Consider the following 55634-nt stretch of genomic DNA (forward strand, 5'->3'; position numbering starts at 1 on the left):
AGACAGGACACCGGGGAGGTCGGCCACACCTTCGTGGAGGCTGCCTCCGACTTCATGAAGCAGTACGAGTCAGTCTTCGTCGACGAGTTCGATGGGGGTCCCCCCGCTCGAGCGAAGTCGAGAGTGGGGGAGGATCGTGAAGGCACCCGCGAAGGTCGCCGCTAGCCCTTGAGCAACCTCACGATCGACCTCGCCTGGCTGCTGATGCTCGCCGAACAGAAGACCCCGGGAGACCCCCGGGTCACCGACTGGGGAGCCCTGGTCGCCGCGGTCGCACGGCACGAGGCCGAGATATTCGACGTCCCCGTCTACGACAACCCGCACGCCCGCGCGGCAGCACTCCTCCAACTCCTCATCCACGTCCCCGCGCTGGAGCGCTCCAACGCCCTGTTCGCCTCCGCCGTCGCGTACGCCTACCTCGTCGCCAGCGGCATGAAGGTCGTCACCTCACCGGAGCAGGTCCGCGACCTGGCCCGCCTGGTGAAGAACGGAGACGCCTCGGTCGACGACATCGCGCGCGAACTGCGCCAGTGGAGCCTGTGATTCAGCCGGTCCGCTCCGCCGGCCGCCATGCCGTGCCCAGTACGCAGTACGAGGTGGGCAGGACCGGCCCCTTCTCCGGCATCATCACCCGCCGGTGGGGGCCGAGTTCGAACCCGGCGTCCCGCAGCGCGGCGACCGCGTCCCGGGAGACATGACAGCCGCCGTTCAGCGGCGGCCACACCGTCCGGTCGAGGGCCCGCTGGGTGAAGGTCATCGCGCGCCCGCCGCCCCGGCCGTGCTCGAAGAACCGCACCACACCACCCGGCCGCAGTACCCGGCGTACCTCACCGAGCGCGCGCGGCACGTCCCGCACGCTGCACAGCACCAGCGACAGCACCACCGCGTCGAAGGCCTCGCTCTTGACCGGCAGCGCCTCCGCGGCGCCCGGCACCACGTCCACCGGCACCTCGGAGCGCAGAGCGGCCTCCACCGCCAACTGCCGCAGCAGACGCTCCGGTTCGATGGCGACGACCTCCGAGACCGTGCCCGGATAGTGGGCGAAGTTCAGGCCGTTTCCCGCGCCGATCTCCAGCACCCGCCCGGACAGCCCGGCGAGCAGCCGGTCGCGCACCCCGGCCATACCCAGCCGGGCCTCGGCGTTCACACTGATACGGGCGTAGAACCGGGCGAACAGCGGATGGTGCACGGGATCCCGCGACACCTTGCCGGAGCGGGCGGACCGTAGCGGCATGGGGACCTCCTGGGCAGGGCGGGTCTACCCCGATTGTCCCCCGTACGGGCCGCGCGCACCCCCGCTGTAACCCGGGCGATGTCAGGCGATGAAGTCGCGCACCTGTTCGTACACGCCGTGGTCGTTGTTCATCTCGGTGTGCGAGATACAGCCGACCCCGACGTTCGTCGCGCCGCTGAGGATCGCGGTGGTGTCCGGGGTGAGCGAGTCGTCGCAGTTCGACCAGTAGCTGGCGTACGACACGCTGCCCGGGGTCTCGTCGCCCGAATTGAGGGACGTGAGGAAGGAGCTGCCGGTGTACATCTCCGCGCACGAGGTGTACAGCCACGAGCACCACGACGCGGTGGTCGTGCCGTGGTTCACGCCGGCGGTCGAGACGAAGTCGTCCACGTACGCCGTCCCGCCGAGGTTCTTCAGGTAGTAGCGGGAGTTGAGCGCGCCCATGGAGTGGACGACCAGGTCGACCTTCGAGGCGCCGGTCTGCGCCAGCACGTTCTTGATCTGGGTGGACAGCTGCTGGGCGGTGGTGACGTTCGACTTGGACCAGTCGTACGACCAGGCGTACAACTGCGCGGACGTGTAGCCGTCGGCCTTGAAGTCCGCGATCCAGTCGTTCCAACTGCTGGCCGAGCTGCTCAGACCGTGCACGAAGACGACGGGGTTGCGGTCCGCGGCCTGGGCGGAGGTGGGGGAGAGGGAGAGAGACAGAAGGAGCGATGCGCCCACGGCCGAGACGGCCGTGGCGATACGACGCTTGTGGCGCTGCATGGTGCCTCCTGAAACGTGTGGGGTCGCCAGGAGTGTCAGCCGGGGTCTACGCGCGCCGCATCGGCGAAATCGCCGGTCTTTACGGTTCAATTAACTCGCCAGTAACGTCAAGGGCGTGGTGACTCCGGTGAACCCCCCGCCCCTCGACCTCACTTCGCCACCACGGCACACGGCGGACGTGTGGCGGCGACTGGCTCCCGCACTCCCCGAAGGCGTCCGCGTACGGGTGCTGCGTGCCGTGTACGGCGATCCGCGCGCAGCCGCCGAACTCGTACCGCGCCTGACCGACCGCCAGGCGGCGGGCCTCGACCCGCTCCCGACGGAACCGGCGGAGCTGGCGCCGACGCTGCTGCGCGCGCACCGGGCGGAGATCCGCGCACTCCCGGACGACACCCGCCTGTTGCTCCTTCTCGCCGCGGCCGACCAGTACCCCGTCGCCACCCACGCCTTCCATCGCGCCGTCACCGCCGCCCGCCTCGACACCCGGCCCCTGGAGGCGGCGGAGACGGCCGGCATCGCGCACGCGGGGGCGGGCGGGGTCGTCTACCGCGACGCGTGGACGAGGATCGCCGCGTACGAGACGGGGTCACCGACGGACCGGCGCGACGTCCACCGGCTGCTGGCCCGGGTCCTGCGCACGGAGGGCGAGACGCCGCACCGCTCCTGGCACCGGGGCGCCGGGGCACTCGGCCCCAGCGGGCGCCTCGCGGCGGAACTCGGCGCCGCCGCGGGCAGAGCGGGCGAGGCGGGCCGGCTCACCCTGGCCCGGGCCCTCACCGAACGCGGCGCCGAACTCTGCCCCGACCCGCGGGAACAGACCCGTCTGCTGGCCCGGGCCGCCGTCTATGCCTGGCAGTCCGGCGACGGGGACCGCGCGCGCCGGCTGGCGGCGACGACGGATGACGACGCGCTGACCGGGGTGCTGGCGCTGCGGGCGGGGAACGCGTCGGAGGCGTTCGACGCGTTGGTGACGGCTGTGGTGCGGGTGGGGGAGGGAGAGGCGGGGCGTACAGGAGCGGAGGTTCGAGGAGGAGCGCGGGGAGTTCGAGGAACGGCGTCGCCGGTGTCGCCTCCGGCTTCCACGGCCGCCGCTCGAACGGGCGTCGCCCCTGGAGCGCCCGACGCCGTCGCCAGATCGGCCGCCGAGCCTTGTGCCGACGTGGCTGAAGCCGCGGCCGAACCACGGGTCGGTGCCGCCCAGGCCGACGCCCCCATCGACCCCGCCGTCCGCCTCCTCGCCCGCGCCACCGAAGCCGCCATCTACACAGGTGACCTGCGCCGGTTCAAGGAGGCCGATCGGCTGGCCCAGCGGATGGGGATCGTGCCGCCCGGGACCCTCGGCGGGCTCGCGGCCGCCTTCGACGGGCGGTACGAGGACGCGCGCGACCTGCTGAAGGCGGCCGCCGGCCGGTGCGGGCCGGGTGGCGATCCCACCCTGCTCGTCCACGCCGGGATCGCCGCCCTGCTGCTCGGCGACCACACCCGCGCCACCACCGCCACCGTGCGCGCCGCCGCCTCGGCCCGGGCGCGGGGCGCGACGGTCACCGTGGCGCAGGCGATGGAGTTCCGGGCGTACGCGGACTTCTGGACGGGACGCCCGAGGGCCGGTGAGGCCGCCGCCGTGGACGCGCTCCGGCAGGCGTACGCCACCGGCCAGGACAACGGCGCCTGTCATCTGCAGGCCGCCCTCGCCATGTTCGCGGCGCTCACCGGAGACGCCGACGTCTGCCGGGAACGCGCCGCCGCCGCGCGGTCGTACGCCCTCGCCCGCGGCCTCGGCCTGCCCGCCGCGCTCGCCCAGTGGGCGCTCGCCTACCTCGATCTCAGCACCGGCCGTTTCGCCGCCGCGGCGGCCAGGCTGCGCGCCCTCGCCGGATTCGGGCCGGGCCACGGCCACCGGGCGATCCGCCACCTGGCCACCCCGCACTACGTCGAGGCCGCCGTCCGCACCGGCGACACCCGGGTGGCCCGGGCCGCCCACGCCGACTACCACCACTGGGCCAGCACGGTACGCAGCCCCGACGACCTGGCCCTCAGCGCCCGCTGCCGCGCGCTGCTCGCGCCCGGCGAGGAAGCCGTGGACCACTACCGCACGGCGCTCGACCTGCACGCCCACGGCACCCGGGACTTCGAACGCGCCCGTACCGAGCTGCTGTTCGGCAGTGCGCTACGCCGACTGCGCCGCCGTACGGAGGCACGCGACCGTCTGCACAGCGCCCTGGAGGCGTTCGACTCGTTCGGCGCCCCGCACTGCGCGACCCAGGCCCGCACCGAACTCCGCGCCCTGGGCACCCCCGCCGCACCCCCGCCCGAGGCGACGGAAGCCCTCACCACCCGCCTCACCGCGCAGCAACTCCTGGTCGCCCGCATGGCGGCCGAAGGCGCCACCAACCGCGAGATCGCAGCCCGCCTGGCCCTGAGCCCCCGCACGATCGACCACCATCTGCGGGGTGTCTTCGCCCGGTTGGGCATACGGTCCCGGATCGAACTGGTGCGGCTGCTCGGGGAGGGGGACCGTGGGTAGGCAACGCCGGGGGTGGGCGTTCACGTGCCGATGGTCAGCAGGTCGCTCTGTTCCTCGGGGAGTTCGACCCTGTCCTCGAAGATGAGCGCCTCGGCGGGCTCGAAGACGAGCATCACTTCGCCGGCCAGTCCGCCGCGGCCGCTGAGGACCTGGACGACCTGGTTGCCCAGGCGGACGTCGTACTCGTAGCGGGAGCCGACATAGGAGCCGGTGATGACCTGGGTCTTCAGCCGGTTGACGCCGGACGCCGCCGCCGTCGCCGGGACGACCTCGAGCCGCTCGGGCCGGATCGCCACGGTGACGGAGTCGCTGGCCGGGATGTGCTGGTCGCTCTCGACCTCCACCACGTCGGCGCTGCAATCCAGGAGGATCCGGTACCGGTTGCCGTCCTGTCCGATCACCCGGCCGGTGAAGAAGTTGCAGCGGCCCACGAAGGCGGCCACCGCGGGGGCGGCGGGGCGCTCGTAGATCTCGTGCGGGGTGCCGATCTGGATCATGTTGCCGCCCTCCATCACGGCGATGCGGTCGCTGAGGGCGAGGGCCTCCTCCTGGTCGTGGGTGACGTAGACGGTGGTGATGCCCAGCTCCTCCTGGAGGCGCTTGAGCCAGGCGCGGGCCTGCTCGCGGAGCTTGGCGTCAAGGTTCGACAGCGGCTCGTCCAGCAGGAGCACGGTCGGCGAGTAGACCAGGGCGCGGGCGAGCGCGACGCGCTGCTGCTGGCCGCCGGAGAGCTGGTGCGGGTAACGGCCGCTCAGATCGGCGAGGCCGACCTTGTCGAGGGCGTCGTGGATCAGGGTCTTCTGCTTGTCCTTGGAGACCTTGCGGATGTTGAGGGGCAGTGCGAGGTTCTTCGCGATGGTCATGTGCGGCCACAGGGCGTACGACTGGAAGACCATGCCGAGGTTGCGTTCTTCGGGCGGGAGGAAGACCCCCGCCCCGGCATCCACGAAGGGCTTGCCGCCGACCGAGATCGAGCCCTCCGTGGGCTGCTCAAGACCCGCTATGCAGTTGAGCGTGGTCGACTTGCCGCAGCCGCTGGCGCCCAGCAGGGTGAAGAACTCGCCGTCCTGGATGGTGAAGGTGACGTCGCGCAGGACGGAGTTGTCGCCGAACGTCTTGGCCAGGTTCTTGACGGTCACCTCAGGCATGGTGCTTTCCCTTCATGAGCAGTCCTGCGAGTGCGACGAAGACCGCGGTGATGCCGATCTGGAGGGTTGCCAGTGCGGCGACGGATCCGGCCCTGCCCTGCGTCCAGAGACTGAGCATGGTGGTGCCGAGGATGTTGTTGTCGGCCGAGCTGAGGAACACGGCCGGGGAGTACTCCTTGAGCATGATCACGAAGGTGAGCACCAGGGCTCCGGCGAACGCCGGTGTGATCAGGGCCCGCAGGACGCGGAAGAACGTCATCAGCCAGTCGGCGCCGGACACCCGGGCCGCGTTGTCCAGTTCGCCGCCGATCTGCATGATCGCCGGGGCGACCGAGCCGAACGCGCTGGGCAGGGCGCGCATACCGAAGGCGATGATGACGGCGTAGATCGTGCCCTGGAGGACCGAGCCCATTCCGAACGGGGCGAGCGCGAAGGCCCAGAAGAAGCCGATACCGATGATGATGCCGGGGAGGGACTGGGGGATCAGGGCGAGGTACTCGACCGCCCGGCCCCACCGGAAGGTGGAGCGGCGCGCCACCATTACCGCGAACACCGCGAGGGCGCTGACCACCACCGAGCCGACACCGGCCACGATGAGGCTGTTCCACAGCGACTGCACGTAGTTGTCGGAGTCGAAGACGATCTCGTAGTTCTTCGTGGTGACCGTCTTGAACGGTGACTGGAGCGGGGTGAACACCAGCGTGAAGGAGCGCATCACCAGGCCCGCGATCGGGACGAGGGCGCCGACGATCACGTAGAACCAGATGAACACGATGCTCACCCACTTCAGCCAGCCCAGGTCGAGCCTGCGCGGCCGGGTCACCTTGCCGCGCACGGAGACGAAGCGGGCGGCGTCCTTGAGCAGCTTGGCCTGCACGGCCACCAGGCTCAGCGTGACCACCAGGATGACGGTGGAGGCGGCGCCCAGCATCGTGTAGTCGGGGTCCACCGACTGAAGTCCCTTGTGGTAAAGGAAGGTTGAGAAGACGTCGATGTTCACCGGCTGGCCGTACAGCAGCGGCACGCTGAGGGTCTCGATGGACACCGAGAAGACCAGGATGGCGCTGTAGACGATGGGCGGCCGCAGCAGCGGGACGACCACCTGGCCGAGGATCCTGAGCGGTCCGGCGCCGCAGACCTGCGCCGCCGACTCCAGCGACGCGTCCGACTGCCGGAGGGCGTTGGCGCAGAAGACGTACGCGATCGGGGCGAGCGCCACGGCCTCCGTGAGCGCCATCCCGGGGATCGAGTACAGGTTCCACGGCACCCCGCCGAAGACCTGCTGGACCTTGACGCTGACGAAGCCGGCCGGGCCGTACATGATGATCCAGCCGAAGCCCAGGATCAGCGAGGAGATGAAGAACGGCCACTGCATCGCCAGCGCGACCAGTCGGCCGCCCGGCAGCTTCGTACGCACCACCACGATCGCCATGGGGATGGCGATGGCCAGGCTCAGCAGCGTGGTCAGCGAGGCGAACAGCAGGGTGTTGAGGGCGACTTCACCGAAGCCGGCCTCGGTGAAGAGGTCGGTGTAGCCGCTGAGGGTGAAGGCCCCGCCCGCTTCGTAGAGCGGGCGGTTGCGGATGCTCTGGTAGAGGGTCGGGACGATCGGGGCCAGCACCAGGACGGCGAGGAACGCCAGTACCCCGTACTGGACGACCGTGTCCCGTCCGATGCCGAGGGGACGGCGGTAGCGCGGTGGCTTGAACTCCTGTACACGCTCGTCCGCCGGTGTGCGGGGTGGTTCGGTCATGGTTGACATCTGCTCTGGCTCCGATCGTCCCGAAATGCCTGCCCGCTACTTACGGAGTCCGTCGAACCGCTTGAGCCAGGCGTCGGCGTCGTTCTTCGTGACGGCCTTGTAGTCGACGTGGATGATGTTCTCCTCGCCGACCGCGTCGACGACCTCCTGGTAGGTGTGCAGGCCCTCGCCCTCGACACCCTCCCGGTACGACGCCAGGCCACCCTCCGCGACCGCGCGCTGGCCCTCCTCCGACAGGGCGAAGTCCAGGAAGAGCTTCGAGGTCGCGGGATGCGGCGCCTCGGCGGCGATGCCGATGCCGCGGGGCAGGACCACGGTGCCGTCCTTCGGGAAGACGATCTTCACGAGACCGGCGCTGTCCTCGACGACCGGGTAGGCGGGCGAGGCGCTGATCAGGAAGCCGGCCGTGTACTCACCGGCGACGATCTTCTCCAGCTGCGTCCCGGAGGAGGTCTCCGGACGGGCCAGCGGCAGGATCGTCTCCAGCGCGTCCCACGCGCCGGGGTTGCCCTCGGTGAGGGCGCGGGTGACGGTGAAGCCGAACGAGCCCTCCGGGTCACGGACCGTCACCTTGTTCTTGAACTTGCCCTCGTCCGCGCTCACGATCTTCGCCAGGTCCGCGATGCCGGTCGGCGGCTTCTCCATCAGCGTGGTGTTGTACGCGATCGTCATCGGGTCCTGCGACATCGAGTAGACGCTGGGCAGGAGTTCCGCGCTGTCACCGAGTTCGGAGAGCTCCGGAGACTTGTACTCCAGCACCGTGTCCTTGCGCCCGGAGAAGTTCGCCCACGCGCTCGCCGCGCTGGAGATCATCACGTCCGCGGGCGACTTGCCGGCCGCGTTCTCCGAGAGGACCTTCTGGAACAGCTCGTCGCTGTCGAGTTCGCTGATCGAGACGGTGTCGATGAAGTCGTACTTCTTCTTGAAGTCCCGGACGACGGGGGCCATGTTCTCGTCGCCGAGGTTGGAGTAGACGGTCAGCTTGCCGCCCTCCTTCTTGGCCGCCTCGATCAGGGCGTCGTAGTCCCCGGGGTAGTAGTCCGGCACCGCGCCGGCGGCGATCTTGTTCTCCGCCACCGCGGGAGCGTCGTCACCGCCCCCGCAGGCGGTCAGCGTCCCGACCGCGAGGGCCAGGACGAGCGCGGTCGCGGAGCGGCGGAGGGCGGGCCGCGGAAACGCGGACGCCGTACCCGTGACGGCCACGCTTCGCGCGCCGGGCTGGCTGGATCTGAACATGGTTCTCCTCCTCGAGCGTGCCCGCTGGCACCTGTTGCCGGGAGGTTAGAGACCCAGGTCAGCTAGGTAAATCCATCAGCCACATCAGGTCGCAGTGGTCCTTTTGGTCCTTTAGGTCGTGACGCCCGTCACTCCTCTGCCTGGCCGGAAGGGCCCGGCAGTTCCGCCTGGTGGTCTGTGGCTACCGAAGTGCGGGTGTGTTCCCGCGCCCGCAGCAGCAGCGGCTTGTTGGCCGGTGCGGCGAAGGTGGTTCTTCCGGCCGAGCGGAACGCGGCGGGCTCGCGGCCCACGAGTTCCGGGCAGCAGGGGACCGGACCGGGTGGCCCGTGCTCACGCCAGCCCGAGCTCTCCCAGCACCGACTCGACCTGGGCGGTCTGCCGCCGAATGAAGGCACCGAAGTCGTCGCCGGTCAGGAATGCGTCGTGCCAGCCGTTGCGTTCCAGTGCGGCTCTCCACTGCCGGGCGCCACGCATCTCGGCGTAGGCGTCGACGAGTGCCTGCCGGTCGGCGTCGGTGATCCCCGGCGGCGCCACCACACCACGCCAGTTGGTGACCTCGACGTCGACGCCCGCTTCCCGCAGGGTCGGAGCGTCCACACCGTCGATCCGCTCCGGGCCGGTCACGGCCAGCACCCGCAGTCTGCCTGCCTCGACCTGGTCGATGTGCTCGCCGATGCCGGACACACCGAAGGCGACCTTGTCGCCGAGTACCGACGCGAGCAGCTCGCCGCCGCCGTCGAACGGCACGTAGTCGACCTTCTTGGGGTCCAGGCCGACGGCCCTGGCCATGAGCATCGGCACGAGGTGGTCCGGGCCGCCGGGGTGGGAACCGCCGCCGACCGCGATCCCGTCCGGGTCGGCCTTCCAGTCGTCGATCAGCTGCCCGATGTCGGTGTACTCGGAGTTGCTGGAGACCACGATGATGTCGGGTTCCTCCAGCAGCAGGGCGATCGGCGTCGTGTCGGCCAGCGTGATGCGCGAGGAGTTGGCGTAGACGCTGCCGACCACACCCAGGCCCATCTGCATGGCGAGCCTGCCGTTGCCCTCCTCGGCGGCCAGTCGGCCGAGGCCCACCGTGCCGCCGGCGCCGGGGATGTTGAACACCTCGACCGTGCGCGCCGCACCCGCTTCCTCCATGGCGTTCACCGACGTACGCGCCGTGATGTCGTACCCGCCGCCGGGATTGTTCGGCACCATGATCCGCAGCCCGGTCAGCGTGCTGTCCGAGCCGCCCACGCCCACGGCGTTCCATGTGCCCAGCCCCACGGCCGCGGCCAGTGCGACCACCGTGGCGAGCAGCTTCGGCCGGAGCGCGAAGCTTCGGCGCGCCATTCCTGAAGTCGTCACTGTGACCCCTGTCTCACAACGTTGAACCGCCTGGAATCTTGCGGCATCGCACCTCGTCCTGTCTCTATTGCGTCAGCAGGATTGTGCAGGGACGGTGCGGGCCGGGAGGTGAGTGGGACTTGGGTGGGAAGGGCTCTCTGGCGCGTCGGCTCCTGGTGCTTCAGCTGCTGATCGTGCTCGTCCTGCTGGTCGCCGTCGCCGCGGTCGGCCTGGCCCAGGCCGACCGGACGATCCGCGCCACGGAGTCCCGCCAGATGCTGGGCATCGCGGAGGACGTGGCGGCCGACCCGAGCCTGCGCGAGCTGCTCACCGACCCGGAGCAGCGGCTGAACCTGGCCCCGTTCGCCACCAGGGCGCAGGTGCTGTCCGGAGCGAGCGTCGTGGCCATCGCCGGGCGCGACGGGACGGTGCTCACCTCACAGCACCCGGACCAGATCGGCAGGCCGATGCGGCTCGGCGGGTCCACGGTGACCGAGGGCCGCGCCTGGGTCGGGGCCGTCGACGGCTCGATCGTCGCCCACGTCCCGGTGATCTCGGCGCAGACCCAGCGCATCAGTGGGTACGTCGCCGCGGAGCAGGTTCCGCCCAGCGTCCGGGAGATCCTCACCAGCGCGTTCCCCGAGCTGCTGGTCCTGCTCGGCATCGCCAGCGCGCTCGGCGTCGCGGGCTCGCTGTCGCTGGCGTGGTGGGTGAAGCGGCAGACCCTGGGGCTGGAGCCCGCCGAGATCACCGGACTCGTCGAGCACCGGGAAGCCATGCTGCACGGCATCCGTGAGGGCGTCATCGGCCTCGACCAGCAGCTCCGGATCACCCTGGTCAACGACTCGGCCAGGACACTGCTGACGTTGCCCCAGGACCCCGAGGACATCGTCGGCCGCTCGGTGCACGACCTCGGCCTCAACGAGCGTCTGGTCGACGTGCTCACCGGTACGGCGGCCGGAAGCGACCAGGTCGGCCTGCGCCGCGGCAAGGTGCTGGTCCTGAACCGGATGCCGATCACCCGCGGTGACCGGAAGCTGGGCGCCGTCGTCACCCTGCGCGACCGCACCGAGCTGGTGCGGCTGCAGGATCAGCTCGACGCCCACCGGAACACCACCGACACGCTGCGCGCGCAGGCACACGAGTTCAGCAACCGGCTGCACACCATCGCCGGGCTGATCGAGCTCGGCGAGTACGACGAAGTCCGCCGCTACGTCAGCAGCGTGTCCGCCGGCCGCGACCAGTGGCAGGCCGACGTGACCGCGAGGATCTCCGACGCCACGGTGTCCGCGCTGCTCATCGCCAAGGGCAGCCTCGCGGCGGAGCAGGGGGTCGGTCTGCGGCTGTCCGAGTCGTGCGGCCTCGGTCCCGTCGGCGACGCGCTGGCCACCGACCTGGTGACGGTGCTCGGCAACCTGGTGGACAACGCCCTGGACGCGCTGCGCGGGCACGCCACGGGCCGCGCGGACTGGATCGAGGTCGAGCTGAGCCAGGAGGACGGGACGGTGCGTGTCGTGGTGTGTCACCCGGGCCCCGGGATCGCACCCGAGATCGCCGAGGAGGTGTTCCGGCACGGCTTCACCACCAAGGCCGCGGAACAGGGTGGGCCGCGCGGCCTGGGCCTTGCCATCACCCGGCAGATCTGTGTGCGCCGTGGCGGTACGGTCGAGGTGCACAACACCGACGGCGCCGTGTTCACCGCGACGCTGCCGATCACGCCGGAGGTGCGGGTGTGATCAGGGTGCTCGTCGTCGACGACGACTTCATGGTGGCCAAGGTGCACAGTGGGTTCGTGGCGAAGACTCCGGGGTTCGAGGTGGCCGGGGTGGCGCACACCGGGGCCGACGCGCTGCGCATGGTCACCGAGCTGCGGCCCGACCTGGTCCTGCTGGACATCTATCTGCCCGACATCGACGGGCTGACCGTGCTCCGGCGCATCCGGACCGCCGGAGCAGTACAGACCGATGTGATCGTGATCAGTGCCGCCAATGACGTGGACACCATCCGCGGCGCCATGCACGGCGGCGTCCTGCACTATCTGATCAAGCCGTTCACCTACGGCGCGCTGTACGACCAGTTGCAGCATCTCGCCGCGCTGCACGCCAAGCTCGGCGGCCTCAGCCAGGCCGCACAAGCGGATGTCGACCAGGTCTTCGGCAACCGCCCCCGGGGAGAGGCCCAGCTGCCCAAGGGCCTGACCGCTCAGACCGCCGACCTCGTGGCCCGTGTGCTGCGGTCGGCGGACACCGACATGTCGGCGACCGACTGCGCGACGGCCGCCAGTCTGTCCCGGGTCAGCACACGCAGGTACCTGGAACATTTCGCCGAGACCGGCCGGGCCGAGGTGCGGCTGCGCTACGGCGGAACCGGACGACCCGAACACCGGTACCGCTGGATCGAGGGTCACAGCGACGGCTCGTCAACCGGACAGGCCTAGGCCGCCTGCCGCCCCCGAAACCCCTCCGCGTCCCACGTTCCGTCCAGTCGCGGCGCCAGCCAACCCGGCGCCCCGGCACGGAAGTCGGCCGGTGCGAGCGTGCCGGCTCCCGCGGGAAGCGCACCGAGCAGCGGCGCCCCCGTCACCTCCGGCAGGTCGGCGAGATTGCAACGTGCGGCCAAATCGGGCGCGTCGGGCCAGCTGCCGATCACGACACCCAGCAAGTCGAGCTTCCGAGCGCGGAGTTCACGTGCCGTCAGTTCCGAGGCGTTGAGGGTCCCGAGCCCCGCCGGCGCCACCACCAGTACCGGCGCTTTCAGCAGCTCGGCCGCGTCCGCCAGAGTGCCGCCAGTGCCGTCGAAGCGGACCAGGAGGCCGCCCGCGCCCTCCACCAGCACCAGGTCGTGCTCGGTGGCCAGCTTGGCGGCGGTCTCGGCGATCTCGTGCGGATGGACCGGGGGACGCCCCGCCCGCCGCGCGGCTGTCGCCGGGGCCAACGGCTCGGGATACCGGGCGAGTTCGGCCGTCGTCACAGGGCCCGCGAGCCGCGCGACCTCCTCGGCGTCCCCGGCCTCGTCCGGCCGTACTCCCGTCTGCGCGGCCTTGAGCACGGCCACCGAGCGGCCGGCCGCGAGCGACGCGGCGGCCAGCGCCGCCGTCGCCATGGTCTTGCCGACCTCCGTGCCCGTGCCCGTGATCATCAGGACCGGCATGCTCATCCCTCCCGCACCGCCGCGCACACCGCGCGCGCGATCCGGGCCACGTCCGCGTCGCCCGTGACATACGGCGGCATCGTGTAGACCAGGTCGCGGAACGGCCGCAGCCACACGCCCTCGCGCACGGCGGCCGCCGTGGCCGCCTTCATGTCGACGGGCCGGTCGAGCTGGACCACACCGATGGCGCCGAGGACCCGCACGTCCCGCACGCCCGGCATCTCCAGGGCGGGAGCCAGCCCCTCCCGCAGCCCCGACTCGATCCGCTTGACCTCCGTGAGCCAGTCCTGGCCGAGCAGCAGCTCGATCGACGCGCAGGCGACGGCCGCCGCCAGCGGATTGCCCATGAACGTCGGCCCGTGGGCCAGCACCGGCACCTCGCCCCGCGAGATCCCGTCGGCCACCCCCGACGTGCACAGCGTCGCCGCCATCGTCATATAGCCGCCGGTCAGCGCCTTGCCCACGCACATCACGTCTGGCGTCACCGCCGCGTGTTCCGCCGCGAACAGCGCGCCCGTGCGCCCGAAGCCGGTCGCGATCTCGTCGAACACCAGCAGCACGCCGTGCGCGTCGCACGCCTCCCGCAGCACCCGCAGATACGCGGGGGAGTGGAACCGCATCCCGCCCGCGCCCTGCACCACCGGCTCCACGATCACCGCGGCCAGCTCGCCGGCGTGCCGCTCGATCGTCGCGCGCAGCTGATCGGTGTAGGACTCCTCGTACCCGGCCGGCGGGGCGTCCACGAACACCTGGCGCGGCAGCACGCCGGTCCACAGCTCGTGCATCCCGCCCTCGGGGTCGCACACCGACATCGGCTGCCAGGTGTCGCCGTGGTAGCCGCCGCGCCAGGTGAGCAGACGCTGCTTCGAAGGACGGCCGAGCGAGCGCCAGTACTGCAGGCACATCTTGACCGCGACCTCGACCGACACCGACCCGGAGTCGGCGAGGAAGACATGCTCCAGGCCGTCGGGCGACATGTCGACAAGGAGCTTCGCCAGGCGTACGGCGGGCTCGTGTGTGAGCCCGCCGAACATCACGTGGCTCATCCGGCCCAGCTGCTCGCGCGCGGCCTCGTTCAGCACCGGGTGGTTGTAGCCGTGGATGGCCGACCACCAGGACGACATGCCGTCGACCAGCTCGCCCGAGCCGTCCGCCATCCGGAGCCGCACCCCGCTCGCCGACTCCACGACGAGCGGTTCGACGCGGCCCGGCATCGGACCGTACGGATGCCACACATGCCGCCGGTCCAGGTCCAGCAGCTCGGGGACGGTCAGGTCAGGCATTGGGCGCGAGGTCCGTTCCGGCGCCCCGGCGGCGGACGGCGACCAGGTCGGTACGGGGCTCGCCGGCCGGCGCGGCGGCAGCGGACGTACCGCACACGCCGCCCCCCTCGTGCGACCCGCAGCCACCCTCGGCCATCGCCCGGTGCTCCGGCAGCGTGACCTGGTCCGCGCTCTCCACCTCGAAGCCGGCGTCCGCGATCATCTCCAGGTCGGCTTTGCCCGCCTGGCCCTCGCTGGTGAGGTAGTCGCCGAGGAAGATCGAGTTGGCCAGGTGCAGCGCGAGGGGCTGCATCGTGCGCAGATGGACCTCGCGGCCGCCCGCGATGCGCACCTCGACGTCCGGGCAGACGAACCGCACCATCGCCAGGATCCGCAGGCAGCGCTGCGGGGTGAGGTTCCACTCCTTGGCCAGCGGCGTGCCCTCGAACGGGATCAGGAAGTTGACCGGCACCGAGTCCGGGTCCAGCTCACGGAGCGAGAAGACGACGTCGACCAGGTCCTTGTCGCTCTCACCCATGCCCGCGATCAGGCCCGAGCAGGCGGACAGACCCGCCGCGTGCGCCTTGTGCACGGTGTCCACGCGGTCGGCGTACGTGTGCGTGGTCGTGATCTCCGCGTAGGTGCCCTCGGAGGTGTTGAGGTTGTGGTTGTACGCGTCCGCGCCCGCCGCGCGCAGCCGCTCCGCCTGGCCGTCGGAGAGCAGTCCGAGACAGGCGCACACCTCGACGCCCTCGTTCTGCTCCTTGATCGTCTTGATGGTGTCGGAGACCCGGTCCACGTCCCGGTCGGTCGGACCGCGCCCGGAGGCCACCAGACAGACCCGCTTGGCGCCGCCCGCCAAACCGGCCGCCGCGGCCTGGGATGCCTGGTCCGGCTTGAGCCAGGTGTACTTCAGGATCCCCGCGGTGGAGCCGAGCCGCTGGGAACAGTACGAGCAGTCCTCCGGACACAAGCCGGACTTGAGGTTGACCAGGTAGTTGAGTTTCACCCGGCGGCCGAACCACTGTCGGCGCACCTTGCCGGCCGCGGCCACCACATCGAGGAGGTCGTCATCGGACGTCGCGAGGACGGCCAGTGCTTCGTCGCGGGTCGGCAGCTCGCGCCGAAGCCCCTTGTCCACCAGCGTGTTCAGCAGGTCCATGAGAGCTGATCCTGTCCTACGGAGCGGTCCGGGGCCAAGGAGAGTTCGCACAACACAGGCGCTTCGAGGTGTGGGTATTGCCACACACTGGGTGCCTGGGCGTCCCGCTAGTGTCTGTCCACTGCCTACAAATTCCCCGGAGGACCCATGGCGTTCGGCTGGATCGACGAGCAGGCGGCACAGCGCCGCCGCGCCGGACTCGTACGGACGCTGCGCCCCCGTCCGGCCGACTCGCCGCTCCTGGACCTCGCGAGCAACGACTACCTGGGCCTGGCCCGGCACCCGGAGGTCGTCGAGGGCGCCGCCCGGGCGGCCAGGACCTGGGGCGGCGGCGCGACCGGCTCCCGGCTCGTCACCGGTACGACGGAACTCCACGCCGAACTGGAACGGGAGCTGGCCGGCTTCTGCGGCTTCGAGGCGGCACTGGTCTTCTCCTCCGGCTACGCGGCCAACCTCGCCGCGGTCACCGCGCTGGCCCCGCACGGCTCGCTGATCGTCTCCGACGCAGGCAACCACGCCTCGCTGATCGACGGCTGCCGGCTGGCCCGCGGCAGCACGCAGGTCGTCGCGCACGCCGAACCGGACGCCGTGCGCAAGGCCCTCCAGACGCATGAGGGGCCGGCCGTCGCCGTCTCCGACACGGTCTTCTCGGTCGACGGCGACGCCGCCCCGCTGGCCGCGCTCGCCGAGGCCTGCCGGGAGCACGGGGCGGGACTGGTCGTCGACGACGCCCACGGCCTCGGCGTCCTCGGCGCCGGCGGCCGCGGCGCCCCGCACGCGGCGGGACTCGCGGGCGCCGACGACGTCGTCGTCACGGTCACGCTGTCCAAGTCGCTCGGCAGCCAGGGCGGAGCCGTCCTCGGCCCCGCCCGGGTCATCGACCATCTGGTCAACGCGGCCCGGACCTTCATCTTCGACACCGGCCTCGCCCCTGCCGCCGCGGGCGCGGCTCTGGGTGCGCTGCGGCTGCTGCGGCGGGAGCCGGAACGGGCGGCGCGGGCGCGTGCGGTGGCGGCCGAGTTGCATGCCCGGCTGACGGCCGCGGGTCTGGAAGCGGTACGTCCGGACGCCGCGGTCGTCTCCGTGCGCGCGCCGTCCCCGGAGGGGGCCGTGACCTGGGCGGCCGACTGCCGTGCGGCCGGGCTGGCCGTGGGCTGCTTCCGTCCTCCTTCCGTGCCCGACGGCATCTCACGGCTGCGGCTGACCGCCCGCGCGGACCTCTCCGAGGGGCAGATCGAACGCGCTGTACAGGTGATCGGTGAGACACGACCATGAGTCGGCGTGACACGGCCGTGCATCGCGCGATGCGAAAACCGATCAGAAGTGATCGGGACTGATCAGATGCAGTGGGCCATGGCCGTGAATCCCGCCCAGCTCTCGGGGGAGAAGAGCAGCGCGGGGCCGGCCGGGTCCTTGGAGTCGCGCACGGCGAGCAGTCCGGCCCGGGAGCCGGAGCGTGGCCGGGCCGTCTCGACGCAGTTGTTCGCTCCCGTGCTGTAGCTGCTGCGCAGCCATCGCACGTCGTGCAGATCGGTACTGGTAGGAACGTTCCGAGGCGGTGCGGACATGGTGCCTCCTTACGCGCCGTCACCTATCCCGGCGATGTAGTCCAACGAATCCTCGGGCGAAAGGGCGTGGAACTGAAGGGCGTTGAAGGCCTCGGTGTAGGCCTGGAGGTCTTCTTTCCGCTCGAGGTAGAGGCTACTCGTCAAGTGGTCGAGAACAACCACATCCAGATCAGAAGTGCTCGAAAATGAGAAGATAACGAAAGGCCCGGTGATGCCGATATGCTCACCGGCCGCGAACGGCAGGACCTGCAGCCGGACTTGCGGCAGCAGTGCTGACTCCCTCAGCCGCCTCCGCTGTCGCGCCATGACCTCGGGCCCGCCTATCTCCCGGTGCAGCACCGCCTCGTCCAGCACCGCGCTCAGCTTCAGCGGCGGATCCGCCCGCAGCACGTCCTGCCTGGCCAGACGCACCGCGACCAGCGCGTCGAGGCGCTCGTCCGCCTCCTCGTCGAGTCCGCCCACCGCGGCCCGGGTCACGGCCCGCGCGTACTCGGGCGTCTGCAGCAGTCCCGGCACCACGGAGGTCTCCAGGGTGCGCATCGCGCTCGCCTGCGACTCCAGGCTGATGAAGTCCCGGTACGTCGGGGGCAGCACGCCACGGTACGCGTGCCACCAGTGATGCCGGCCGTCACCGTCCTCGGACCCCGCCAACACCAGGAGCAGCTCCCGGAGTTGGGCATCGTGCACATCGTAGGTGTCGAGGAGTAACCGCACATCGGCCGGTTTCACCCCGCTGGCGCCGGTCTCGATCCGGCTCACCTTGGACTGGTGCCAGCCCACCAGCCGGGCCGCCTCACCGCTGGTGAGCCCCGCCCCGGTGCGTAACGCACGCAGTTCCGCGCCCAGTTTCCGGCGGCGCACTGCGGGACCATGCTGCATGGGCAACTCCTTACTCCAAACGAGTCGCCCAAATATGCTCCGCCGTCGCAGAGTTCACCGCTTCGAGCGACAGATATATGCATATCTTGGTGGATCGCCACCTGTGACGGACCCGGTGATGGCAGTCTGGCGACGAAGCACCAGTCCGGGACCGTACTCGAACCTTCCGCTCCGTGTCGGACTGCGGTCCCGTGGGAAAGGGACGACGTCGCCATGGCAGACCATCTGGAAGCATCCGTCACTCTGCCGAGCGATCCCGCCTCGGTGTCCGCGGCCCGGGCCTATGTGGTCACCACCCTGGCGGAGTGGGGTCTGCCACCCGACACCGAGGTCGCCGACACCATCCGGCTGATCATCTCCGAACTGACCACCAACGCCGTACAGCACACCTTCGGGCAGTCACCCACGTTCACGGTGGACATCGAGCTCGCCCGTGACGAACACCTGCGCATCGGGGTCACCGACAGCCACCCGAGATTCCCGAAACGGCTGCCCGCCGCCGTCCAGCAGGACAACGGCCGCGGCATGGTCATCATCCGCTGGCTGACCGCCGAGTGCGGCGGCAAGCTGAGAGTCCGGCCCACCCGCGAGGGCGGCAAGACGATCTCCATCGAACTGCCGTGGACGGTCCCGGCGGCGCCGGTGCCGACGGCGGGACAGCAGGAGTCCTAGGAGCTCCGCTGGGAGGGCCGCGAAGGGGTCGGCTGTCGTCTGCGGGTCCGTTGTGGCTGGTCGCTCCCCCAAATTCTCGGCTTCGCTCGAACCCGGGGGGACCCCCATCGCGGCGGAGCCGCATCCTGATACAGCCTCGCGCCCCTTCAGGTCAGGAATGCTGGGCTCGGCTGAAAGTGCCGCGCAGCAACGCCCGGAAGGCGTCCGCGGCCGGTGCCGCCTCGTCGGTGCGGTGGGCGACCGAGATCGTACGGCGCAGCCGGCCCCCTTCCAGTGCGCGTACCCCGACCGGGGTGGCCGACGTCCGCGCCACCATCTCCGGGACCACCCCGACCCCCAGCCCCGCACTGGCCAGCGCGCACACCAGGATGTAGCCCGGCGTCGTGACCAGCACAGACGGCGTGGCCCCCGCCTCGGTCAGTACCGCCTCCACCTCCCGCCGCCCCGGATGGTCGACCGCCATGCTGATCAGCGGCTGCCCCGCGAGCTCGGCCAGTGGGAGCCGGGAGCCACCGCTGGTGAGGGCGTGCCCCGGAGCCGACACCAGGACGAGCTCCTCGACGAGGATCGGCTCGGCACTGACGGAGGCCGGCAGGGGGACTGGACCGCCCGGCTCGTAGGTGTGCGTCATCGCCAGGTCGATCTCGCCGGCGGCCACGGCGGCGACCCCGGCCGCCGGCTCGAGGTCGGCAATGGTCAACCCCACGTCCGGATACGCCCGGCGGAACGCGCTGAGCGCCGACGGCAGCAGATGGACGCCCGCGGTCTGGAAGGTGCCGAGCCGCAGCGTGCCGCCGGACAGGCCGGCCAGCCCGGCCAGTTCGTGCCGCGCCCGCTCCAGTTCGTCGAGCACCCGGCGGGCCCGTGCCACCAGCAGCTCGCCCGCGCCCGTCAGCCGTGCCCCGCGGTGATGCCGGACAAGCAGCGCGGTGCCGGCCTCCCGCTCCAGCTTGGCCAGCTGCTGGGAGAGCGCGGGCGGCGTGTAGCCGAGCCGCTCGGCCGCCCGGGTGATCGACCCCGCCTCCGCGACCGCCACCAGGGCGGCGAGCCGGGTCGGGTCGTACATGGCACTCTCCGTCTGCCTAAACGAATGCTTAAGGGAAACCCAGAATATTCTACATACCTGCTGAAGGCTCCCGCGCGGCACGCTGGACGCCATGGACGCTCAGCTCATCGCCTTCACCGGGGTCGCCGCCGGCATGGTCGCCATGCCCGGGGCCGACTTCACCGTCGTCGTACGCAACGCGCTCGTCTCCCGAAGGGCCGGCATCGCGTGCGCGCTCGGCATCACGGGCGGACTGCTGGTGCACACCGCGCTGGCGGTGGCGGGTGTCGCCGCGGTCCTGGCCGCCGTACCGGCGCTGTTCCGCGCGCTCCAACTGGCGGGCGGTGCCTACGTCCTGTACCTGGGGATACGCACCCTGCGGCCCTCGCGGCCCTCGCGGCCCCCGGCGGCCGCCGAAGAGCCGTCCGCCGGACGCCCGTTGCGGCAGGGCTTCGTCACCAACGCCCTCAATCCGAAGGCGTCCGTCACTTTCCTGAGCCTGTTGCCGCAGTTCGTGCCCGCGGGCGCCCCCGCGCTGCCCCGGACGCTGGTGCTCGCGCTGATCGTGGTCGCCCTCGCGCTGGTGTGGTTCCCGGCGGTGGCACTGCTGGTGGACCGGCTCGGACGGTGGCTGCGCACCCCGCGTGCCGCCCGGCTCATCACGACGGGCACGGGCGCGGCACTGACGGTCCTCGGCGGCGCACTGCTCGCCGAGGCGCTCCTGACGGTGGTGTAGGGCGCGAGGGGTGGCGGCGTGTCAGGTCGCCGCCACCCGTTCGGGCGGGGCTACTTGACCCGGCCGTACCAGACGCTCTTCGTCCAGATCTTCTGCAGCTTTACGACGTCCCCCGTCTTCGGGGAGTGCCAGATCTTTCCCTTCCCGGCGTAGATACCGACGTGGTAGACGTAGGAGCCCGAGTGGAAGAACACCAGGTCTCCGGCCTTGCGGCTCTTCGCGGAGATGTGGCGGGTCTTGTTGTACTGCTGGGCCGCCGTACGGGGCAGCTTCTTGCCCGCCTTCTTGAACGAGTACAGCGTGAGCCCGGAGCAGTCGAACCTGCTCGGACCCACGGCGCCGTACTTGTACGGGGAGCCTTTTTTGGCGGCCGCCACCTGGAGTGCCTTCGTCGCCGATGTGGCCGCCTCCGCCTCGGAGGCGAGGCCGGGCGCCACGATCGAGCCGCTCACGGCGGCGAGGGTGAAGGCCGAGGCCGTACCGGCCCGGACCATGAGCGACGGGACACGATTGAGCGCAGTCATGCGCAACCCTTCGTCAGCCGCCTGTGAAGGATGACCTGTCGGATTCGGGCTGGCGAAGTTGCCCGGCCGCGTTGTCACGGCTTCACCCCAAGGGCTGCTCGGTCCGGTCGTGGTGCGGCCGTTCCGGCGACCCGTCGTGCTTGGGTCCTCCACTCCTGCCGATCCACTCCTGTCGACCGGTCATCCGGGCGGCGGCAGGACTCGGCGTCCGCCCGGATCGCCCCGCCGCTGCGGCGGGGTCTTGTCGTCAGACAGGGATCTTGGCTCACGGATGTACGAAAAACCCAATGGAACCGGGGATTTGTGGCGTTACTCACCACTCACCCGTTCGGGTGGACACTCGGCCGTTCGAGCGACTGTCCAGAGGGCCGAGGATGCTCGGACCAGCGGAGAAACGTCTAATTCCGCCTCAGGGGTGCGCGTGCTGCGCAAGTTTGACGGGTGCGCGAAGGGTGCGGTGACTACACCGAACGGGGGTACGCCGTTTGGTCCGTTTCAACTCCGGTCCGGACGCTTCCGTTCGCCGCGGCGGGCGTCCGGACCGGCTGTGGGTGCGTCAACTGTCGGAGCGCGGCGGCACTGTGACGCGGGCCGTGCGGCGCTCCCCGTCCAGCACGCGCAGCGCACGCGCCAGCGTGGGGGCGTGCAGCTCGGTCTCGCCCCGCTGGTGCATCAGCGCCAGCGCGTCGCGCAGCTCGGCCGCCCTGGTCACCAGCGCCTGGGCGGCGCGCAGTCCGCGGTACGTGTCGCCGTGCTGGGCCGGGTTGATCCGGCCGAGCAGGTCGACCACGTCGAGATAACGGTCGATCAACTCGCCCTCGGCACGGGTCAGTGCGGGCAGCGGCGGCAGTTCGGGTGGGAGCACTGGCGGATCACCGCCCCGTGGGCGGGGCGAGGGTGGCCTTGCGGCTGGGGATGATCTGGTCCACCAGCCCGTACTCCAGGGCGCCTTGCGCGTCCAGGATCCTGTCCCGCTCGATGTCCGCGGTCACCTGCTCCGGGCTGCGCCCGGTGTGCCGTACGAGCATCTCCTCCATGCGGGACCGCACCCGCGTCAACTCGTCGGCCTGGATGGCCAGATCGCTCGCCTGCCCCTCGACCGGCTCGGACAGCAGCGGCTGGTGGATCACCATGCGGGCGCCCGGCAGCGCGGACCGTTTGCCCGGCGCGCCGGCGGCCAGCAGCACCGCGGCGGACGCGCCGGCCTGGCCCAGGCAGATCGTCTCGATGTCGCAGGTCACGTACCGCATGGTGTCGTAGACCGCCGTCATGGCGCTGAACGAGCCGCCCGGCGAATTGATGTACAGCGAGATGTCCCGGTCGGGGTCCTTGTGCTCCAGGTACATGAACTGCGCCATCACGTCGTTCGCCGAGGTGTCGTCGATCTGCGTCCCCAGGAAGACGATCCGCTCCTCCAGCAGCTTCGAGTACGGGTCCTGGGTCTTGCTTCCGTAGCTCGTGCGCTCCGTGAACTGGGGCAGGACATAGCGGGCGGCTGGTCGGATCATGGCACGCCTCCTCTAGGAGTGTCGTCGCTGTAAAAAATGTACAGGACGTACATGACGTAATGTGGGGAGCATGGCCTACGAGATTCCGGTGACGCAAGCCAGGGCTGAGCTCGCCGATCTGATCAACCGGGTGGTCTACGGCAGCGAGCGTGTCGTCGTGACACGGCACGGGAAGCCCCTCGTCGCCCTCGTCTCCGCCGCCGACCTGCGACGACTCGATGAGCTCGACCGGCTCGCGGAGGAGCAGGTGATCAGCTCGGTCTCCAACGTCCGCGATGTCTCGTCCGCTCCCCGTGAACGCCAGCGCTTCGGTATCGCGGCAGAGCACCGCGGGCCCAACGTCTCGTAGCGGCAGGCCTGCCGGACACGAAGAGCCGGACGCGCAAAGCCGGACACGAAGAGACCGTGCACCCCCGTCCGCTACAGCGGGGGTGCACGGTCGCTTCCGTGTGGCCGGTCAGCCGACGGCGGCGAGTTCCCGCTCGGTCACCGGCTCACCGCTCTTCGTACGGGACTTGAGCGCACCCCCGAGCAGTACGGCACCCAGGCCCAGTGCGGCCCACCAGGTCAGCGTGAGGACGGGGCCGGCCGCCGCCGCGCCGTCGAAGTACGACACCGAGCGCAGCAGGGTCGCGCCCGCACCCGGCGGCAGCCACTGACCGATCGTGCCGACCGGCTCGGGCAGCATCTGCGGTGCCGCGGACGCCCCGGAGAACGGGTTGCCGAACAGCATCACCACACCCGCGGTGATCCCGATACCAGCGGGGCCGAGGAGCGCGGCCAGTCCCGCGACGGCACCGCTGACGGCCAGCGTCGCCAGGCCGAGCGTCCCGGCCTCCGCCCACCAGTCGCCGGTGAGCACCCCGAGCCAGCTGTGCGCGATCGCGGCCCCGACGATGCCGACCAGCGCGGCGGAACCGATCAGAGCGGTCACCGCGTGCGGGCCGCGCAGCCGGAGCAGGGTCACCACCGAGCCCGCCGCGATGCCGGCCAGGGCGAGCGGCAGCACACTCGCGCCCAGCGCCGCGCCGCGCGGGTCCTGCTTGGGAGTGGGGACGACGTCGACCGTCCTGACCTGGGTGCCGTCGGCCGCCGCCTGCTGTGTCATCGCCTGCTGCAGCGTCTGGGCGACCACCGGGCCCGCCGCCGACGCGGTCAGCAGTTCGGGACCCTGGGCGGTGACCACGATCGCGCCGTATACGGTCCGGTCCTCGATCGCGTCCCGGGCGGCGGCCTCGTCGGCGTAGCGGTGGATCTCGAACGCGCCCTCGCGCTGGGCCAGTTGCTGCTCCAGCTGGGCCGTCGCGGTGGCCGGCCCGGCCACGCCGAGCGGCAGGTCGTGGGGTGCGGTGCGGGCGGCGGGCCAGGCGAAGGCCCACAGGGCCAGGGCCGCGAGGACGGGGACGAGGACGACCGCTGCGATCAGGCGGCGGGCGGGTGGCCGGGTCGGTGTAGCGGACGGTGTGGGCATGGGGGCCTCCTGGAGGAGAGTTCCGAGTGGTCGGCGCAAAAAAGAAGGATCGTTCGTTTTACTTGGTCCCACCGTGCTCCTCGCCTCTTCTCCTTGTCAAGAAGGAATGTTCGTTTTACGTTTGCGGTCATGGCCCGCGTATCCCAGGAACACCTCGACGCCCGCCGCCGGCAGATCCTCGACGGCGCCGCGCTCTGCTTCGCCCGTAACGGGTTCCATGCCACGTCCATGCAGGACGTACTCAAGGAGGTCGACCTCTCGGCCGGGGCGGTCTACCGCTACTTCAGCGGCAAGGACGAACTGATCACCGCGATCGTCCGGGAGGTGCTCGAAGAGGTCCGCAACGCCTTCGAGGACGCCACCCGGCAGGGCGCGCCCTCGGGCCCGCCCCCGCCGCCGGACGTGGTGGCCGGGAAGGTCCTGGGACGCATGCTCCGCATCTGGTCGCGCCTGACCGTCGACGGGGAACCGGCCTTCCCGCGGCTGATCCTGCAGATCTGGTCGGAGACCCTGCGCAACGCGCAACTCGCCGCCGTCCTGACCGACGTCTTCGTGGCCCTGCGCGAGCGCTGGGTGTGGGCCGTGGAGGCGTACCAGGAGGCCGGAATGATGCCGCCGGACATCCCCGCGGAGCACGTCGCGCGCACCATGATCGCCACCGTGCAGGGCTTCGTCGCGCAACAGGCCCTCTTCGGGCCGGCACCGGTCGAGGTCCTGCAGGATGGTCTACGGGCGTTGACCGGGATGCGGGAGCCCGACGCGACACGCTCAGCGGATCACAGCTCGGTTAACTTGAATGAAACTCGGTCCAACTAGCCTGCCCATCCACGCCACCAGGGACTTTGCCCCGTGGCTGCGGCAACCGGACCCCGCACGGTCCGGAGCGAGGACTGTGAGGTGGGACGTGCAACTGACCCCGCACGAGCAAGAGAGGCTGCTCATCCACGTGGCGGCCGACGTGGCCGAGAAGCGCCGGGCCCGTGGGCTCAAGCTCAACCACCCGGAGGCGGTCGCCCTCATCACGTCGCACATCCTCGAGGGCGCACGTGACGGCCGTACGGTCGCCGAGCTCATGGCCTCCGGCCGCAAGTTGCTGACCCGCGACGACGTCATGGAGGGCATCCCCGAGATGATCCACGACGTCCAGGTGGAGGCGACCTTCCCGGACGGCACCAAGCTCGTCACCGTCCACGACCCGATCGTCTGAGGGGGCTCCATGATTCCCGGAGAGATCCTGTTCGCCGACGGTCCGATTGCCTACAACGAGGGCCGTGAGGTCACCCGGCTGACCGTCCTCAACGCCGCCGACCGGCCCGTCCAGGTCGGCTCCCACTACCACTTCGCCGAGGCCAACCCCGGTCTGGACTTCGACCGCGCCGCGGCGCGCGGCAAGCGGCTCAACATCGCCGCCGGCACCGCCGTGCGCTTCGAGCCCGGGATCCCCGTCGACGTCGAACTCGTACCGCTCGCCGGCGCCCGTGTCGTGCCCGGACTGCGCGGGGAGACCGGAGGTGCCCTCGATGCCTGAGATCTCGCGTGCCGCGTACGCCGATCTGTTCGGCCCGACCGCAGGTGACCGCATCCGGCTCGCCGACACCGATCTGATCGTCGAGATCGAGGAGGACCGTTCCGGCGGTCCCGGACTCGCCGGTGACGAGGCCGTGTTCGGCGGCGGCAAGGTCATCCGTGAGTCCATGGGCCAGTCGCGTGCTACGCGCGCAGACGGCACGCCGGACACGGTCATCACGGGTGCGGTCATCGTCGACCACTGGGGCGTGGTGAAGGCCGACGTCGGCATCCGCGACGGCCGGATCACCGGCATCGGCAAGGCGGGCAACCCCGACACGATGGACGGGGTGCATCCGGACCTTGTCATCGGCCCCGAGACCGAGATCATCGCGGGCAACGGCCGGCTCCTCACCGCCGGCGCCATCGACGCCCACGTCCACTTCATCTGCCCGCAGATCGCCGACGAGGCGCTCTCCGCCGGCATCACCACGCTGATCGGCGGCGGCACCGGTCCCGCCGAGGGCTCGAAGGCGACCACCGTGACGCCCGGCCCCTGGCACCTGGCCCGGATGCTGGAGGCGATGGAGGAGTACCCCGTCAACCTCGGCCTGCTCGGCAAGGGCAACACCGTCTCCCACGAGGCGATGCTGTCCCAGATCCGCGGCGGTGCGCTCGGCCTGAAGCTGCACGAGGACTGGGGTTCCACCCCCGCAGTCATCGACGCCTCGCTGACCGTCGCCGACCGGACCGGCATCCAGGTCGCCATCCACACGGACACGTTGAACGAGGCCGGGTTCGTCGGCGACACGCTGGCCGCGATCGCGGGGCGGGGCATTCACGCCTACCACACCGAGGGTGCGGGCGGCGGGCACGCGCCGGACATCATGACCGTGGTCTCCGCGCCGCACGTGCTGCCGAGCTCGACCAACCCGACGCGGCCGTACACCGTCAACACCGCCGAGGAACACCTCGACATGCTGATGGTGTGCCACCACCTGAACCCGGCGGTGCCGGAGGACCTCGCCTTCGCCGAGTCACGGATCCGGCCGTCGACGATCGGCGCGGAGGACCTCCTCCACGACCTGGGCGCGATCTCGATCATCTCGTCCGACGCCCAGGCCATGGGCCGGGTGGGCGAGGTCATCATGCGGACCTGGCAGACCGCCCATGTGATGAAGCGGCGACGGGGTGCGCTGCCCGGGGACGGGCGCGCGGACAACCACCGGGTACGGCGGTACGTGGCCAAGTACACGATCAACCCGGCGCTCGCCCAGGGCCTCGCGCACGAGGTCGGCTCCGTGGAGACCGGCAAGCTCGCCGACCTCGTGCTGTGGGAGCCCGCGTTCTTCGGGGTCAAGCCGCATCTCGTCGTGAAGGGCGGGCAGATCGCGTACGCGCAGATGGGCGACGCGAACGCGTCCATCCCGACGCCGCAGCCGATCCTGCCGCGGCCGATGTTCGGGGCGATCGGGCGGGCGCCCGCGTCGAACTCCATCAACTTCGTGGCGGGGCCGGCTCTCGAGGACGGGCTGCCGGAGCGGCTCCAGCTCGGGAAGAGGTTCGTGGCCATCGAGTCGACGCGCGGGGTCACCAAGGCCGACATGCGGGAGAACGACGCGCGGCCCGAGGTGCGGGTCGATCCCGACAGCTTCGCCGTGCACATCGACGGGGAACTCGTCGAGGCGACTCCGGCCGCCGAACTGCCCATGGCCCAGCGGTACTTCCTCTTCTGACGGCAGGGTTCCGATGTCACGGGCAGCACTTCTCGTCCTGGCCGACGGCCGGTTTCCCGCCGGGGGGCACGCGCACTCCGGCGGGGCCGAGGCGGCCGTCAGGGCCGGGCGGATCACCGGGGCCGCGAGCCTGGAGGACTTCTGCCGGGGGCGGTTGCACACGGCGGGGCTCGTCGCGGCGTCGCTGGCCGCGGCGGCCGCGGCCGGGGTCGATGCCCTGTCGCTGGACGCCGCCGCGGATGCGCGGACGCCGTCGCCCGCGTTGCGGGTTGCCGCGCGGAAGCTGGGGCGGCAGTTGATGCGGGCCGCTCGGGCGACCTGGCCGTCGGAGGAGCTCGACGCGCTGGCGCGGGCGTTTCCCAAGGGGGCCCATCAGCCGGTGGTGCTGGGGGTCGTGGCTCGGGCCGCGGGGTTGGGGGCGTCGGATGCGGCGTACTGCGCGGTGTACGAGAGTGTGAGCGGGGCGGCGTCCGCGACGGTGCGGTTGCTGAGTCTTGATCCGTTCGACGCCACGGGGGTGTTGGCGCGGTTGGCGCCGGAGCTTGATCGTGTCGCGGATCGGGCGGTGGAGTCGGCTCGGAGGGTGGCCGGCGAGGGAGTCGACGCCCTGCCCGCGGCCTCTGCTCCGCTGCTGGAGATCGGGGCGGAGGTGCATGCTGGTTGGCCTGTACGTCTGTTTGCCTCTTAGGGGCGTCACGCGCCACGGGGCTCCGCCCCCTGGACCCCCGGCCTATGCCCATCCACCACCCGTTTACGGTCGGGAGAGAAGCTGGACTCGCCTCTCGACCGAGTCGGACAAGCAGTGACCCACGTGCCATCGGAGCCGCCATATGCACCTCGACCACTCCCACGACGGCCCCGCCGCCGTCAGTGCCGACGCCCACCGGCCCAACGGCTCGCGGCGTGCCCTGCGGATCGGGCTCGGTGGGCCCGTCGGGTCCGGGAAGACCGCCACCGTCGCCGCACTGTGCCAGGCCCTGCGGGACGAGCTGTCCCTTGCCGTGGTCACCAATGACATCTACACGCGCGAGGACGCCGAGTTCCTGCTGCGGGAGGCTGTACTGCCGCCCGAGCGGATCACCGCCGTGGCGACGGGGGCCTGTCCGCACACCGCGATCCGGGACGACATATCCGCCAACCTCGAGGCCGTCGAGGACCTGGAGGACGAGGTCGGGCCGCTGGATCTCATCCTCGTGGAGTCCGGCGGGGACAACCTCACCGCCACCTTCTCCAAGGGGCTCGTCGACGCGCAGATCTTCGTGATCGACGTGGCCGGCGGCGACGACATTCCGCGCAAGGGCGGGCCGGGCGTGACCACGGCCGACCTGCTCGTCGTCAACAAGACCGACCTCGCACCGTACGTCGGCTCCGACCTCGGACGGATGGCCGCCGACGCCAAGGCCCAGCGCGCCGAACTGCCGGTCGTCTTCCAGTCGTTGAGGAGCAAGGGCGGGGTCCGGGACGTCGCCGGCTGGGTGCGGGCGCAGCTCGCCGCGTGGACGGCGTGACCGTGGGCGGGGTGCGGGCCGCGGCGCGGATCGTCGCCCGGGACGACGGCAGGGGCGGCACGTCCCTGCCCGTCCTGGCGGGCGACGGCCCCCTGGCGCTGCGCCGCACCCGGGGGAGCGGAGCCGAGGCGCGGGTCATGCTCGTCGGGGCGATGAGCGGACCCCTCGGCGGTGACCACTTCAGCGTCGCGGCCGATGTGGAGAGCGGCGCCCGGCTGCTCGTCGGGTCGGCGGCCGCCACCATCGCCCTGCCGGGGCAGGACAAGGGCGGGGCCCGTTACGACGTACGACTGTCCGTCGCCGACGGGGGTGAACTGCGCTGGCTGCCCGAGCAGTTGATCTCCGCGAAGGGGAGCGACCTGTGCGTCACGACCCAGGTCGAGGTCGGGGCCACGGGGCGGCTCGTGCTGCGTGAGGAGCAGGTGCTCGGGCGGGTGGGAGAGGAACCCGGGCGGCTCGCCGGCAGGCTCTCCGTGCGGGTCGGGGGGCGGCTCGTGCTCGACCAGGAGCTGGTGTGCGGGGCCGGGGCGCCGGGCGGCTGGGACGGGGCCGCCGGGCTCGCCGGGCACCGGGCCGTCGGGCAACTGCTCGTCGTACGGCCGGAGTTCGCGGAGCAGCCGATGACGGCCCGGGTGCTCGGGGAGAGCGCCGCGCTCATGCCGCTCGCCGGACCCGCTGCGCTCGTCACCGCCGTGGCGACCGACGCGCTGCGGCTGCGGCGGGTGCTGGACGCGGCGCTCGCGACGTTCGACTAGACCGACCTCAAGGGCTCCCGCCTTCTCACCGAGAAGGACGCGGCCGGTTTCTCGGCCGCCCCCTGTCTCATACGCCCAGTCAGGCTGCGACAGCAGCGGCGACATCTCCCGCCAGTCCTGCTCACGCGACCGTCTCCGGGAGACTCTCGGCGTACGTCACCACCGGGCGGTAGCCCAACTCCCGTTCGGCGGCCGCCATACCGCACACCACGGGAGCTCGGCCGACCAGGGTGCACGGCCCACGGCGGGGCTCGGAGCCGGACCGTCCACGAGCACCCGCTCCGTCTCGGCGCCCATCACGGCGTCGACGGCCGCCCCGATCTCCGCCACCGTTCGGAGCCTGGGGATCAACGGCGTTGAGCACCCGGGACCCGGGCCGCGCCGCCGCCAGCCGCATCAACTCCGCGAGGGTGCGGGCACTCGAGGTGTGCAGCCGACTCTCGCCGCCGAACGCGAGCACCCTCCCCCCACTCTCGGCTTCGCTCGAGCGGGGGGACCCCCATCGCCGGCCGTCGAGGTTGCGTTTCACGAAGTACAGCTCGCGGGGGAGCGGACTGTACGGCCCGTGGATCGCGCCGGGCCGCAGGATCGTCGTCGGCAACTCGTCCTTCGCTGCGAGGAGTTCGAGCTCCAGGGTCGCCTTGCGGTCCGGTACGTGTCCTCGCCCGGCGCCACCGTGGGCTGGTCCTCGGGGATCGGCACCAGGTACTGGGGGAGTCCCTCCGTCCGGCCGCCCCGTCAACTGCCGTGCGTACCCGGCGTCGTAGCCGACGATGTCGACCACCGCGTCGCAGCCGTCCCCGATCACCGCGGCCGGCGCCGCGTCGTCGCCCCGGTCGAGCCGCACCGCCCGTACCCCGTCGTGCCGCCCCGCGTCCCGGCCGCCGCCCCGGGAGACGGCCGTCACCTCCCAGCCGTCCCGGGCCGGCACGTCCACCGCCGGTCGCACGGTCTGTCCCGTCGCCCCGATGACCACCGCACGTCTCATGCCGGACGCGGCAGGGCGGTGCGGATTCGCCGGTCATGATGTTCTGCCGATGACAGAAGGCCTCAACTGATCGGCATCCGCGGGAACTTGCGTTCCTTCTCCGCCTTCGCCGCGGCCTCCTCCGCCTTGACGACGGCCGCGTACTGGTCGACGTACTCCTGCTCGGACAGCGACAGGATCGCGTACATGATCTCGTCGGTGATCGCGCGCAGGATCGCCTTCTCGTTCTCCATACCGGCGTAGCGGGAGAAGTCCAGGGGCTTGCCGAAGCGGATGACGACGGGGTGGACGTTCGGGATGACCTTGCCGGGCGGCTGCGCCTCGAACGTGCCGATCATCGCGCACGGGATGACGGGAACCTGGGCCCTGAGCGCCATCACCGCGACACCGACCTTGCCCTTGTAGAGGCGGCCGTCGTGGGAGCGCGTGCCCTCCGGATAGATGCCGAGCAGCTCGTCCTTGCGCAGGACACCGAGGCCCTCGCGGATCGCGGCCTGGCCGGCCTCCTTGCCGGAGCGGTCGACCGGGATCTGCCCGGCGCTGCGGAAGAAGGTCGCCGTCAGTCGGCCCCTGATGCCCGGCCCGGTGAAGTACTCGGCCTTGGCCAGGAAGGTGATGCGGCGTTTGAGGACCGCGGGCATCAGGAAGTGGTCGGAGAACGACAGATGGTTGCCCGCGACGATGGCCGCGCCGGTCTCCGGCACGTGCTCGAGGCCTTCTATCCGAGGCCGGAAGACCAGTCTCAGCAGGGGGCCCAGCAACACGTATTTGAGCAAGTAGTAGAACAAGGGGTCGCTCCTCACCCGGCGGATCGGTCAAACCGCCGTGTTCTGGCTGGTCAACCGGCGTGTCGTGGGGGTGTCAGTGTAGGGGCAGGCGGGAGACGGGGGAACCGGGCCGGATCGGCCACCCGGCCCCCGACAAGGGCTTGTTGGGGGCTTCCGCTGACACCCCTGCGGGAGCTTGCCCTCACAGCCGCACGATGATGAGCGCCGTGTCGTCGGTGGCACCTCCCGGAGGCAGCAGTTCCAGCAGGACGGTGTCCGCGAGGTTCTCGGGATCCGCCTCGCGGTGCCGGCCGAGGGTGTCGGCGAGCCGGGACAGACCCGTGTCGATGTCCTCGTGGCGCCGCTCGATCAGACCGTCGGTGTACAGCACGAGCGTGGCGCCCTCGGTGAACGTGATGGTGGCCTGCGGCCGGGGGGCCGGGTCGGGACGGGCGTCCAGGGGCGGGTCGGTGGCCTTGTCGAGGAACTCCACCCGCCCGTCTGGGTGGACCAGCGCGGGCGGGGGATGGCCGGCGCTGCTGTAGGTGATGGTGCGGCGGTCGAAGTCGACGAACGTCGTGACGGCGGTCGCCGACTCGGCGCCGTCGACCACATGCGCGTACCGCCCCAGCACGTCCAGCGCCTGGGCCGGGCCCTCTGCGACCCGGGAGGTGGCGGTGAGCGCGCTGCGCAGCTGGCCCATCACCCCGGCCGCCGCCAGGCCGTGACCGACCACGTCGCCCACGGACACGCCGAGGCGGTGGCCGCCCACCAGGTCGACCACGTCGTACCAGTCGCCGCACACGTTCAGCGCGCCGACCGCGGGGCGGTAGCGTACGGCGGCCCGGTGGTCGCCCACCTGCCGGTGTGCGGGCAGCATCGCCTCCTGCAGGGCGAGGGCGACCTCGCGTTCCCGGGCGTGCGCCTGCCGCAGCCTCTCGTTGAGTTCCTGCAGTTCGCGGGCGCGCGTGTACAGCTCGGCCTCGAGGATCCGGGCTCGGCTGTTCTGGGGACCGCCGCGGGCCCGGATCAGCTCGGTGACCTCCTCGACCCGGTGCATCACCAGCACCACCTTGCCGTCCGGGCCGAGCACCGGCGCGTTCACCGGGCTCCAGTAACGCTCCTCCCACTGCCCGGGGCGGTCGGGGTACTCGACGTCGTACCGCTGCAGGGCCATGGTGTCGCGCTCGCCGGTGGCCACCACCCGGAGCATCGACGACTCCACGTTGCGCATGCCCTGCGACGCCGGGTTGTCGGGGTTCTCCGGGAAGACGTCGAAGATGTGGCGGCCGACGACCTGTTCGCGCCTGCGGCCGGTCGCGCGCAGGAAGTCCTCGTTGACGTCGGCGTACACCAGCTCGGGCGTCAGCAGGGCCACCATTCCGGGCAAGCCCCGGAACACCGCCGTGTAGTCGATCGCCATGTCGTTCATGGTTCCCGCTCTCGCCACCGGGATCACCCCAGTTTCGCATGATATAGGTGGTCCGAAGTCATATCGGCGGATCCGTCAGGGACTGCTCCGCCCAGATGATTTTCCCCTCGGAGGTGAACCGTGTCCCCCAGCGCTGGGTGAACTGGGAGACCAGCAGCAGCCCGCGGCCGCCCTCGTCCGTGGTGCGCGGATGGCGCAGGTGCGGCGCGGTGGCGCCGCCGTCGAACACCTCGCAGATCAGCGCCCGCTCCTTGAGCAGCCGCAGCCGGATGGGGCCGGAGGCGTGCCGGATCGCGTTGGTGACCAGCTCGCTCACGACCAGTTCCGTGGTGAAGGCCAGCTTCTCCAGGCCCCACTCGGTCAGCTGCCGGGCTGCCGCCTTGCGGGCCTCGGCGACCACGGCCGGGTCGCCGGGCAGGTCCCAGTCCGCAACCTGGTCGGCGCCGAGCAGCCGGGTGCGGGCCATCAGCAGGGCCACGTCGTCGTGCGGACGGTCCGGGACCAGCGCGTCGACCACGGTCCGGCAGCGCAGGTCGAGCGTGACCGCCTGCCGCTCCAGGGCCCGGCGCAGCCGGTCCCGGTCCGCGTCCACGGCCCACTCCGGACCGCGCGCCAGCAGCCCGTCGGTGTGCAGGGCCAGCGTGCTGCCCTCCGGGAGGTCCAGCTCCAGCGACTCGAAGGGCAGTCCGCCCGCGCCGAGCGGCGGCCCCTGCGGGAGGTCTACGAAGGTCACCCTTCCGTCGGGCAGTACGACGGCGGGCGCGGGGTGGCCGGCGGCGGCCATCGTGCACTGTCCGTCGACGGGGTCGTAGACGACGTACACGCACCCGGAGCCCACGGCTGGGGCGCTGTCGCCGCCGGCCGCGTCCGGGTCGACGCCCTCCTCGTGGGCGGTCCGCGCGACCAGGTCGTCGAGGTGGGCGAGCACCTCCTCGGGCGGCAGGTCCAGCGCCGCGAGGGTGCGTACGGCGGTCCGCAGCCGGCCCATCGCGGCGGCGGCGCCGATGCCGTGGCCCGGGACCTCGCCCACCACGAGGGCGACGCGCGCGCCGGACAGCGGGATCAGGTCGTACCAGTCGCCGCCGAGGCCGGTCAGCTCGTCGGCCGGGCGGTAGCAGGCGGCCACCTCCACGGCGGTCTGCTCGGGCAGCCGGTGCGGGAGGAGGCTGCGCTGCAGGACCAGCGCGGCGTCGCGTTCGCGGGTGTAGCGACGGGCGTTGTCGACGCAGACGGCCGCCCGGGACACCAGGTCCTCCGCCAGGCTCAGGTCGTCGGCGTCGAACGGCTCCTGGCGGTGCCGCCGGAAGAACGTCGTCACGCCCAGGGTGACGCCCCGCGCGAGGATCGGCACGATCATCACGCTGTGCGGGCCCAGCTCCAGGAGGGTGACCGCCCGGCCGTCGGGGAGGTCCGTGCCCCACTCCTCGGCCAGCGGGTCGAGCCGCTCCTCGCGCCATGACCGGCCCGTGGTCAGACACCGGATCGGGGGCGAACCGGCCAGATAGGCGGCCACGTCCCCGATGCCGACGACGGCCTCGGGAACGTTCTCGTGCACGGACTGGTGCCCGGCCCGGCGCAGCGGCACCAGCTCCGTGTCGCCGAGCGGCCCGGACAGCAGCTCGGCACCCCGTAGCACCGGCTCCAGCAGGTCCACGCAGACGAAGTCGGCGAACCCCGGCACGGCCACGTCGGCCAGCTCCTGCGCGGTCCGCATGATGTCCAGGGTGCGGCCGATCTGCTCGCCGGCCCGGTCCAGCAGGGCCAGCCGCTGGCGGGCGCGGTGCCGCTCGGTGATGTCGACGACCGTGTAGTACACGCCCATCGGGTGGCCGTGGTCGTCGTCGAGCCGGGTGAACGACATCATGTGCGCGGTCTCCCGGTGCGGCGCGGACCGCAGGCGCCCCAGATGCTCGTACCCCACGATCGGCTCGCCGGTCGCCAGCACGCGCCGCATCTGCGCCTCGATCGCCTCGGCGTCCAGGCCCGGCTGGATGTCCGCGAGCCGCCGTCCCAGCCGGCGCGGCGCGGGTCCGCCGCCGAACTGTTCCAGGGCGGCGTTGGACCACACGAACCTCAGGTTCACGTCCACGACGGCTATACCGACCGGCGACCGGGCGAGCATCTGCTCCAGCACCGGCCGGCTCATGTCCCAACCCGGCGCCTCGTCCATCTCCGACACCAGTACGAGCCACTGCGACGCCCCCACGGTTTCCTGTGCGGAGGTGACCCGCACCATGACCCGCACCGGCCGCCCGTCCTTGTGCCGGGCGGTCAGCAACCCCGCCCACCCTCCATCCTCCCGGCACCGCTCGGCCACCTCCGGCACCCGTGCGGCGTCCTCCGGCGTGAGCAGGCCGCGCACCCCACTGCCCACCACCTCGTCGGCGGTATACGCCAGCAACCGCTGCGCGTCCCGCGTCCAGCTCGTCACCACACCCCGCGCATCGAGCAGCAAGGGCGCGGCATCCGCCACGTCGAACGGCTGCCGCGCAACGCCCTGCTCCTCATGTGTGCCCACGGCCGACCTCTCTGTCGCTGAGAGCGGTCTACCACCTCCTGTCTCAATCTTCACCCTTCCGGTCGGCGATGCCTCCTGGCCGGGGCCGGGCGGGGGCGCCGTGAGTGGTGGGGCTCGTCGGACGGTGGTCGGGAGTGCGGGGCGGCAGGACACGTGGGACGGGTGACACCCAGGCGGCCCGGCTCCCGACAGAGTCCGGGAGCCGGGCCGCCCTGTGGGGGCCGCCCTGTGGGGGCCGCCCTGTGGGGGCCGCCCTGTGGGGGCCGCCCTGTGGGGGCCGCCCTGTGGGGGCCGCCCTGTGGGGGCCGAGGATCAGAGCAGCACCCTCCCCAGCGCCCCGAGCGCCCCCGTCAGTTCCTCCTCCGTGATCGTCAGTGGCGGGGCCAGGCGGATGGTGGAGCCGTGGGTGTCCTTGACCAGGACGCCCTCCCGGAGGAGCCGTTCGCTGATGTCGCGGCCGGTGCCGATCGTCGGGTCGATGTCGACGCCTGCCCAGAGGCCGCGGGCGCGGAAGCCGACGACGCCGCTGCCGACCAGGTTGGACAGGCCGGCCCGCAGGACCTCGCCGAGCTGTGCCGCACGGCGCTGGAAATCGCCCGTCTCCAGCAGTTCGACCACCGCCGTGCCGACCGCGGCGGCGAGCGGGTTGCCGCCGAACGTCGAGCCGTGTTCGCCGGGGCGGAGAACCCCGAGCACGTCCCGCCGGGCCACCACCGCGGACACCGGCACGATGCCGCCGCCCAGCGCCTTGCCCAGCAGCAGCACGTCCGGCACGACCGACTCGTGTTCGACGGCGAGGGTGCGGCCCGTACGGCCGAGGCCGGACTGGATCTCATCCGCGATGAAGAGGCAGTTCGTGCGGCGGGTCAGTTCCCGGACACCGGTCAGATAGCCCTCGTCGGGGATGACGACCCCCGCCTCGCCCTGGATCGGCTCCAGCAGCACCGCCGCCGTCGTCTCGTCGACCGCCGCCTCCAGCGCCGCCAGGTCGTTGTACGGCACGATCCGGAAGCCCGGCGTGAAGGGGCCGAAGCCCTGCCGCGCCGTCTCGTCCGTCGAGAAGCTGACGATCGTCGTCGTACGGCCGTGGAAGTTCTCCGCCGCGACCACGATCGTCGCCTGATCGGCAGGGACGCCCTTCACCTCGTACGCCCACTTGCGGGCCACCTTGATGCCGCTCTCCACCGCCTCGGCACCCGTGTTCATCGGCAGCACCATGTCCAGACCCGTCAACTCCGCGAGCCGCTCCGCGAATTCGGCGAGCCGGTCGTTGTGGAAGGCACGGGAGGTGAGCGTCAGGCGGTCCAGCTGGCTGTGTGCCGCCTCGATCAGTGCCGGGTGGCGGTGGCCGAAGTTGAGGGCCGAGTAGCCCGCCAGCATGTCGAGGTAGCGGCGGCCCTCCACGTCCTCGACCCACGTCCCCTCGGCACGGGCGACGACCACGGGCAGCGGGTGGTAGTTGTGCGCCAGGACCGGCTCCTCGGCGCGGATGAGATCGGCGGACGTACGCGTACGGACGGGTACTCGGATGGGCGCGGTCATGAGCGGATCTCCTGGGTGCAGCACTTGATGCCACCGCCGGCCTTGCGGAACTCCGACAGGTCGACGGGGACGGGAACATAGCCACGGCGCGCGAGCTCGGACACGAGAGCCGTCGCCTCCGGCGAGATGAAGACATGGTGGCCGTCGCAGACCGAGTTCAGGCCGAAGGCCAGCGCGTCCTCGCGGGTCGCGAGCACCGCGTCCGGATAGAGCCGCGCCAGCACCTCACGGCTGCCGGGCGAGAACGCCTCCGGGTAGTACGCGATGTTCGCCTCGGGCCCCTCGTCCAGGACGAACAGCGCGGTGTCCAGGTGGTAGAAGCGCGGGTCCACCAGCGTCAGGCTGATCACCGGCAGGCCGAAGAACTCCTGCACCTCGCGATGCGCCTCGCGGGTCGTACGGAAACCGGTGCCGGCCAGCACGTACCGGCCCGCCGGGACCAGATCGCCCTCGCCCTCGCACACCGATTCGGGGCGGTACACGTCGTAGCCCGCGGCCTTGAACCACGTGTCGTAGTGCGTGGACTCGGGGCGCCGCTCGGGCGCGTGGAAGAGGGAGCCGAAGACGCGGCCGTCGACGACGACCGCCGAGTTGGCGGCGAAGACCATGTCGGGGAGCCCGGGAACCGGCTCCACGGTGTCGACCGCGTGGCCGTGGGAGCGGTAGGCGCCGATCAGCGACTGCCACTGCTCCTGGGCCAGATCGACGTCGACCCTGGTGTCGGGATTCATCCAGGGGTTGATCGCGTACTGCACGGCGAAGTGTCTGGGTTCGCAGACGAGATAGCGCCGCCGGCGCGGCACACGGCGTTCGGGCACAGAGGGGTTCCTCCGCTTCCTGCGGTGTCGACTGGGGTTGACACCAAGGTAGGAAGTGACCCAGACAACAGACAAGGAACAAATCTTGCGTGTTCGCGCAGGATCGCTGCGTCTTCGAGCCTGTCAGCGCAGGCCTGCTGCGCCGTCTGTAGCTTCCTCCGGGGCCGGCTGACTGGCGCCCGCCTCGGGGCTTTCCGGGATCAGATGCGACAGCACCATCACACTGATCGTCTTGCGGATGAACGGCTCGATCCGGATCCGCTCCAGCACCTCCTCGAAGTGCTGGACATCCCGCGCCCGCACATGCAGCAGCGCGTCCGCGCCGCCCGTCACGGTCATCGCCGCGGTGATCTCTGGATGGTTGCGGACCACCTCCGCGAGCCGCCGCGGCGGGGCCGCGCCCTCGCAGTACACCTCCACGTACGCCTCCGTACGCCAGCCCAGCGCCGACGGCTTCACCGTGGCCGTGAACCCGGTGATCACCCCCGTGTCACGCAGCCGGTCCACGCGCCGCTTCACCGCCGTCGACGACAGCCCGACGGCCGCGCCGATCTCGGCGAAGCTCGTCCTCGCGTTCGCCATCAGCGCGGTGATGATCTTCCGGTCCAGCTCGTCGAACGGCGTCGGCCTGCTGTTCATGGCGGCACTGTATCCAGCGGGAACGTCTCACCTCGGTCCATGTCCAGACGTACGAATTACTCCTACACTCCGGATTCATGCTGCGCGCCCTGGCTGTCGACGACGAACGCCCCTCGCTGGAGGAACTGCTCTACCTCCTGCACGCCGATCCCCGCATCGGCAGTGCCGAGGGCGCCGGCGACGCGACCGAGGCGCTGCGCCGCATCAACCGCGCCCTGGAGTCGGGGCCGGCCGGGCCGGAGGCGATCGACGTCGTCTTCCTCGACATCAACATGCCCGGCCTCGACGGCCTCGACCTGGCCCGGCTGCTCACCGGCTTCGCCAAGCCGCCGCTGGTGGTGTTCGTCACAGCCCACGAGGACTTCGCCGTCCAGGCCTTCGACCTCAAGGCCGTCGACTACCTCCTCAAACCCGTCCGCAAGGAACGCCTCGCCGAGGCGATACGCCGGGCCGCCGAGCTCAGCGACAGCGGCCCGCGGATACCCGTGCACGAACCCGACCCCGACCAGATCCCCGTCGAGCTCGGCGGCGTGACCCGCTTCGTCACCGTCGAGGACATCACCCACGTCGAGGCCCAGGGCGACTACGCCCGGCTGCACACCGAGCGCGGCAGCCACCTCGTCCGCATCCCGCTGTCCACCCTGGAGGAGCGCTGGCGCTCCCGCGGCTTCGTCCGCATCCACCGGCGCCATCTGGTCGCCCTGCGCCACATCGGCGAGCTCCGCCTGGACGCGGGCACCGTCAGCGTCATGGTCGGCACCGAGGAACTCCAGGTCAGCCGCCGCCACGCGCGCGAACTGCGGGACCTGCTGATGAGGAGGCCGTGACCGTGCCCCAGAACCCGACCGAACGCCGCGTCGCCGTCACCGGCCCGCCCCGGCGCGTCCGCCGCGTCTCCGGCTACTACCGCCCGCGCACCGAGATCGACGAACAGACGACCCTCGGCCACACCTACGTCCGCTCCCTGATGCGCACCCAGCTGCGCGCCGCCCTCACCGTGTTCGCCGTCCTCGGCCTGCTCGTCGGCCCGTTGCCCCTGCTGTTCGCGGCGATGCCCGACGCCCGCCACCTGGCGTGGCTGGTCCTGGGCTTCGGCCTCTACGCCCCCCTGGTCCTGCTCGCCCTCTGGTACGTGCGCCGCGCCGAACGCAACGAGCGCGACTTCGTACGCCTCGTCGAAGACCGATGACCCGACGGCACACGAGCACAGACCGATGAACTCCAGCTACGCCGTCCCGGCCGTCGCCCTCGTCGTCCTCGCGACGGTCTTCGTCGGCGCCTTCGGCCTGCGCATCTCCCGCACCACCTCCGACTTCTACGTCGCCTCCCGCACCGTCGGCCCCCGCCTCAACGCGGCCGCGATCAGCGGCGAGTACCTCTCCGCCGCCTCCTTCCTGGGCATCGCCGGCCTGGTCCTCGTCCAGGGCCCGGACATGCTCTGGTACCCGGTCGGCTACACCGCCGGCTATCTGGTCCTCCTGCTCTTCGTCGCCGCCCCGCTGCGCCGCTCCGGCGCCTACACACTGCCCGACTTCGCCGAGGCCCGCCTCGCCTCCCAGGCGGTGCGGCGGCTCGCGGGCGCCTTCGTCGTCGGCGTCGGCTGGCTGTACCTGCTGCCCCAGCTCCAGGGCGCCGGGCTGACGCTGACGGTCCTGACGGGGGCGCCCGCATGGCTCGGCGGAGTGATCGTCGCGGTCGTCGTGGTCGCCATCGTGGCCGCGGGCGGAATGCGCAGCATCACCTTCGTGCAGGCCTTCCAGTACTGGCTCAAGCTCACCGCCCTGCTCGTCCCCGCCCTCTTCCTGGCCCTCGCCTGGCAGGGCGACGGCGCCCCCCGGCACGCCTTCGACGAACCGGCGACCTTCCGCGAACAGCGCGTCGTCCGCGTCGACACCACCCTCGACCTGAACCTGGACCGGCCGCTGACCGTCACCGTGAGCGGCACCGTCGACGGCCGCACGCACGACGACCAGCAGCTCCGGCTCCCGGCCGGCACCCATCACATCAAGGGCGGCACCCGGCTGACCTTCGCCGCGGGCTCCCCCGTCCCCGAGCCCGACCGTGGCGCCAGCGGCGGCCTGTCGCCCTCGCAGGCCGAGACCCGCGGCGAACGCCCGCTGTACGCCACGTACGGACTGATCCTCGCCACCTTCCTCGGCACCATGGGCCTGCCGCACGTCGTCGTCCGCTTCTACACCAGCCCGCACGGCGTCGCCGCCCGCCGCACCACCGTCGCCGTGCTCGGCCTGATCGGCGCCTTCTACCTCCTGCCCCCGGTCTACGGCGCCCTCGGCCGCCTGTACGCCCCCGAGCTCACCCTCACCTCGGACGCGGACGCCGCCGTCCTGCTGCTGCCCGAGCGTGTGATCGGCGGCCTCGGCGGCGACCTGCTCGGCGCGCTGGTCGCCGGGGGCGCCTTCGCCGCGTTCCTGTCGACCGCCTCCGGCCTGACCATGGCCGTTGCGGGCGTGCTCACCCAGGACGTCCTCCCGGCCCGCGGCGTACGGCACTTCAGGCTCGGCACGGTCCTCGCGATGGCCGTACCGCTGGTGGCGAGTGTGCTGGTCGGCGGGCTGCCGGTCGCCGACGCCGTGGGGCTCGCTTTCGCCGTGTCGGCGTCGTCCTTCTGCCCGCTGCTGGTCCTCGGCATCTGGTGGCGGCGGCTGACCCCGCCGGGCGCGGCCGCCGGCATGCTGGTCGGCGGCGGTTCCGCGCTGCTCGCCGTCGCCGCGACGATGGCGGGCTTCCCGGGCACCGGCGCACTGCACGCCCTGCTGGCCTGGCCGGCGCTCTGGTCGGTGCCGCTGGGCTTCCTCACGATGATTCTGGTGTCCCTGGCGACCCCGGGCCGGGTGCCGACCGGGACGGCGGCGATCCTGGCGCGGTTCCATCTGCCGGAGGAGCTGCGGGCGGAGGTGAAGGCATGAGCGGATTCATCGCGGGCCTGTGTGTGGCGATCCTGCCGCTGCTGGCCGCCGGTTTCTGGCTCGGCCGTCGCACCGCACGCCCCCAGAACCTCGGCGGCCTCGGCACCCCCGTCGAACACGCCACCTTCCAGACCCTGCACACCGCCTCCCTCGCCGCACCCCCGCTGCGGGCGGGCCTGACCGAGGAGACCGCCCGCAGGTCGGCCCGCCGCCTGCGCACGCTGCTCGGCACGGACGCGCTCTGTCTGACGGACCAGAAGGAGGTCCTGGCCTGGGACGGGGTGGGCGGCCACCACCGTACGGAGATCATGGAACGCCTCGCCGGGCCGCTGGAGTCGGGCCGCGGCGAGGCGTTCCCGCTCACCTGCGAAACCCCCGACTGCCCGGTCCGCTGGGCCGTCGTCGCCCCGCTCACCGTCGACGACCGTGTCCACGGCGCCCTCGTCGCCTGCGCGCCCCGCGAGTCGGCGGTGCTCGTCCGGGCGGCCGGCGAGGTGGCCCGCTGGGTCTCCGTCCAGCTGGAGCTCGCGGACCTCGACCAGTCCCGCACCCGCCTCATAGAGGCCGAGATCAAGGCCCTGCGCGCCCAGATATCCCCGCACTTCATCTTCAACTCGCTCGCGGTGATCGCGTCATTCGTCCGCACCGACCCCGAGCGCGCCCGCGAACTGCTCCTGGAGTTCGCCGACTTCACCCGCTACTCGTTCCGCAGGCACGGCGACTTCACCACCCTGGCCGACGAACTCCACGCCATCGACCACTACTTGGCCCTCGTCCGGGCACGCTTCGGTGACCGCCTCTCCGTCACCCTCCAGATCGCCCCGGAAGTCCTGCCGGTCGCCCTGCCCTTCCTCTGCCTCCAGCCGCTCGTCGAGAACGCCGTCAAACACGGTCTGGAGGGCAAGGCTGTGACTGCCGCAGGCAAGAGCCACATCAGCATCACCGCACAGGACGCCGGTGCCGAGGCCCTGGTCGTCATCGAGGACGACGGCGCCGGCATGGACCCCGTCCTGCTGCGCCGCATCCTCGCGGGCGAGGTCAGTCCGTCGGGCGGCATCGGGCTGTCCAACGTGGACGACCGGCTCCGCCAGGTCTACGGCGACGACTACGGACTCGTCATCGAGACCGCCCTGGGAGCGGGCATGAAGATCACCGCCCGGCTGCCGAAGTACCAGCCGGGGGTGCACTCCGCAGGGCGGCTCACCGGCGAATGAGGCTCAGGTACTACGGGTGGCGATCATCCCGAGAGTGATCAAGCCCAGCACCACCCACCCGAACCACAGCCAGCCGTTGCTCCCGAGCGCCACCGTGTAGGCCGTCACCGCGACGAGTCCGCCGATGGTGAGACCTCCCATCGTCTTCGTAGAACTGTCCGTAGAACCGGGCATCGCAACACCCTCCTCATGGTTCGTTCCCCTCCATGGTGCCCCCGTTCTGCCTGCGGACGGTGCACACGACGAAATGCGTACCGGACTTCCAGGCACTTCCGCTCGTCCAGGAGCCCGCCGTGTAGACGGACGGGTCGAAGCCGTACTCGCGCGGCGGTATGTCACGGGCGCACGCCGTGTCCGATTCGGTGCGCGCCTCGGGAAGCGTCACGTCTTCGCCCAGCCGGGTGAACCCGAGCACCTGCTCGTCGTGCGGGCCGTCGCAGGACACCAGCCGGGCGTTCCGGTTGGACGGCACCTTCAGGCAGTCCCGCCGCTGCATGGTCGCCGTGTCGGCGAAGGCCGAACCCAGCTCGCGATGACCGCCGAGCGGCCCGTGCACCGGCCCGTGCGCCCCCAGCACCAGACAGGCGGTACGCCGTTCCGCGGCCTCGAACCCCGCCTCGCTCGGCACGACGGCGAAGCCGCGCACGTCCGCGAGCCGTCCGCGCAGCTCCCGCGTGAGCTCCTCGCACGCCGCCGGGCTCTCCTGCCGCGCCTCGGCGGCGTTCGCGGCCTCGGCGAACGCCATCACCTGCCCGTCCGGCGCCTGCTCCCGGCAGGTCGGATCGAGCTGCAGCCGGGGCGTGCCCCGGAACGGCTGCGCGCCGGGCCAGTCGGCGAGCACACAGTCGCCGTCCTTCAGCGGCCGGTCCAGCCCCACGGCGTCGCCGTACGGCTTCGCCTCACCGCCGGGGGGCTGCTGGGCCATGGCGTACCAGACCCCGCCCCCGGCGAGCGCCAGCCCGAGGAGACCCGCGATGACGGACTGCAGCACCCGCGGACGGGTACGGCGCCGCCTGCCGGGCCCTCTCGGTACCGGCTCGACGAGGGGCCCGAAGCCGGCCGGAGCGGCTGTGGCCGCGACACCGAAGCCCCCGCCACCGGGCGGCGGCGGGGGCGGAGGAGGGGAGACCCCGGCCCAGTGCGGCTGCGACCCGAGGTCGGTCTGTGTCCGGGCGAACGGGTCGGCCTGCGGAGTGACGATCCGCGACAGCGCCGCCTCCGCCTCGACCGAGGTCAGCCGCCGCGCGGGATCCTTCTCCAGCAGCGCCTGGAGCACGGGACCCAGCGCACCGGCGCGCGAGACCGGGCGCGGTTCCTCCACGACCACCGCGGTCATCTCCGCGAGATGCGACTCCCGCTCGAAGGGACCGCGGCCCTCGACGCCCTGGTAGAGCGTGCAGCCCAGCGAGAACAGGTCGGCGGCCGGGGTCGGCGGCCCGCCCGTGACCCGCTCCGGCGCCAGATAGCCCGCCGTGCCCACGAGCGCCGACGCCAGCGTGTACCGCGTCTCCCCGGCGTCCGGCTGCACGGAGATGCCGTAGTCGGTGAGCAGGACACGGCCGTACGGCGACCCGGTGCGGTCCGGTGCGAGCAGGATGTTCGCCGGTTTCACGTCCCGGTGCATGACCCCCCGCTCATGCCCCGCGGTCAGCGCGTCGAGCACGGCCAGCCCGATCCGGGCACACTCCGCGGGCGCCAGCGGGCCGCGCTGCTCCACCAGGTTGCGCAGGTCCACCGCGCCCGCCACGTACTCCATGACGATCCACGGCAGCCCCTCGTGCTCCAGCACGTCGTGCACGGTCACCACATGCGGATGTCCGCGCAGCCCCGCCGCGTGCCGCGCCTCGGCCCGGGCCCGGGCCACCCTGGCCTCCCGTTCGTGACCGGCCTCGGCCGGGTCCCGGAACACGATCTCCTTGAGTGCGACCTCGCAGGCGAGTCTCTGGTCGTGGGCGAGCCAGACATGGCCCATACCGCCGCTGCCGAGCTGGTTCAGCAGCAGATAACGGCCGGCGATGACCCGGCCCACTCCCGACGTCGGTGATCCTGAAGGCATCCGGTGACTCCCGGGCTCTGCGGGTGCTACGTGGTCGCGCTTGCGGTGGGGCCGTCGGGCGACGCCGGCTCGCTCGTCGCCGGCGCGGAGGTGGCCGGGGCGCTGGTCTCGGGAGGGGGTGGGGGCGGCGCGCTGCTGGTCTCAGGCGGCGATGGAGGTGGCGGTGGTGGCGCACTGCTGGTGAGCGGGGCGCTGGTCGGGGGCGCGCTGGTCTCGGGCGGCGGTGCGGTGGTCGTGGGCTCCTCGCTCGGCGGAGCCGAGGAGGACGGCGGCCGGGAGGACGGGGCCTCGCTCGGGGGAGCGGAGCTGGGTGGCCCGGAGCTCGAGGTCCCGGAGGACGAGGACGGCTGGGCGGACGTCGACGGGCCGACCGGCGGCGACGATGCCGAACCCGGGGGAGCGGACGTACCACTTGACCCGCTACCGGACTCGCCGCCGGACCCCCCACCCGGCGACCCGCCGGACGCTCCTCCGGCCACGCTCAGCATCACGTACTCCCCGAACCGCAGCTCGGTCCCGGCCGGCGGATCCGACGCCGTGACCCGGGCGTTGTCCGGCGGCAGCCCCTTGCCGTCGAACCCGGCCGCCAGCCCCCTGTCGGCCAGCCGCCGGCTCGCCTGCCCGAACGTCGTCCCGGCGAGGCTGGGCACCGCGCGCCGCTCCCGGGTGTCGAACGCGGCGTCGTCCTCGCCCGTGCTGCCGACCGGCCGGTTGATGCCCCGGTCGGGCTCCTGGACGTCCACGAGGGCGATCCGCTCCAGTTTCCGGGCGGCGGGCCGCACGGCCAGCACGGAGGTCCGCTCGTACCCCTTCCACTTCTCGTTGCCGTCCTCGAAATCGACCTTTATCCGGCTGGTGTCACCCTCGAAGGGACGCAGCGGATTTCCGCACGAACACTTCACGGCGGGAAGTCCCTGCTCGTCGACGAGAATCGTGATTCCCGCCTGGAGCAGTGAGTTGTAGGGAACGGCCTTTCCCTTTTTGTAGTCGTGGTTCTGCACGAGAGTGTCGTGACGCAGGAGAACCGGTGTGAGCCGGTCCAGATAATCCGGAATCCCGGCGGTGGTGATGTCCAGGGCGGCCGCCCAGGCCCGCGCCTTCGCATCGTTCGCGGGATCGGTGAGGAACGCCTCGAGCTTCTCGACGTCACAGAGCGCGGGCTGCTTCGACCCGCCGTACAGCCCAGGCGTGTCCCCCTGCTGGAGACCGCCCCGCGCCGTCTGCGACCGGACCTGGGCGTCCCGGCCCAGCCCCTGGTCCTCGTCGAAGAACGGCGCGAGCGACGGCACCCCCGCCGCGACGGCCTTCACCAGGAGCAGGGGCGCGTCCCGGTCGCACCCGCTGAGCGCGAGAACGAGGACCAACAGCACAAACACGCGAAATGCCATCACCGCTCCCCCCGGCGGTTCCCCCGACGCGTTTCATGCTACTGAATGGAAAAGCAATTCAGGAGGCTTGAGGGAAATGAGGATTCAGCGCCCGCGTGCGCTGAGTGAGGCCAAATAGGCGTTGTACGCCTCGAGTTCCTTGTCGCCGTCCCGGTCGGCGGCCCGGTCCTGGCGCTTGGCCTGCCGCTGCTCCGAGCCGTACCACTGGAACAGCAGCGCGATCAGCACCAGTACGGACGGGATCTCACTGAACGCCCAGGCGATACCGCCGGCGGCGTTCTGGTCGGACAGCGCGTCGATGCCGAGCGAGGCGGGCGGGTTCTTGAACGTCTCGACCATCGGAGTCGACGCCATCATCAGCGCGATCCCGAAGAACGCGTGGAACGGCATGCCCGCGAAAAGTTCCAGCATCCGCATCAGATAGCCCGGCCGGTGCGGACCGGGATCGACGCCGATGATCGGCCAGAAGAAGACCACGCCGACGGCGAGGAAGTGCAGCATCATCGCGATGTGCCCCGTGCTCGAGCCCATCAGGAAGTCGAAGATCGGCGTGAAGTACACCGCGTACAGGCTCGCGATGAACATCGGGATGGTGAACGCGGGGTGCGTGATGATCCGCATGTACCGGCTGTGCAGCAGCATCAGCAGCAGCTCACGCGGTCCCTTGCGGCCCCGGCCCGCCGTCGGCAGCGCGCGCAGCGCCAGCGTGACCGGGGCGCCGAGCAGGATCAGGATCGGCGACAGCATGCTGATCACCATGTGCTGCACCATGTGCACGCTGAACATGACCATGCCGTAGTCATTGAGCTTGGTGCACATCATCAGCGCGATGGTCAGCACACCCACGACGTACGACACGGTCCGCCCGACCGGCCACTTGTCCCCACGCCGCGTCAGCCGGACGACCCCCCACGCGTACAGCCCGAGCCCCACCAGACAGGCGACGAGGAAGAACGGGTCCGCGGACCATCCCAGCCCTCGCCCCAGCGTGAACGGCGGCAGATCCATGGTCATGCCGTGCCCGCTGTGATCCATTCCGCCGGCTCCTGATTCGTGGGGGTTGCGCGCTGTCTGTCCGCACACAGACTAGAACCGCCCCCGGCAACGAATGTCACCGGGGGCGGTGCAGCGCCCCTTCAGAGGCGCGGGGCTGTATCAATATGCGGCTCCGCCGCGTGGGCGCGATCAACCACTGATCACGTCACAACACGCACTCGGCCTCTTCATACCGCTCAGCCGGAACCGTCTTGAGTTGCTCCACCGCCTCGGCCAGAGACACCATCACGATGTCGGTCCCCCGAAGCGCCGTCATCTTCCCGAACTCCCCCCGGTGCACAGCCTCCACCGCATGCCACCCGAACCGAGTCGCCAGCACCCGGTCGTACGCGGTAGGCGTACCACCCCGCTGCACATGCCCCAGAATCACCGGCCGAGCCTCCTTGCCCAGCCGATGCTCCAGCTCGATCGACAGCTGACGGGCGATCCCGGCGAACCGCTCATGCCCGTAGACGTCCTTGCCGCCCTCGTCGAACTCCATCGTCCCGGCGGCCGGCTTCGCCCCCTCCGCCGCGACGACGATCGCGAACCGCTTGCCCGCCTCGAACCGCTCGCCGACCCGCGCGGCCAACTCCTCGATGTCGAAGGGCCGTTCCGGTACGACGATGGCGTGCGCGCCGGCGGCCATGCCGGAGTGCAGTGCGATCCAGCCGGTGTGGCGCCCCATGACCTCGACGACCAGGACGCGCTGGTGGGACTCGGCGGTGGTCTTCAGCCGGTCCAACGCCTCCGTCGCGACGCCGACGGCCGTGTCGAAGCCGAAGGTGACGTCGGTGACGGCGATGTCGTTGTCGATGGTCTTCGGCACGCCCACGACGGGCAGACCGCTGTCCGACATCAGCCGGGCGGCCTTGAGCGTGCCCTCACCCCCGATCGGGATGATCGCGTCCAGACCGAGCTCCTCGAGGTGCCCCTTCGCCCGCTCCACGCCGTCGCGCAGATGCGAGGGCTGGACCCGGGAGGAACCGAGGATCGTGCCGCCGCGAGCCAGGATGCCGCTCACCGCGTCGAGGTCGAGCTTGAGGTAGTCGCACTCCAGGAGACCCTTCCAGCCGTCCCGGAAGCCGATGACCTCGTCGCCGTGGTCGACGACGGCGCGGTGCACGACGGACCGGATGACGGCGTTCAGGCCGGGGCAGTCGCCGCCGGACGTGAGGACACCAATGCGCATAGCCCGAAATACCTTCTCAACGTGGGCCGGATCCGGACCACGTTGTCCGGCTCGATCCCCGCCACCCTAGCGGCAGGAGGGGGCGGGGCCGAACCATGCGTCCGCCTGCTGGACGACCCCGCTCACCTGTGCGGACACAGCGTCAGACGGGCTGGTAAAGCCTGGCTTGAGAACAGGTGTACGCGCCGGTCAGGCGGGCTGCTGAGCGGACGCGATGCGCTCGTTGCGCAGAGCCTCGTACCAGCGGTCGTCGGTCGGCGGCAGCGCGTTCACGTCGAGCGCCAGCTTCAGCAGCAGGTCGGCGATCAGTGGGTTCCGCGCGAGCACGGGACCGTGCATGTACGTACCGAAGACCGTGTCGTTGTACGCGCCCTCCGTGCCGTCCCCGGTGCCGTTGCCGTTGCCGAGGCGGACCTGGGCGAGCGGGCGGGCGGTGGGGCCGAGGTGGGTGACGCCCTGGTGGTTCTCGAAGCCGGTCAGCGGAGGCAGGCCGAGCCGCGGATCGATGTCGCCGAGCACGTCACCGACGCACCGCTCGCCCTCGCCGCGCACGGACACCACGTCCAGCAGACCGAGGCCGGGCTCGCGCTGGCCGAGGTCGTTGATGAACTCGTGGCCGAGGATCTGGTAGCCGGCGCACACCGAGAAGACGATCGCGCCGTTCTCGACGGCCCGGTGCAGACCGCCGTCCCGGCGCAGCCGCTCGGCCGCGAGCCGCTGCGGCCGGTCCTCGCCGCCGCCGATCAGATAGATGTCGCCGGAGGTCGGGATCGGCTGGTCGCTGCGGACGTCGAGCCGGGCAACGTCGAGGCCGCGCTGCCGGGCCCGGCGCTCCACGACCAGGACGTTGCCCTGGTCGCCGTAGGTGCTGAGCAGGTCGGGGTAGATCCAGACGACCCGCAGACTGTTGTCGCTCACAAAAGTCCCCTGAGTGTGTTAGTTGCCGACGCGGCGGCGCAGGTCCTGGAAGGCGGTGTAGTTGGCGATGACCTCGATACGGCCCGGCGGGCACAGCTGCACGGCCTGGTCGAGGTTCTCGCAGACCTGGAACTGCTGGTTCGCCACCTCGAGGCGCACCGCGAGGTCCAGCTTCCGGTCGCCGACGACGCAGATCGGGTGGCCGGTCAGCCGCGTGTAGTCGACGTCCCACAGCCAGGAGGTGTCGGTGCCGTCGGCGCCGCGCGCGTTCACGGAGAGGATCACCGGGGTGGGCGGCGGGTCGATCAGGCTGAACGTTTCGAGCCAGCCTGCCGGGTTCTTGGCGAGCAGTAGCCGCAGGTCGCGCTGCATGAACTGCACGACGTCGTACCGCCCGGCCACGGCCTGCACCTGGTACATGCGTTCCAGAGCGACCTGCGGCGGTACACCGAAGACGGCGGCGACGGCGGCGGAGGAGGCGGCGTTGGCCTTGTTGGCGCGACCGGGCAGCTGGAGATGAATGGGCCACGCGGATCCGTGCGGATCGAGGACATGATCCCCGGACAGTGCCCAGCTCGGCGTGGGCCGGCGGAACCCGCACTCACCGCAGAACCAGTCGTCGCCCGGCCGCTGCATCACGCCACCGCACGACGGGCAGGACCATGCGTCGTCCTTCCACATCTGCCCGGCGGCGACCCAGATCACGTTGGGGGAGGAGGACGCGGCCCACACCACCAGCGGGTCGTCGGCGTTGGCGACGATGACGGCCTTGGAGCCCGCGAGCCCCTCACGCCAGTTCTCGGCGAGCATGCGGGTCTCGGCGGCGCGGTCGAGCTGGTCGCGGGAGAGGTTCAGCAGGGCGATGCACTTCGGGTCGGTGTCCCGGGCGACGCCGGCGAGGTACTTCTCGTCGACCTCGATGACGCCGTACCGCGCGTCCGAGCTGCCCGCGAGCGCCGAGGTGATGCCGGCGGGCATGTTGGCGCCGAGCGCGTTGGAGACGACGGGCCCGGCGGCCCGCAGGGCCTCCGCGATCAGCCGGGTGGTCGTGGTCTTGCCGTTGGTCGCCGACACCAGCACGACGTCCAGGTTCTGGGCGAGCGCGGCGAGGAGGTCGGGGTCGAGTTTGAGGGCCACCCGGCCGCCGATCACCGAACCGCTCCCGCGCCCCGCGGCACGCGATGCCGCCGCGACCGCCTTGCCCGCGGTCACGGCGATCTTGGCCCGCGGCGAAAGCGGGTCCGAGTTGCCTGCCATCAGTTCTCGATCCTCCTTGCGTACGCGCCGCGCCTCTGCCTGACGGCAACGTGGTAGGTGGTCAGCCTATCGAGATCCATTCGCACTCCCGAATCGCGCCTGCGCCTACGCGACGGGCGTGGGCCGAGATGACCGTACTCTTCTGTCCATGCGACATGGCACGATCCCGGGCGCCCACGGCCGCGTCCGGCCCCTCACGCTGCTCGGCGACCCGGTACTGCACGCCCCCTGCGAGGAGGTAACCGGCTTCGGTCCCGAACTGGCGGGTCTCGTGGAGGACTTGTTCGCAACGATGTACGCGGCGCAGGGAGTGGGCCTGGCGGCCAACCAGATCGGCGAGCCGCTGCGCGTGTTCGTATACGACTGCCCCGACGACGAGGACGTACGACACCTGGGCCACGTGGTGAACCCGAAGCTGGTGGAGGCGGACGGCTTGGTGCTGCGAGGCCCGGAGGGCTGCCTGTCGCTACCGGGTCTGGAGGCCGGGACGGAACGATACGACCACGCGGTGGTAGAGGGTTTCACGGCAACGGGCGAGCCGCTGACGATACACGGCACGGGCTTCTTCGCCCGCTGCCTCCAACACGAGTGCGACCACCTGGAAGGCAGGGTCTACGCGGACCACCTGAAGGGCTGGCGCCACCGCCGCCTGATGCGGCAAGCGACGCGAGCTTCTTGGCACCGGTGAGTGGACGTACCTGTTTTTGGGCCCCACAGACCCGCAGCCGAAACACAACCGTCAGAACCCCGGACCACCGATCTTGTCCCCAGCCGCAGCCAACCGCCCCCACAACAGATCGGCCAGACTCCCCACCAGCTCAGCCCGAGAACAAGGCCGTTCCCCCAGCCACCAGTCCCCGGCCGCATGCATCATCCCGACGATCCCATGCCCCCACACCCGAGCCAGCTGCTGACTCCCGGGCCCGAGATCCAACCGCTCCTCGATGACCTGGGCCAACTCCTCGCCCATTCTGCGAAGCAGCGGCGCCGAATGCTTGCCGACATCGAATCCAGGGTCCCCCGGCTGCCCGCCCTCCGACGGATGCATCAGAAACCGGTACACCTGAGGCCGCGCCTCGATCGCCGCGAGATACGTGTCCAATGTGGCCTCAACGCGCTCCCGCCGCTCCGCGGGAGCGTCCAGCGCCGCCCGCAGTGAATCCAGCAGCGCATCCGTATGCCGCTTCGCCAACGCGGCGTAGAGTCCCCCCTTGTCACCGAAGTGGCGGTAGAGGATCGGCTTCGTGATCCCCGCCTCCGCGGCGATGGCGTTCATGGAGGCCTGTGGGCCGTCGCGCAGGACCACCCGGTCGGCGGCCTCCAGCAGCTCGCGCCGACGGCGGTCGGCGGACCGTTGCTGTTCGGTCCGCTGCGTGGTGTCCATGAGCTCTCCCCACCCGTGCTGAATCGGTGACGCCTGCGCAAACTAACACCTGACCACCACCTGTCATCGAACGGGCTGCCGAGGGGGCGTCGGGAGTTGACTTTTCCTACCCGCCGGTAACAGACTCGAGTTACCGCAAGTAACATGCTAATGCGTCGCCGCTGGAGGGGACATGGCCGAGTTCACCATGGAGCTCAACGACGAACAGAAGGAGGTCCGGGACTGGCTGCACGGATTCGCCGCCGATGTGATCCGCCCCGCGGCCGCCGAATGGGACGAGCGTGAGGAGACTCCCTGGCCAGTCATCCAGGAGGCCGCGAAGGTGGGCATCTATTCCCTGGACTTCTACGCCCAGCAGTACTTCGACCCCACCGGCCTCGGCATACCCATGGCCATGGAGGAGCTGTTCTGGGGCGACGCGGGCATCGCCCTGTCCATCGTCGGCACCGGCCTCGCCGCCGTCGGCGTCCTCGCCAACGGCACCGAGGAGCAGATCGGCACCTGGATCCCCCAGATGTACGGCGACGCCAACGATGTCAAGGTCGCCGCGTTCTGCTCCTCCGAGCCCGACGCCGGCTCCGACGTCGCCTCGATGCGGACGCGTGCCGTGTACGACGAGGCCAAGGACGAGTGGGTCCTCAACGGCACGAAGACCTGGGCGACCAACGGCGGCATCGCCAACGTCCATGTGGTCGTCGCGGTCGTCGACGCGGAGCTCGGCTCCAAGGGCCACGCCTCCTTCATCGTCCCGCCGGGCATGCCGGGCCTGTCCCAGGGCCAGAAGTTCAAGAAGCACGGCATCCGCGCCTCGCACACCGCCGAGGTAGTCCTGGAGAACGTCCGGGTGCCCGGCTCCTGCCTACTCGGCGGCAAGGAGAAGCTGGACGAGCGGCTGGCCCGGGCCCGGGAGCGGGCGAAGGCGGGCGGCATGGGGGTCCCCCCGCTCGAGCGAAGCCGAGAGTGGGGGAGGGTGAAGAACGCGGCGATGGCGACGTTCGAGGCCTCGCGGCCTGCCGTCGGTGCCATGGCCGTCGGTACCGCCCGTGCCGCCTACGAGGTCGCCCTCGACTACGCCATGACGCGTGAACAGTTCGGGCGGCCGATCATCGACAACCAGGGTGTGGCGTTCCAGCTCGCGGACATGCGCACGTCCATCGACGCCGCCCGCCTGCTGGTCTGGCGCGCCTCCTGGATGGCGGTCAACGGGAGGCCGTTCACCGCCGCCGAGGGCTCGATGTCCAAGCTGTTCGCCAGCGAGACGGCGAAGAAGGTGACCGCCCAGGCGATCCAGATCCTCGGCGGCAACGGCTACACCAGGGAGTACCCGGTGGAGCGTATGCACAGGGACGCCGCGATCTACACGATCTTCGAGGGCACGAGCGAGATCCAGCGGCTCGTGATCGCGCGGACGCTGTCGGGGATGCCGATCCGCTAGGGCCTGTCCGGCGGATCATGCCGCAGACGCGGGGTCTGGCACGCCCTCCCCACTCTCGGCTTCGCTCGAGCGGGAGGTGCCCCCACCGGCGTTTTCGTCGGTCGCCGACTCCCCCACTCTCGACTTCGCTCGAGCGGGGGGACCCCCATCGCGTCGACTCCCTCCTCCGCCTTGCAGCCGCACGCACCAGACCCCGCTCACCGGCGCTGATGAGGCACCGCCGATTCCCTGCGGCCTGATCCGCCGGACAGGCCCTAGTGCCCCGGCAGGCAACGTTCGCCCGTTAAGGAGCGGCGTCCGGTGCGTGCTCTCGGCGTGCCGGGTACAAGCCCTCGTACTGGACGTACTCGGGTTTGTGCCTGGTGCGGCGAGTGGGGGCACCTCCCACGCCCTTGAGGCAGTGGGGGAGCGTACCGGGCGTCGCGACGGGGCGAATGTCGCCTGTTGGGGCACTAGCTACGCGGCGCCGACCCGATCTCCACCACCCGTGCCCAGTCGGGCGGTGTGTCCGGCACGTAGTCGGGGTCGTCCTCGTCCCATGACCCTCCTGCGTGCTGCCGGGGGAACAGGCCCACCACCGTCCGGCACGACGGGCGGGTGGCCGGCCAGGGTGTCTGACCGTCGGTCAGGACCACGATGACATCGGGCTTGTGCTGGGCCCGGAGCGCCTTGGTGAAGCCCGAGCGCAGATCCGTGCCCCCGCCGCCCAGCAGTGGGATGCCCTCGCCGCGGCACAGCGGGTGCACGATCCGGGCCGCTGCGTCGCACGGCACCACGTTGACCAGGTCACGGCGGCCGCCCACGGCCCGGGAGATGGCGGCGACCTCGAGGAGCGCGCTGCCCAGTTCGGCGTCGCTCACCGACCCGGACGTGTCGATGACCACGGAGACCCGGGGCGGTCGACGGCGCAGGCTCGGCAGCACGGCGCCGGGCACCCCGGCCGAGCGCCGCGCGGGCCGGCCGTAGGTGTAGTCCTCGCCCGCGCCGGAGCCGGAGGCCGCCGAGCGGACCGCCGCTCCCAGCAACTCCCGCCAGGGCTGCGGCGGATGGAACGCCTCGTCCGCCCAGCGCCGCCACCCCCGCGAGGCGCTCCCGGGGCGGCCGGTGATGCCCTGCGCCACCCGGAACCGGACCGCGTCCTGCTCCTGCGCACTGAGGCCGTGCGCGCCGTCCGGGCCCAGATCCCACTCCCGTTCCAGCCCGTCGGCGCCACTGCCGCAGTCCAGCCAGGAGAGGCTCTGGGTGAGCGGCCCCAGCCGGAACTGGCGCAGGTAGTCCTCCATGAGTTCCCCGTCGGGCAGTTGCAGGGACTGCGGCCGGACAGCGCCTTCGGGCCGGACCAGTCCGTCACCGAACACGTCGTCGTTGATCTCGCAGTCCGCGGCGATGTTCATCCGCAGCCGCTCCGCGGGGCCGGTCAGCCCCTGCTGCCGCGCGAACCGGTCGCTGCGCGCGTGATGGTCGCGCAGCAGGTGGGACACCTCGTGCACCCACACCCCGGCCAGCTCCTCCACCGGCGTCCGGTCCACGAACCCCGGCGAGACGTAGCACCGCCAGTACTGGTCGACGGCCATCGTCGGCACCCGCCGTGACTCGACGGTGTGCAGGGCGAACAGGGCCGTCGCCAGGTAGGGCCGGACCCGGGCGGCGTGCAGCCGGGCGGCGAAAAGCTTGTCGAGGTCGAGCGCCCCCGGCGCGTGAGAGGTCATCGGCCCGCATTCGCGGCGACCGCGGACCGGGCCGCCGCGCGGTCCGCCCGCCGGGACAGGGTGACCACCCCGGCGAGCCGCTCGATCGACGCCGGCACGTCCCAGTCCTCCCGGCGCAGCGTGGCGAGTGTGGTCGCGGGGACGACCACCAGGTCCGGCGCCCCGGTCTCCACCGCCCGGACGAGGAGTGCCCAGGCCGCGTCCCAGCGGGACTTGTCCGGGTGTTGACGGACCGCGGCCACCACTCCGTCGAGCGCGGCCTGGCGCAGATCGCCCCGCTCGGGCAGGACGGCCCCGGCCGGGTCGGCGAGCAGCACCTCGGGGTCCGGGAGGTCCATCCGGTCCAGGCTCGCCAGCAGCTCCAGCCCCGGACCGTCCCCGACCGTGCCCCTGACCAGCAGGGACAGTACGTCCCGGGAGGCGCCGGCCGCAGTCGCGAAGGCGATCAGGGACAGGGACATGTCCCAGCTGCGGGGCGACGGCCAGGCGCCGCCCCGGCGGGCTTCGCTCCTGGGCAGCTGGTGGACGAGTTTGGGGCGGCCGGTGAGGAGCCCGCACACCGCGCGGCGGGCGAAGTCCACGGCTTCCGGCAGCTTCTCCGGGTCGAGCCGGGGCAGGGTGGCCCGGGGCCAGGTCCCTCCGAGGCCGCGTACGACGACCTCGTGGTCGTGGGTCCACTGCAGGTGGACGAAGCGGTTGGCCAGCGGTGGGCTCAGCTCCCAGCCGTCGGCCGCCGAGGACCGAGGGTTGGCGGCGGCCACGATACGGACGCCGGGCGGCAGCCGGAGGGCGCCGATCCGCCGCTCGAGGACAAGACGGAGCAGGGCGGCCTGAACAGCCGGCGGCGCGGTGGACAGCTCGTCCAGGAACAGCAGCCCGCGACCGGCCCGTACCAGCCGGACCGCCCAGTCCGGCGGGGCCATCGGGACACCCTG

At 71.4% G+C, this 55634-nt stretch carries 54 protein-coding genes and 1 pseudogene (2 of these 55 running past the window's edge); 22 read left to right on the forward strand and 33 right to left on the reverse strand.

Going from position 1 to position 55634, the window contains the following annotated elements; all coding sequences use genetic code 11:
- Together AQJ91_RS31900 and AQJ91_RS31905 are read left to right on the forward strand one after the other, a co-directional pair.
- Window positions 1–165: the 3' portion of a toxin-antitoxin system, antitoxin component gene (locus AQJ91_RS31900; protein WP_067028433.1), read on the forward strand. Its footprint begins 111 nt before the window's first position; the window shows 165 of its 276 coding nt (coding positions 112–276); the start codon falls outside the window, past its left edge; it ends in the stop codon at window positions 163–165.
- A 3-nt stretch (window positions 166–168) separates the two neighbouring features.
- Window positions 169–543, forward strand: a complete 375-nt coding sequence (locus AQJ91_RS31905; RefSeq protein ID WP_067028435.1) for a fic family toxin-antitoxin system, toxin component — start codon at window positions 169–171, stop codon at window positions 541–543.
- A 1-nt stretch (window position 544) separates the two neighbouring features.
- Here the strand turns inward: AQJ91_RS31905 and AQJ91_RS31910 are convergent, their stop codons facing one another.
- Together AQJ91_RS31910 and AQJ91_RS31915 are read right to left on the reverse strand one after the other, a co-directional pair.
- On the reverse strand, window positions 545–1234 hold the full coding sequence (locus AQJ91_RS31910) for a class I SAM-dependent methyltransferase (RefSeq protein WP_067028437.1): 690 nt from the start codon (window positions 1232–1234) through the stop codon (window positions 545–547).
- Window positions 1235–1315: 81 nt separating this feature from the next.
- On the reverse strand, window positions 1316–2002 hold the full coding sequence (locus AQJ91_RS31915; protein WP_067028438.1) for an esterase/lipase family protein: 687 nt from the start codon (window positions 2000–2002) through the stop codon (window positions 1316–1318).
- Window positions 2003–2117: 115 nt separating this feature from the next.
- Between AQJ91_RS31915 and AQJ91_RS31920 the strand changes: the two genes are divergently transcribed.
- The gene (locus AQJ91_RS31920) at window positions 2118–4526 is read left to right on the forward strand and encodes a helix-turn-helix transcriptional regulator (protein ID WP_407696956.1); all 2409 of its coding nucleotides are present in this window, start codon (window positions 2118–2120) and stop codon (window positions 4524–4526) included.
- 20 nt (window positions 4527–4546) lie between these two features.
- Here AQJ91_RS31920 and AQJ91_RS31925 read toward each other — a convergent pair whose 3' ends face one another.
- From AQJ91_RS31925 to AQJ91_RS31940, 4 genes are all read right to left on the reverse strand, one after another.
- Window positions 4547–5674: an ABC transporter ATP-binding protein gene (locus AQJ91_RS31925; protein WP_067028440.1), complete on the reverse strand. Its 1128-nt coding sequence runs from the start codon at window positions 5672–5674 to the stop codon at window positions 4547–4549.
- Window positions 5667–7436 carry an ABC transporter permease gene (locus AQJ91_RS31930; RefSeq protein ID WP_067028441.1) on the reverse strand — a complete coding sequence of 590 codons (1770 nt, stop codon included), beginning with the start codon at window positions 7434–7436 and terminating at the stop codon, window positions 5667–5669. The genes AQJ91_RS31925 and AQJ91_RS31930 overlap by 8 nt, the downstream gene beginning before the upstream one ends.
- 36 nt (window positions 7437–7472) lie before the next feature.
- Entirely contained in the window at window positions 7473–8672 is a 1200-nt protein-coding gene (locus AQJ91_RS31935; RefSeq protein WP_067028443.1) for an extracellular solute-binding protein, read from the reverse strand.
- A gap of 330 nt (window positions 8673–9002) precedes the next feature.
- On the reverse strand, window positions 9003–10004 hold the full coding sequence (locus AQJ91_RS31940) for a Bug family tripartite tricarboxylate transporter substrate binding protein (protein WP_067028445.1): 1002 nt from the start codon (window positions 10002–10004) through the stop codon (window positions 9003–9005).
- Between the two features lie 134 nt (window positions 10005–10138).
- On the opposite strand from AQJ91_RS31940, the gene AQJ91_RS31945 reads away from it, so the two are divergent.
- Both AQJ91_RS31945 and AQJ91_RS31950 read left to right on the forward strand, forming a co-directional pair.
- Window positions 10139–11734 carry a sensor histidine kinase gene (locus AQJ91_RS31945; protein ID WP_067028447.1) on the forward strand — a complete coding sequence of 532 codons (1596 nt, stop codon included), beginning with the start codon at window positions 10139–10141 and terminating at the stop codon, window positions 11732–11734.
- Window positions 11731–12435 (forward strand): response regulator, encoded by a 705-nt coding sequence (locus tag AQJ91_RS31950; RefSeq protein WP_067028449.1) that lies wholly within the window; start codon window positions 11731–11733, stop codon window positions 12433–12435. Before AQJ91_RS31945 ends, AQJ91_RS31950 begins: the two co-directional genes overlap by 4 nt.
- On the opposite strand, the gene bioD is transcribed toward AQJ91_RS31950, so the two are convergent.
- The 3 genes from bioD to bioB are packed head-to-tail and all read right to left on the reverse strand — an operon-like array spanning window position 12432 to window position 15572.
- A complete protein-coding gene (gene bioD, locus AQJ91_RS31955) occupies window positions 12432–13148 on the reverse strand; it encodes a dethiobiotin synthase (RefSeq protein ID WP_067028451.1) in 717 nt (238 codons plus the stop codon). The two genes, AQJ91_RS31950 and bioD, sit on opposite strands and share 4 nt — an antisense overlap.
- A gap of 2 nt (window positions 13149–13150) precedes the next feature.
- The gene (locus tag AQJ91_RS31960; RefSeq protein ID WP_067028453.1) at window positions 13151–14431 is read right to left on the reverse strand and encodes an adenosylmethionine--8-amino-7-oxononanoate transaminase; all 1281 of its coding nucleotides are present in this window, start codon (window positions 14429–14431) and stop codon (window positions 13151–13153) included.
- Window positions 14424–15572, reverse strand: a complete 1149-nt coding sequence (gene bioB / locus AQJ91_RS31965) for a biotin synthase BioB (protein ID WP_067028455.1) — start codon at window positions 15570–15572, stop codon at window positions 14424–14426. Before bioB ends, AQJ91_RS31960 begins: the two co-directional genes overlap by 8 nt.
- A gap of 147 nt (window positions 15573–15719) precedes the next feature.
- On the opposite strand from bioB, the gene AQJ91_RS31970 reads away from it, so the two are divergent.
- Complete coding sequence (locus tag AQJ91_RS31970; protein ID WP_067028457.1) at window positions 15720–16847, forward strand: 8-amino-7-oxononanoate synthase; 1128 nt, start codon at window positions 15720–15722, stop codon at window positions 16845–16847.
- A gap of 62 nt (window positions 16848–16909) precedes the next feature.
- Here AQJ91_RS31970 and AQJ91_RS31975 read toward each other — a convergent pair whose 3' ends face one another.
- A complete protein-coding gene (locus AQJ91_RS31975) occupies window positions 16910–17140 on the reverse strand; it encodes a DUF397 domain-containing protein (RefSeq protein WP_067028459.1) in 231 nt (76 codons plus the stop codon).
- A 9-nt stretch (window positions 17141–17149) separates the two neighbouring features.
- A complete protein-coding gene (locus AQJ91_RS31980) occupies window positions 17150–18019 on the reverse strand; it encodes a helix-turn-helix domain-containing protein (RefSeq protein WP_067028460.1) in 870 nt (289 codons plus the stop codon).
- A 213-nt stretch (window positions 18020–18232) separates the two neighbouring features.
- Here AQJ91_RS31980 and AQJ91_RS31985 point away from each other — a divergent pair, with 213 nt between their 5' ends.
- The gene (locus tag AQJ91_RS31985) at window positions 18233–18691 is read left to right on the forward strand and encodes an ATP-binding protein (RefSeq protein WP_067028461.1); all 459 of its coding nucleotides are present in this window, start codon (window positions 18233–18235) and stop codon (window positions 18689–18691) included.
- Window positions 18692–18842: 151 nt separating this feature from the next.
- Here the strand turns inward: AQJ91_RS31985 and AQJ91_RS31990 are convergent, their stop codons facing one another.
- On the reverse strand, window positions 18843–19757 hold the full coding sequence (locus tag AQJ91_RS31990) for a LysR family transcriptional regulator (protein ID WP_067028464.1): 915 nt from the start codon (window positions 19755–19757) through the stop codon (window positions 18843–18845).
- A gap of 91 nt (window positions 19758–19848) precedes the next feature.
- Here AQJ91_RS31990 and AQJ91_RS31995 point away from each other — a divergent pair, with 91 nt between their 5' ends.
- On the forward strand, window positions 19849–20472 hold the full coding sequence (locus tag AQJ91_RS31995; RefSeq protein WP_067028466.1) for a LysE family translocator: 624 nt from the start codon (window positions 19849–19851) through the stop codon (window positions 20470–20472).
- A gap of 50 nt (window positions 20473–20522) precedes the next feature.
- On the opposite strand, the gene AQJ91_RS32000 is transcribed toward AQJ91_RS31995, so the two are convergent.
- From AQJ91_RS32000 to AQJ91_RS32010, 3 genes are all read right to left on the reverse strand, one after another.
- Window positions 20523–20996: a C40 family peptidase gene (locus AQJ91_RS32000; RefSeq protein WP_067028468.1), complete on the reverse strand. Its 474-nt coding sequence runs from the start codon at window positions 20994–20996 to the stop codon at window positions 20523–20525.
- 556 nt (window positions 20997–21552) lie between these two features.
- Window positions 21553–21861 carry a hypothetical protein gene (locus AQJ91_RS32005; RefSeq protein ID WP_067028469.1) on the reverse strand — a complete coding sequence of 103 codons (309 nt, stop codon included), beginning with the start codon at window positions 21859–21861 and terminating at the stop codon, window positions 21553–21555.
- A 7-nt stretch (window positions 21862–21868) separates the two neighbouring features.
- Window positions 21869–22504: an ATP-dependent Clp protease proteolytic subunit gene (locus AQJ91_RS32010; RefSeq protein WP_067028470.1), complete on the reverse strand. Its 636-nt coding sequence runs from the start codon at window positions 22502–22504 to the stop codon at window positions 21869–21871.
- Between the two features lie 70 nt (window positions 22505–22574).
- Here AQJ91_RS32010 and AQJ91_RS32015 point away from each other — a divergent pair, with 70 nt between their 5' ends.
- Window positions 22575–22853 carry a type II toxin-antitoxin system Phd/YefM family antitoxin gene (locus AQJ91_RS32015; RefSeq protein WP_067028471.1) on the forward strand — a complete coding sequence of 93 codons (279 nt, stop codon included), beginning with the start codon at window positions 22575–22577 and terminating at the stop codon, window positions 22851–22853.
- Between the two features lie 108 nt (window positions 22854–22961).
- Here AQJ91_RS32015 and AQJ91_RS32020 read toward each other — a convergent pair whose 3' ends face one another.
- Entirely contained in the window at window positions 22962–23975 is a 1014-nt protein-coding gene (locus tag AQJ91_RS32020; RefSeq protein ID WP_067028472.1) for an ABC transporter permease, read from the reverse strand.
- 129 nt (window positions 23976–24104) lie between these two features.
- Here AQJ91_RS32020 and AQJ91_RS32025 point away from each other — a divergent pair, with 129 nt between their 5' ends.
- The 7 genes from AQJ91_RS32025 to AQJ91_RS32055 all read left to right on the forward strand — a co-directional run bounded on the left by AQJ91_RS32025 (window position 24105) and on the right by AQJ91_RS32055 (window position 29480).
- A complete protein-coding gene (locus AQJ91_RS32025) occupies window positions 24105–24791 on the forward strand; it encodes a TetR/AcrR family transcriptional regulator (protein WP_067028473.1) in 687 nt (228 codons plus the stop codon).
- An 88-nt stretch (window positions 24792–24879) separates the two neighbouring features.
- The gene (locus AQJ91_RS32030) at window positions 24880–25182 is read left to right on the forward strand and encodes an urease subunit gamma (RefSeq protein WP_010355509.1); all 303 of its coding nucleotides are present in this window, start codon (window positions 24880–24882) and stop codon (window positions 25180–25182) included.
- A 9-nt stretch (window positions 25183–25191) separates the two neighbouring features.
- Window positions 25192–25503 carry an urease subunit beta gene (locus tag AQJ91_RS32035; protein ID WP_067028474.1) on the forward strand — a complete coding sequence of 104 codons (312 nt, stop codon included), beginning with the start codon at window positions 25192–25194 and terminating at the stop codon, window positions 25501–25503.
- Entirely contained in the window at window positions 25496–27217 is a 1722-nt protein-coding gene (locus AQJ91_RS32040) for an urease subunit alpha (RefSeq protein ID WP_067028475.1), read from the forward strand. Before AQJ91_RS32035 ends, AQJ91_RS32040 begins: the two co-directional genes overlap by 8 nt.
- Window positions 27218–27230: 13 nt before the next feature.
- Window positions 27231–27905, forward strand: a complete 675-nt coding sequence (locus AQJ91_RS32045; protein WP_067028477.1) for an urease accessory protein UreF — start codon at window positions 27231–27233, stop codon at window positions 27903–27905.
- A gap of 142 nt (window positions 27906–28047) precedes the next feature.
- Window positions 28048–28725, forward strand: a complete 678-nt coding sequence (ureG, locus tag AQJ91_RS32050; RefSeq protein WP_067028479.1) for an urease accessory protein UreG — start codon at window positions 28048–28050, stop codon at window positions 28723–28725.
- Complete coding sequence (locus AQJ91_RS32055) at window positions 28713–29480, forward strand: urease accessory protein UreD (RefSeq protein WP_067028481.1); 768 nt, start codon at window positions 28713–28715, stop codon at window positions 29478–29480. The genes ureG and AQJ91_RS32055 overlap by 13 nt, the downstream gene beginning before the upstream one ends.
- A gap of 124 nt (window positions 29481–29604) precedes the next feature.
- Here AQJ91_RS32055 and AQJ91_RS32060 read toward each other — a convergent pair.
- The 7 genes and pseudogenes from AQJ91_RS32060 to AQJ91_RS32090 all read right to left on the reverse strand — a co-directional run.
- Window positions 29605–30468 (reverse strand): annotated as a pseudogene (locus AQJ91_RS32060) (NAD-dependent epimerase/dehydratase family protein); the annotation flags it as partial.
- Between the two features lie 62 nt (window positions 30469–30530).
- Window positions 30531–31256, reverse strand: coding sequence for a lysophospholipid acyltransferase family protein (locus AQJ91_RS32065; RefSeq protein ID WP_067028485.1), 726 nt, complete (start codon window positions 31254–31256; stop codon window positions 30531–30533).
- 181 nt (window positions 31257–31437) lie between these two features.
- Window positions 31438–32667 (reverse strand): PP2C family protein-serine/threonine phosphatase, encoded by a 1230-nt coding sequence (locus tag AQJ91_RS32070; RefSeq protein WP_067028487.1) that lies wholly within the window; start codon window positions 32665–32667, stop codon window positions 31438–31440.
- Between the two features lie 58 nt (window positions 32668–32725).
- Window positions 32726–35185 (reverse strand): SpoIIE family protein phosphatase, encoded by a 2460-nt coding sequence (locus AQJ91_RS32075; protein ID WP_067028489.1) that lies wholly within the window; start codon window positions 35183–35185, stop codon window positions 32726–32728.
- A 312-nt stretch (window positions 35186–35497) separates the two neighbouring features.
- Window positions 35498–36727 carry an ornithine--oxo-acid transaminase gene (gene rocD, locus AQJ91_RS32080; protein WP_067028491.1) on the reverse strand — a complete coding sequence of 410 codons (1230 nt, stop codon included), beginning with the start codon at window positions 36725–36727 and terminating at the stop codon, window positions 35498–35500.
- Entirely contained in the window at window positions 36724–37545 is an 822-nt protein-coding gene (ddaH, locus tag AQJ91_RS32085; RefSeq protein WP_067028493.1) for a dimethylargininase, read from the reverse strand. Before ddaH ends, rocD begins: the two co-directional genes overlap by 4 nt.
- A gap of 123 nt (window positions 37546–37668) precedes the next feature.
- Complete coding sequence (locus AQJ91_RS32090) at window positions 37669–38184, reverse strand: Lrp/AsnC family transcriptional regulator (RefSeq protein WP_067028495.1); 516 nt, start codon at window positions 38182–38184, stop codon at window positions 37669–37671.
- Window positions 38185–38261: 77 nt separating this feature from the next.
- Here AQJ91_RS32090 and AQJ91_RS32095 point away from each other — a divergent pair, with 77 nt between their 5' ends.
- Genes AQJ91_RS32095 through AQJ91_RS32110 form a run of 4 tightly spaced genes read left to right on the forward strand, consistent with a single transcriptional unit; the run spans window position 38262 to window position 42325 of the window.
- Window positions 38262–39011, forward strand: coding sequence for a LytR/AlgR family response regulator transcription factor (locus AQJ91_RS32095; RefSeq protein WP_067028497.1), 750 nt, complete (start codon window positions 38262–38264; stop codon window positions 39009–39011).
- Between the two features lie 2 nt (window positions 39012–39013).
- Entirely contained in the window at window positions 39014–39373 is a 360-nt protein-coding gene (locus tag AQJ91_RS32100; protein ID WP_067028577.1) for a hypothetical protein, read from the forward strand.
- Between the two features lie 25 nt (window positions 39374–39398).
- Window positions 39399–41111, forward strand: a complete 1713-nt coding sequence (locus AQJ91_RS32105; protein ID WP_067028499.1) for a sodium/solute symporter — start codon at window positions 39399–39401, stop codon at window positions 41109–41111.
- Window positions 41108–42325: a sensor histidine kinase gene (locus tag AQJ91_RS32110; protein ID WP_067028501.1), complete on the forward strand. Its 1218-nt coding sequence runs from the start codon at window positions 41108–41110 to the stop codon at window positions 42323–42325. Before AQJ91_RS32105 ends, AQJ91_RS32110 begins: the two co-directional genes overlap by 4 nt.
- Window positions 42326–42328: 3 nt before the next feature.
- On the opposite strand, the gene AQJ91_RS52575 is transcribed toward AQJ91_RS32110, so the two are convergent.
- From AQJ91_RS52575 to AQJ91_RS32140, 7 genes are all read right to left on the reverse strand, one after another.
- On the reverse strand, window positions 42329–42499 hold the full coding sequence (locus tag AQJ91_RS52575; RefSeq protein WP_107122586.1) for a hypothetical protein: 171 nt from the start codon (window positions 42497–42499) through the stop codon (window positions 42329–42331).
- A gap of 13 nt (window positions 42500–42512) precedes the next feature.
- Window positions 42513–44381, reverse strand: coding sequence for a serine/threonine-protein kinase (locus AQJ91_RS32115; RefSeq protein ID WP_067028503.1), 1869 nt, complete (start codon window positions 44379–44381; stop codon window positions 42513–42515).
- 26 nt (window positions 44382–44407) lie between these two features.
- Window positions 44408–45769, reverse strand: coding sequence for a PASTA domain-containing protein (locus tag AQJ91_RS32120; protein WP_067028505.1), 1362 nt, complete (start codon window positions 45767–45769; stop codon window positions 44408–44410).
- A gap of 84 nt (window positions 45770–45853) precedes the next feature.
- Complete coding sequence (locus tag AQJ91_RS32125) at window positions 45854–46804, reverse strand: cytochrome c oxidase assembly protein (RefSeq protein WP_067028507.1); 951 nt, start codon at window positions 46802–46804, stop codon at window positions 45854–45856.
- Between the two features lie 166 nt (window positions 46805–46970).
- Complete coding sequence (locus AQJ91_RS32130) at window positions 46971–47996, reverse strand: 6-phosphofructokinase (RefSeq protein WP_067028509.1); 1026 nt, start codon at window positions 47994–47996, stop codon at window positions 46971–46973.
- A 189-nt stretch (window positions 47997–48185) separates the two neighbouring features.
- Window positions 48186–48914 carry a type 1 glutamine amidotransferase gene (locus AQJ91_RS32135; protein WP_067028511.1) on the reverse strand — a complete coding sequence of 243 codons (729 nt, stop codon included), beginning with the start codon at window positions 48912–48914 and terminating at the stop codon, window positions 48186–48188.
- An 18-nt stretch (window positions 48915–48932) separates the two neighbouring features.
- Complete coding sequence (locus AQJ91_RS32140) at window positions 48933–50171, reverse strand: MurT ligase domain-containing protein (protein ID WP_067028513.1); 1239 nt, start codon at window positions 50169–50171, stop codon at window positions 48933–48935.
- 148 nt (window positions 50172–50319) lie between these two features.
- Here AQJ91_RS32140 and def point away from each other — a divergent pair, with 148 nt between their 5' ends.
- Complete coding sequence (gene def, locus AQJ91_RS32145) at window positions 50320–50859, forward strand: peptide deformylase (RefSeq protein ID WP_067028515.1); 540 nt, start codon at window positions 50320–50322, stop codon at window positions 50857–50859.
- A gap of 51 nt (window positions 50860–50910) precedes the next feature.
- On the opposite strand, the gene AQJ91_RS32150 is transcribed toward def, so the two are convergent.
- Entirely contained in the window at window positions 50911–51555 is a 645-nt protein-coding gene (locus AQJ91_RS32150) for a TetR/AcrR family transcriptional regulator (RefSeq protein ID WP_067028517.1), read from the reverse strand.
- A gap of 172 nt (window positions 51556–51727) precedes the next feature.
- On the opposite strand from AQJ91_RS32150, the gene AQJ91_RS32155 reads away from it, so the two are divergent.
- A complete protein-coding gene (locus AQJ91_RS32155; RefSeq protein ID WP_067028519.1) occupies window positions 51728–52990 on the forward strand; it encodes an acyl-CoA dehydrogenase family protein in 1263 nt (420 codons plus the stop codon).
- A 452-nt stretch (window positions 52991–53442) separates the two neighbouring features.
- Here the strand turns inward: AQJ91_RS32155 and AQJ91_RS32160 are convergent, their stop codons facing one another.
- Together AQJ91_RS32160 and AQJ91_RS32165 are read right to left on the reverse strand one after the other, a co-directional pair.
- Window positions 53443–54699 carry a vWA domain-containing protein gene (locus AQJ91_RS32160; RefSeq protein WP_067028521.1) on the reverse strand — a complete coding sequence of 419 codons (1257 nt, stop codon included), beginning with the start codon at window positions 54697–54699 and terminating at the stop codon, window positions 53443–53445.
- Window positions 54696–55634, reverse strand: the 3' portion of a protein-coding gene (locus AQJ91_RS32165) for an AAA family ATPase (protein WP_067028524.1). It continues 324 nt past the right edge of the window; only the last 939 of its 1263 coding nucleotides appear in the window; its start codon lies off the right edge, out of view; its stop codon occupies window positions 54696–54698. The genes AQJ91_RS32160 and AQJ91_RS32165 overlap by 4 nt, the downstream gene beginning before the upstream one ends.

Source organism: Streptomyces dysideae, assembly GCF_001514305.1.
In the GTDB taxonomy this organism is placed as follows: domain Bacteria; phylum Actinomycetota; class Actinomycetes; order Streptomycetales; family Streptomycetaceae; genus Streptomyces; species Streptomyces dysideae.

Excerpts from the sequence above, each read along its gene's own strand:
- AQJ91_RS32105 (WP_067028499.1), top strand. The coding sequence starts at position 39,399 with ATGAACTCCAGCTACGCCGTCCCGGCCGTCGCCCTCGTCGTCCTCGCG.
- AQJ91_RS31930 (WP_067028441.1), bottom strand. The coding sequence starts at position 7,436 with ATGTCAACCATGACCGAACCACCCCGCACACCGGCGGACGAGCGTGTA.
- AQJ91_RS32090 (WP_067028495.1), bottom strand. The coding sequence starts at position 38,184 with ATGAACAGCAGGCCGACGCCGTTCGACGAGCTGGACCGGAAGATCATC.
- AQJ91_RS31975 (WP_067028459.1), bottom strand. The coding sequence starts at position 17,140 with ATGTCCGCACCGCCTCGGAACGTTCCTACCAGTACCGATCTGCACGAC.
- AQJ91_RS32155 (WP_067028519.1), top strand. The coding sequence starts at position 51,728 with ATGGCCGAGTTCACCATGGAGCTCAACGACGAACAGAAGGAGGTCCGG.
- AQJ91_RS32000 (WP_067028468.1), bottom strand. The coding sequence starts at position 20,996 with ATGACTGCGCTCAATCGTGTCCCGTCGCTCATGGTCCGGGCCGGTACG.
- AQJ91_RS31960 (WP_067028453.1), bottom strand. The coding sequence starts at position 14,431 with ATGCCTGACCTGACCGTCCCCGAGCTGCTGGACCTGGACCGGCGGCAT.
- AQJ91_RS52575 (WP_107122586.1), bottom strand. The coding sequence starts at position 42,499 with ATGCCCGGTTCTACGGACAGTTCTACGAAGACGATGGGAGGTCTCACC.
- AQJ91_RS32025 (WP_067028473.1), top strand. The coding sequence starts at position 24,105 with ATGGCCCGCGTATCCCAGGAACACCTCGACGCCCGCCGCCGGCAGATC.
- def (WP_067028515.1), top strand. The coding sequence starts at position 50,320 with ATGCGACATGGCACGATCCCGGGCGCCCACGGCCGCGTCCGGCCCCTC.
- AQJ91_RS32160 (WP_067028521.1), bottom strand. The coding sequence starts at position 54,699 with ATGACCTCTCACGCGCCGGGGGCGCTCGACCTCGACAAGCTTTTCGCC.
- AQJ91_RS31970 (WP_067028457.1), top strand. The coding sequence starts at position 15,720 with ATGGCGTTCGGCTGGATCGACGAGCAGGCGGCACAGCGCCGCCGCGCC.
- AQJ91_RS31980 (WP_067028460.1), bottom strand. The coding sequence starts at position 18,019 with ATGCAGCATGGTCCCGCAGTGCGCCGCCGGAAACTGGGCGCGGAACTG.
- AQJ91_RS32020 (WP_067028472.1), bottom strand. The coding sequence starts at position 23,975 with ATGCCCACACCGTCCGCTACACCGACCCGGCCACCCGCCCGCCGCCTG.
- AQJ91_RS31935 (WP_067028443.1), bottom strand. The coding sequence starts at position 8,672 with ATGTTCAGATCCAGCCAGCCCGGCGCGCGAAGCGTGGCCGTCACGGGT.
- AQJ91_RS32110 (WP_067028501.1), top strand. The coding sequence starts at position 41,108 with ATGAGCGGATTCATCGCGGGCCTGTGTGTGGCGATCCTGCCGCTGCTG.
- AQJ91_RS32070 (WP_067028487.1), bottom strand. The coding sequence starts at position 32,667 with ATGAACGACATGGCGATCGACTACACGGCGGTGTTCCGGGGCTTGCCC.
- AQJ91_RS32150 (WP_067028517.1), bottom strand. The coding sequence starts at position 51,555 with ATGGACACCACGCAGCGGACCGAACAGCAACGGTCCGCCGACCGCCGT.
- AQJ91_RS32120 (WP_067028505.1), bottom strand. The coding sequence starts at position 45,769 with ATGGCATTTCGCGTGTTTGTGCTGTTGGTCCTCGTTCTCGCGCTCAGC.
- AQJ91_RS32010 (WP_067028470.1), bottom strand. The coding sequence starts at position 22,504 with ATGATCCGACCAGCCGCCCGCTATGTCCTGCCCCAGTTCACGGAGCGC.
- AQJ91_RS31990 (WP_067028464.1), bottom strand. The coding sequence starts at position 19,757 with ATGTACGACCCGACCCGGCTCGCCGCCCTGGTGGCGGTCGCGGAGGCG.
- AQJ91_RS32040 (WP_067028475.1), top strand. The coding sequence starts at position 25,496 with ATGCCTGAGATCTCGCGTGCCGCGTACGCCGATCTGTTCGGCCCGACC.
- bioB (WP_067028455.1), bottom strand. The coding sequence starts at position 15,572 with ATGGACCTGCTGAACACGCTGGTGGACAAGGGGCTTCGGCGCGAGCTG.
- ureG (WP_067028479.1), top strand. The coding sequence starts at position 28,048 with ATGCACCTCGACCACTCCCACGACGGCCCCGCCGCCGTCAGTGCCGAC.
- AQJ91_RS31940 (WP_067028445.1), bottom strand. The coding sequence starts at position 10,004 with ATGGCGCGCCGAAGCTTCGCGCTCCGGCCGAAGCTGCTCGCCACGGTG.
- rocD (WP_067028491.1), bottom strand. The coding sequence starts at position 36,727 with ATGACCGCGCCCATCCGAGTACCCGTCCGTACGCGTACGTCCGCCGAT.
- AQJ91_RS31910 (WP_067028437.1), bottom strand. The coding sequence starts at position 1,234 with ATGCCGCTACGGTCCGCCCGCTCCGGCAAGGTGTCGCGGGATCCCGTG.
- AQJ91_RS32035 (WP_067028474.1), top strand. The coding sequence starts at position 25,192 with ATGATTCCCGGAGAGATCCTGTTCGCCGACGGTCCGATTGCCTACAAC.
- AQJ91_RS32015 (WP_067028471.1), top strand. The coding sequence starts at position 22,575 with ATGGCCTACGAGATTCCGGTGACGCAAGCCAGGGCTGAGCTCGCCGAT.
- AQJ91_RS31915 (WP_067028438.1), bottom strand. The coding sequence starts at position 2,002 with ATGCAGCGCCACAAGCGTCGTATCGCCACGGCCGTCTCGGCCGTGGGC.
- AQJ91_RS31995 (WP_067028466.1), top strand. The coding sequence starts at position 19,849 with ATGGACGCTCAGCTCATCGCCTTCACCGGGGTCGCCGCCGGCATGGTC.
- AQJ91_RS32140 (WP_067028513.1), bottom strand. The coding sequence starts at position 50,171 with ATGGCAGGCAACTCGGACCCGCTTTCGCCGCGGGCCAAGATCGCCGTG.
- AQJ91_RS32125 (WP_067028507.1), bottom strand. The coding sequence starts at position 46,804 with ATGGATCACAGCGGGCACGGCATGACCATGGATCTGCCGCCGTTCACG.
- bioD (WP_067028451.1), bottom strand. The coding sequence starts at position 13,148 with ATGCCGGTCCTGATGATCACGGGCACGGGCACGGAGGTCGGCAAGACC.
- AQJ91_RS31985 (WP_067028461.1), top strand. The coding sequence starts at position 18,233 with ATGGCAGACCATCTGGAAGCATCCGTCACTCTGCCGAGCGATCCCGCC.
- AQJ91_RS32045 (WP_067028477.1), top strand. The coding sequence starts at position 27,231 with ATGTCACGGGCAGCACTTCTCGTCCTGGCCGACGGCCGGTTTCCCGCC.
- AQJ91_RS32095 (WP_067028497.1), top strand. The coding sequence starts at position 38,262 with ATGCTGCGCGCCCTGGCTGTCGACGACGAACGCCCCTCGCTGGAGGAA.
- AQJ91_RS31925 (WP_067028440.1), bottom strand. The coding sequence starts at position 5,674 with ATGCCTGAGGTGACCGTCAAGAACCTGGCCAAGACGTTCGGCGACAAC.
- AQJ91_RS32115 (WP_067028503.1), bottom strand. The coding sequence starts at position 44,381 with ATGCCTTCAGGATCACCGACGTCGGGAGTGGGCCGGGTCATCGCCGGC.
- AQJ91_RS32130 (WP_067028509.1), bottom strand. The coding sequence starts at position 47,996 with ATGCGCATTGGTGTCCTCACGTCCGGCGGCGACTGCCCCGGCCTGAAC.